Genomic DNA, 57,671 nt, shown 5'->3' on the forward strand with positions numbered 1-57,671 from the left:
CTTTGCCAGCCACTAAAATGATGTCTTTTGGCACAGCTAATTTGCAGGCGGTCTTGATGGCCTGCCTTCTATTTTCTATGGCCAGCACTTTAGTCACATTTTGAGGCTCTACACCCGCCTCCATTTCTTCGATTATCACTTCAGGAGATTCGGTTCTCGGATTATCGGAAGTAAAAATGGCCTGATTGCTCATTTCTGAGGCGATATGACCCATAACCGGACGCTTAGACTTGTCACGATCACCACCACACCCCACTACGGTGATGACGTTTTCATTTCCAGTCCTCAACGTGTTGATGGTTGTCAACACATTTTTAAGTGCATCCGGTGTATGGGCATAATCAACAATAGCCGTTATTTTCTTTTTCGATATATGATATTGAAACCTGCCATCTACATTTTCTAAATCACTGATGAGCTGCAGAATCTCCATCTTTTCCAAACCCAATAAATCTGAAGTAGCATAAATGGCCAACAGGTTGTAGGCATTGAAATCGCCAATTAACTTTGTCCACAGTTCATTCTCGTCAATTTTCAACAGTTGTCCATTGAATTGGCGCTCTAAAATCTGTCCCCTGAAATCTGCATACGATTTCAGGGCATAGGTATATTTTTGGGCTTGTGTGTTCTGGATCATTACCAGTCCATTCTTATCATCGACATTGGTAAGCGCGAAAGCTTTTTTCGACAAATTGTCAAAAAGTTTTTTCTTGGTATCACGGTATTCGGCAAACGTCTTATGATAGTCTAAATGATCGTGTGAAAGATTGGTGAAAATAGCCCCTTCAAAGTGAAGCCCCTCGGCCCTTTTTTGGTGAATGCCGTGTGAGCTCACTTCCATAAAACAAAACTCGACCCCTTCTTCACTCATCTTATACAGGTGTTCATTGATGGTCAATGAATCGGGTGTGGTAAGGGATGTCGGAAATTCTTTGTCATCTACCATGATTTTGATGGTAGAGATAAGGCCGACCTTATAGCCGGCTTTTTTAAATAGATTGTACAAGAGCGTTGTGACGGTGGTCTTGCCATTGGTGCCCGTGACCCCAACGAGTTTTAGGTTTTTGGAAGGGTTACCATAAAAGTTGGAGGCCATCATCGCCAAGGCCGTTTGGCTTTCTTTTACCTCAACATAGGTAATGCCGTTGACCAATACTTCGGGAAGCATTTCACAAACAATGGCCTTGGCCCCTTGCCCGACCGCCTTCTCGATGTACCCATGCCCATCTGTGGTCAGGCCCTTGACGGCCACGAAAACATCGTCCATGTTCACTTTTCTTGAATCAAAATGAATATGGTTGATCAATACATTGGTATCACCGCTCACCGCTGTGATACCTGACTTGTACAATATGTCTTTCAACAATTTCATGAAAGCTCCAATACTATTTTTTTCACCTTATCGACATCAGTGCCCTGTGCAACCGATTGACGTTTTACCTTTCCATTGCCCTTCACCTCTACTTCGAGTCCTAGGTTTTCAAGAATGGAAACGGCATCCATCCCGCTCATGCCCTTGACATTGGGAATCTGCCTATACTCTTGTTGGGCATGCACGAAATAACTTTTGTACTCTTCTTTCAGTTCGGGAATCTCAGGAGCTTCGTCCTCTACCTCATCTGCCAAGGGAGAACTTGCATAAATTTTTTGTGCCATAGACTTGAATACAGGCCCAGAAACATCAGCTCCATAGTAGCCCACACTCTTATCGGGTTCATGAATGACCACAATGCATGAATATTTTGGGTTGTCGGCAGGAAAGTACCCCACAAACGAAGAGATATAGGCCAGCTTATCGGGGTCTTTGGCCACATAGTTCTTTTGACACGTACCTGTCTTCCCTGCCATTGAAAAATTCTTTGAATACAGGCGATGACCTGTGCCTGAATCTTTTTCGACCACATCCTTCAACAACTGTCGGGCCTTCTTGACCGTCTCTTTTGAACAAATGGAGGGATTTACCACCTCTTTTCTGAAACGCTGCACCGCTTTGTTGCCGATTCGCACTTCTTTGATCAACCTAGGCTTGACAAACTCGCCATCATTGGCAATGGCATTATAAAAGGCCAAGGTCTGCATGGGCGTCATGGCCACCTCATAGCCGTGTGACATCCAAGCCAAAGAGATGCCTGACCAGCCTTTATCACCAGGGTATCTAATCACAGGCCGTCCTTCACCGATTATGGGTAGGCCTAAATCTTCATGAAGACCCATGTTCATCAAACGATCCACAAACCGCTCAGGCTGTTCTTTATAATGTTCATGGATCATTTTGGCAAAAGCCGTGTTCGAAGAGACCGTGAATGCCTCGGCCAAAGAGATTTCACCATACCCCCCATGCTTCGAATCCCTGACGGTTCGATCATAAATGCGCCAACGACCTTTTTGGGTATCAATAATGGCATTGGTATCGATGACTTTATCTTCTAGGGCAGCTATCATTGACATCAGCTTAAAAGTCGAACCGGGTTCATGCGATTCACCAATCGCGTAATTCAGCTTCTCATAATATTTACCCTCTTCGGTACGGCCCAGGTTCGAAATGGCCTTGATCTCGCCCGTTTTGGTCTCCATGACCACTACGCAACCATGGTCTGCACTATACCTCTCAAGCTGTGCCAACAGCGCATGGTGGGCAATATCTTGTATGTTGGTATTGATGGTCGTGACCACATCTTGACCATCTTGTGGTTCTACGATATTGTCAAGGCCTATAGGCTTCCAGCGATTTTTGGCAATCTTTTGTTTGAGGCGTTTGCCCTCTTTCCCTCTTAGATAAGGTTCGCCAAAGGCCCCATCGAGTCCTACACGGGTATAGTAGCCGTTTTCATCGATTCTTTCATAACCGATACTGCGCGCGGCAATTTTTCCTAAGGGATATTCACGCACTACCCTGTATTTTTCGATAAACCCTCCCTTGTTCGGACCCAACCTGAACAGTGGAAAACTCTTTATACGAACAAAATCCAGATACCCCACATTTCGGGCAACAAGCTTATAGCCATTGCCATTGGCACGAGCCTTTCTGAACAACTGGCGATAGTGCGATGGGGGCTTGTCAAAAAGATTTGCCAGCGAATCTGCCAATGCCGGCATATATTTTTCAAAATTCTCTTTAGATACCGTATTGGCATCAAACCTGATCTCGTACTTGGGCACTGAAGCCGCCAACAAGCTACCGTCTTCTGCATAGAGATTACCACGATTGGGCTCAATGGTGAACATTTTTTCGGTCTTGCCCAATGCCAAATCTTTATATGCTTCGCCTTTGACCATTTGAATATCGACCAATCGGTACACAATGGCCAAAGAAAAGAGGAAGAGACAGGCTGCCACTACATACAGCCTATTCATGATGTTCTTTTCGGTTATCGCCATTATCTTTCAGATTTGACCCTAATTTTTTGTGGTGGATTTTTTGAAGGGAGCAATCCCCTATCGGCTACTTTGTTCTGCAACGAAGACTCGAGTTTTAGTTGCTGCACCGAACGGCGCATATCTAAAAATTCGCTTCTCAGCTTTCGAACCTCTTCGTTCAAAGCGGCTATCTCATGTACTTTTTTATCGGCTCTGTGGCTACTCGATATCATAATGGCGGCCAAAAAGGATGCAAAAAGCAAAAACAACCAATTTTTGGGAGCATCGTCGCTCACCAAAAATTTACCTCGTAATATGTCCAATAATCCTTTTTTCATTTTCTGACCTCTTGCAAGCACACCTTAACCAGCCCAGTGTGGCAAATACCATTTCAAATTCTTTCCGCGATACGCAGTTTTGCACTCCGCGCCCTATTGTTTTCAGCAATTTCCTCAGTTGATGGCACAAGCATCTTCCCTATTCGTTTGAACGGCACTTCAATGTTTCCAAAGAAATCTTTCTCAGGCTCTCCCTCAAACTTGCCCGATCGAATAAACCGTTTCACCAAACGGTCTTCAAGAGAATGGTAACTGATCAAACTTAACCGCCCTCTTTTCTTCAAAACCTCAGGTGTTTGCAATAGAAACTCCTTTAACGCTTCCATCTCTTGGTTGACCTCTATTCGAATGGCCTGATACACCTGTGCCAATATTTTGTTCTCTCGCTTTCTTGGGAGAAACCGTTGCAATACCTCCCTTAATTGCATGGTCGTTTCGATCGGTGCCTCTTTTCTCACCTTGATGACCGCACTTGCCATACCCTTGGCGGTGCGAACTTCACCATAGTCATCCAACACTCTAATCAGATCGGCCTCACTATACTCATTGACCACTTCATATGCCGAAAGTTTGGCCGTTTGGTCCATTCGCATGTCTAGGTTGGCTTCAAAACGAGTTGAAAATCCGCGCTCGGCCTTATCGAACTGGTGTGAAGACACTCCAAAATCTGCTAAGATTCCATCAACTTTCAGAATGCCATAGAACTTCAAAAAACGCTTCAGAAACCTGAAATTCTCATTTATCATTTGAAACCTCGGGTCTTCAATTGCATTGACCAAGGCTTCTTTATCTTGGTCAAACGCAATCAACTTCCCATCATCACCCAGCCTTTTCAGTATTTCCCTGGAATGCCCTCCGCCACCAAAAGTGGCATCAATGTATATTCCATCTTTCTTTATGTTCAATCCATCAACCGACTCATTGAGTAGTACCGGACTGTGATACGGATTTGTCATTCTTTCCAAAAGCCGTTTTGAGCATTGAACTGAATTCGTCTCTATTTATATCATTGGCCCTGTCATAGCTCTCTTTGTCCCATATTTCAATGATATTAATGGTAGAAGTGATTTTCACTTCTTTTTTTATCAAGGCGTGCTCTGCAAGTGCCTTTGGAATCTGCAATCGATTACTGTCATCAATATTGACCAATTGTGCCCCCTCAACAAACTTTCGCAAGGTTCTCACGTTATCGGGATCAAACTGGTCTTTCTCTTTCAACTGCATCATCATACGGTTGTATTCTGACTTGGGGTAAAGTTCAAGACAGTGGGAAAACCGACCATGTTTTATGACAAAGCCATCATTCAAAAGGGGCGCCAACTGAGACATCAGGCTTGACGGAATCGTCACCCTGCCTTTGGCGTCTGCCTTACAATTGAATGTACCTATGATGTTGATCATAAAACAGTTTGGTCAGATTACTAAAATCAAATATATATATTCTGAAACATTTTTCCCCACTTCATCCCACTTATTTATTAAAAATCTAGAAATTTAACGTAAAAATCCCACTAGATATTGTAATTCTCTCTTTTTAACCACTTTGAATCTTGGTCATGGTATTGCCCGACAACACTATTTATCGTTTTGAAGCATTGGCAAGGCCCAATTTCATAGTGCCGCGAATTGCCTATATTTGCCGCTCTAGACCGAGCTAATATTGATGGAAGACGAAATCATAAAAGACGGCAAGTACCGCTATATTGAAAATGGTGACGGTACGCCGATGATTATTTTACATGGCCTTATGGGCGGGCTCAGTAATTTTCACGGAGTCACCGATTACTTTCCAAAAAGGGGCTACAAAGTATTAATCCCCGAACTTCCCATCTATGATATGCCCGTACTCAAGACCAATGTGAAGAACTTCGCAAAATTCTTGGAAGACTTCATTGAGTTCAAAGGTTTGAGCGATGTCATTCTTTTGGGAAATTCTTTGGGCGGCCACATCGGTCTCTTGCACACCAAGATGTTTCCTGAAATGGTCAAGGCCTTGGTCATTACCGGTAGCTCAGGTTTGTACGAAAGTGCCATGGGTGATGGCTATCCCAAACGTGGCGACTATGAATTCATCAAGAAAAAGGCCGAAGATGTTTTCTATGACCCCAAAGTGGCCACCAAGGAAATTGTCGACGAGGTCTATGCCACGGTCAATGACCGCATGAAATTGGTGAAGACCTTGGCCATTGCCAAAAGTGCCATTCGCCATAACATGTCAAAAGACCTCCCGAAAATGAATACCCCCACCTGCATTATTTGGGGGAAAAATGACACGGTCACGCCGCCAAATGTTGCGGAGGAATTTCACCAACTATTGCCCGATTCAGACCTTTTTTGGATCGAGAAGTGCGGTCACGCCCCTATGATGGAACACCCTGAGGAGTTCAATGTCATTTTAGAGGCATGGTTGCACAAAAGGGAGTTTTAATGTTACTGTTCGATGCTTGATGATGGTCGCTCAATAAACAATTTCCCCGTTTTATTCCCTTGATCATTATCGTCCATTTTTTATCTTAGGATCATGAAAATCATTTCGGCCCAATTTGTCATGAGCAATTCTGATGTAGCGAAGTGCCCGAAAGAGCCACTGCCCGAATATGCTTTCATCGGACGATCCAATGTGGGCAAGTCTTCGTTGATCAATATGCTCGTCGGGCAAAAAGGGCTGGCCAAAACCTCAGGGCGTCCAGGTAAGACGCAGCTTATCAACCATTTCAAAATCAATGATCAGTGGTTTTTGGTCGATTTGCCCGGTTATGGCTATGCGCGCGTCTCCAAGAAAGACAAAAAGACCTTTCAGCAATACATCACGCAATACTTTTTGAAAAGACAACAATTGGTGAGTGCCTTTGTTTTGGTCGATATTCGCCACGAACCCCAAAAAATCGATTTAGAGTTTATGGAGTGGCTCGGTTCAAACGAAATTCCATTTGGAATCATCTTCACCAAAGCTGACAAGTTGAAACCGGCCGCCGTTGAACGAAACGTAGAGGTCTATTTGCAACAACTGCTCGATACCGCTTGGGAAGAGACCCCAATTCATTTTGTGACTTCTGCCGCCCATCGAACTGGGCGTGATGAGGTATTGGGCTATATTGAGACCATCAATCAAGAAATCACCAAACGAAACTAGCTAGGTGCGTTCTTTCACCAACCGAATGAGTGCACGGGGCGTTTTGAGCCCATTCAGCTCTCGGTTCGAAATCAATACCTCTAGACCTTTTTGACCTTCGACAAGCACAATCGGAAAGTCAAATTTGTACCCAAACTTGCTCGCATAGCGTTTAGAAAACCCATCTCTGTGCAAAAACACCATTTCGTGCGGGCTGTCTTTACGAAAGCGTTTCCAGGCACGGTTTTCGGCAAAAGTACCGTAGGTGATGTCACACAGGTTACAATCATAGGTCGATGGACTGAATATTTTGTGCATGCTGTCCAAAACTGCGTTTCGGACACCTGAATCGGCATTATAGACAAAAATGAGCTTTTGGGAAGCTTTCTTTTTCATGAATCAAAAATCACGGCTGAAGCATTACTTCAACTCTAACTTCTCGGCAAAATAATCACAAAAATCTTTCATGGTGGCCGTCATCTTTTCATTTTGGGTGGCTTTCATAAAGGTATCGGCCATGGTCATCAAGGTTTGATAAAAAAACAGTTTCATTTCATCAACGGGCATGTCTTTTGTCCACAGATCAATTTTGAGCGACTCTTTGTTTTTGCTGTCCCAGACAGACAGCATCATAGCCTTGGCCTCTTCATTGTCAACACCACCATCTTCTGCCGACCATGTGAGTTCTTCAGGTACTCGATTCTCATCAAGACCTACTTTCAATCGTATTTCTGAAGTATGTACTATCGCCATCTATCGTTTGGGTTTGTAGTTTGATTTTTTAAAGATTTCATCGGCAGGCAACGCCAAAAGTTGCTGCAGGGTTACATCGTTTTTCTTCATAAAGGCCTTAACGATCTGCCAACCCATATAGCGCCCTATACGGGGCGGCGATTCATTATCGAAATCCAAGCCAAATTTTGAAAAGGGTGTAGGATCTAAAAAGCGCTTATCAAGTTTTGAGTCCGTACTATAGAGCAGCTCCTGTTCTATGAAAAAGCGCCAAATCTGTTCTTCGTTCTTCTGGGCCCACTGCAGTTGCTCCGGCAAGTAGCCAATTTTTTGGGCATCGGTATCGTTGGGGAGAAATCTATCTTTTAGGTAAAGCTCTTTTCCATAATAGATCATTCGCGACAAAAACGTGCGGTCTCGCGGATATGGATTTACCTTTTTGGTAAAGGCACTGGCCACATCAGACAACAAGTATTTTGAATCAAGCCCTTGGGCAATGTAACTTGAAAGACCCTTGTAGAACTTATGATCGCTTCCCAAATAATTATCAAGCCCCAAAAGCAATAGTGAATCGGCCAACACCACACGGTTCTCATAATCGACGGTAGAGACCAAGGTCACTACCTTTGGCAACTCTTTCTCTGAAAAATAATATTTGATATGCTGGTACAATCGATGAATTTGTTGTTCTTGGGCTTCAAAATCACCAAATACCTTGTAGGTCTCGTCGGCCAACTGTTGTTGTAGGGTATCGGCCATCATACCGATCCAAATGGAGTCAGGTGTTCTTTCGGGAAACAAGTAAGGATATTTTGCCTTTAAGCCAGGCAAGTCATCTGGGGTCGCTTGATCAAACTCAGCATCGAAGCGCAGTACTTTCAAGTCAATGGGCACCTTGGCTATTTCAGCTTCACGTCGGTTCTCTTGATGGCATGAAGGCAAAATCGCCAAAGAGACCAGTATCACAAGGTATTTTGCTCTATGCTTCATTTTTTAAGGCCCAGGGTTTACCTTTACAGGGCACAAAAATAAATCTTTGATTCTAAATACTGATTCATGCAAACTGAAAAGGTCATCGAATATATCGTGACGTGGCTAAAAGACTACGCCAGAAATGCAAAAATGAAAGGATTTGTAGTGGGTGTTTCTGGTGGAATAGACTCTGCCGTCACTTCTACCCTATGCGCCAAAACCGGACTCGATGTTCTGTGCATTGAAATGCCCATACACCAATCTGAGAAACAGGTGAACCGGGCAGATCGCCATATAGACTGGCTGGTGCAAAATTTCTCGAACGTGTCTCGCCAACCTGTCGATCTCACTCCCGTTTTTGATAATCTGGTCGCCGCTTTGCCCAAAGTCGAAAACGAAGAAGAACGTTTTATGTCTTTGGCCAATACCCGTGCGCGCCTGCGCATGACCACCTTATACTATTTTGCTGCCCTTAAGGGATATTTGGTTGCGGGAACTGGCAACAAGGTGGAAGATTTCGGTGTGGGATTCTATACCAAATACGGCGATGGTGGCGTTGACCTCAGTCCCATTGCCGATTTGCTGAAGACCGAGGTATATGAACTGGGGAAGGTCTTGGAAATCAACCAAGATATCATGGATGCACCCCCGACCGATGGCCTATGGGGCGACAACCGTACTGATGAAGACCAGATTGGCGCTTCCTATCCTGAATTGGAGTGGGCCATGAAAATGGATGACGAAGGAAAAAGCGCTGGAGATTTTACAGGTAGGCAACAGGAAGTCTTCAGCATCTATAAAAAATTAAATAGGGCCAACAAGCATAAGATGGTTCCTATACCCATATGCGAGATTCCAAATTCTTTAAAAACAACCGATTAACCGTAAAAATGGATAGTAAAACGATTAAAACCCCAAAAATTCTGTGGTTTTAAGAAAAAAATGGCACATTTGTTCCCCAAATTGGTTAAATTGCCTGTCACCTTTTGTAGGCGATATATTACGACCAACCTATTTATAATTTAGAAATAAGAAAACCTACCACAATGATTAAAGTTTTAGTTGCTGACAATCACCCTATTGTACGCTTGGGCGTTAAGCAGGTGATTGATTCAGTTTCCGACATGGAGGTGGTGGCCGATGTCTCATCGACCACTGAACTTTTCGAAACTTTGGAAAAAATCTCCCCCGATGTGGTAATGCTTGAAATGGATATTCCTGAAATCAACGGCATTGCAACACTAAGAAAAATCAAACAAGAATTTCCAGATGCCAAAGTACTTATGTACAGCGGCCAATCTGAGGATGTTTATGCCTTAAGTACCATTCGTGCAGGGGCTTACGGTTATCTCTCTAAAGCTGCAGACTTGGATTATATCGTTTCTGCCGTTCGAAAGGTGAGCGAAGGCAATATGTTCATCACCAATGAACTGGCACAGCGTTTGGCCTTTGATGAAGGCACCCAGAAACCTCGTAGGTTCTTCAGAAAACTCTCTACAAGAGAAATCGAAGTGCTTAAACTTTTGGCCAGTGGAAAACGTAACAAAGAAGTGGCTGAGGGCTTAAATCTCAACGAGAAAACCGTTAGCACTTACAAAGCGAGATTAATGCGTAAATTGAATGTTGACAACCTCGTAGATTTGTTGCAACAAGCAAAAGCGCTTGAGTTATACTAAATAACAATTGACATTGCGTGAAAACCCCAATTTTTTTGGGGTTTTTCTTTTTAAGATAGTACCCTACTCAATTTGGCGTTCAATAATTTGTTCAATTGTAAGTAATTGACAATTTCTTCCAAGGTCTCAGAGTGGTCGTCTTGTGATTCTTTTGTATGTTCCCGTAGTTGGGCAATACGGTTTCTGATCAAATTACAGCGAAGTGTTAAAATGGTCTCCCCGACCAGTTGGGCGATACCGTGTTCTTTTTCTTTTGGGTAGATGTCTTTTCGCTCCCAATTATGCAGTGCATACTTTTCTTCTTCCATTAGTATAGATGAAAGCTCACTGACAAAACCTTGATCTAGCCCTACCATGAATTCGTTGATATTGAAATTCTCTTTTTTGTTGAGCGCCTCTATCAATCTATAATATACATGCTTGAAATTCTCATTGCTCAGTTCAATCTCATCTTCCTGTAAATCCAAATAGATTTTTTCGTACACTTTGGCTTCTACCTTTTCGGGCTCCAACACCAACTCGCCCTCGTCATTTTCTTTGAGCACCAGATCTTCAAATTCTTGCTTTTCATTACCATATAGCAATAGCATTTCTATAATCTTGCGCTCTAATTCATACTGAACATCGACCTTTTCTACGGCAGCCTCATTTTTGACCACTTCAAAGGCTTTTTGTTCTTGTCTATGTCTTTTATTGGCGTCGGCAATTCCTTTTTTGGTCAATTGTGCCAAGGTATCATATAGCACCCCCTCTGAAACCTGCATCATTTTGGCACATTCTTGTATATATACCTCTTGCTTGATACGATCGGGAATCTTGGCGATACTCTGCACAATATCCCTTATGGTCTCAGCACGTTTAATGGGATCATCGGCCGCTTCTTTGACCAAGAGCGAGGTCTTGAACTGGATGAAATCTTTCGACTGTTCTTCTAGGTACAGTACCACATCTTCAAAGGCATTGTTTTTGGCAAAACTGTCGGGGTCTTCACCTTCTGGAAACGTGCAGACCTTTACGTTCATACCCTGCTCTAAAATCAGGTCAATGCCCCGCAACGATGCCCGTAGGCCCGCAGCATCACCATCAAACAAAACGGTAATGTTCTTGGTCAAACGGTTCACCAATCGTATTTGCTCAGGTGTCAAGGCCGTACCGCTCGACGCCACCACGTTTTCGATGCCGCATTGGTACATCTGAATCACATCGGTATAGCCTTCGACCAAATAGCAATTATCTTCTTTTGCAATGGCTTGTTTCGCAAAATAGATGCCATAGAGTACTTTGCTCTTGTGGTAAATCTCGCTTTCGGGTGAGTTCAGGTATTTTGCCGCCTTTTTATCACTGGTCAGAATGCGGCCCCCAAAACCCAATACGCGTCCACTCATCGAATGTATGGGAAACATCACCCTGCCCTTAAAGCGATCAAAGGTTTTTTTACTACCATCACTCTGCTCTTTGACAATGGTAAGGCCCGTTTTTTCAAGAAACTCTAATTGATAGCCTTTTTCAAGGGCATTTTTTGTAAAGGCTTCCCATTCATCGAGACCATAGCCGAGGCCAAATTTTTTAATTGTCTCTTTCGTGAAACCACGTTCTTTGAAATAGGTCTGACCAATGGCCATGCCAGGTTCTGATTGCCATAAGATATCCGCAAAATATTTTTGGGCGAACTCAGAGACGAGATACATGCTCTCGCGTTCATTGGCCTGTTCTTTTTCTTCAGAAGTCTGTTCGGTTTCCTCAACTTCTATATTATATTTTTTAGCGAGATAGCGAATCGCTTCGGGATAGGTAAAGTGTTCATGCTCCATCAAAAAGGCAACCACATTGCCCCCTTTTCCACTACTGAAATCCTTCCATATCTGCTTTACCGGTGATACCATGAAACTGGGCGTGCGTTCATCGGTAAACGGACTCAACCCCTTGTAGTTCGAGCCTGATTTCTTCAACTGCACAAAATCACCGATGACCTCCTCAACACGGGCAGTTTCGTACACTTGGTCTATGGTGGTCTTTGCTATCATTTATCATTCATGGAAGTGGATAAAAATACGGATTTTTACCCTCACACAATCAAGCGCCAAATGTAGATGGAACTTTGCTAAATTTAGATAAAATTAAGGCATGATCCTTTTCTTCGGAACCCGCAGGGGAAAGCAAAGCATTCGACAGTTGCAAAATGTGACCTGCCCCCATTGCAAACAAAGAGGAACATTATCCATCATCTCGCAACCTAACTATTTTCACTTGTTCTGGATACCACTTTTTCGTGTACAAACATTGCAATTTGCCGAGTGTTCACACTGTAGACGGGCATATTACAAGGAAGAGTTTTCAAAAGAAATGAGGGAAGCAATTTAGAAATAATCGCTTCCCTCCCGAAAAATGTGTTTCCATTCATTTGAAAATGGCAACATGGTCAAAGATCGAATCGAAGGCCCAAGGAGATATTTCGTTGTTCAACCGCAGCATCTTTAAAAATGGGGTTCAAATCATATTTCATATATAACAGCACGCCTTCTACACCTGCATAGGCACTCAGCCCATAGATCAAATCACTGGTATTGTAATCGCGTTTGAGTTTGTCTTTTACCCGTTCGCCATCCCTGGTGTACTTAAGTTTTTGTCTGGTACCGAGATTGAATCCGCCATAACCGCCAATGCCAAAACGAAACTGTCTGTGCAAAGAATATCGAATTTTCTTCTCAGATTCATAGTACCTTGAGGGGCCAAATTCAAAATGTACAGGAAAAACCAAATTATCCATTCGCAGTTTAGCCTTATCCAATTCCACATCAAATTCCTGTAACTCAGTTTGATCGCCGTTTTGCACAAAGTATTGGTTGTCATCAGGCTTTAGACCGTTGAACTGAAAAGAGAATCCATAGTTGAAACGTAGCCAATTAGACTTTCTAAAAACACGGGTGCGCCATTGCCAGCCCATCTCAAAAAAACGGCTACCGCCAATTTTATAAGGTGATTCATCCAATGATTGCCCATCGATTATGGCATTGTTCAAACCAATGGCAAGAACAAAATCAGAATAGGTACGCCTATCGTACTTTACATCTTCTCTCCATCCTTTACTTCTGAAAATGAACTCTTCGAAAGGTTTGCCTCCGATATCAATTCCTATTCTCACTTGATCTTCTGGAATTGAATCATTCTCCATATTTGAAAAAACCTCTCCCTCATTCCTATCTATCAGGGCAATCTGGTTATCGATAATGGCCATTCGATTTTCAATGTTCATGGCTCTTTTCTTAGCGGCCTCTTCCTTTAAAATCTTTGCTTCTTCGTTAGTGAGTGTTCCCCGATCCAATCTTTTGTTGATGGCCTGCACCTCAATTTTCAAGGCTTCCTTTTCTTGTCTGGCAATTTTTTCTTTTTGCTCTTTTAGAACTTTTATTCTTTTTTTATAATCTTCTTGGGCCTTTAATTGTTGCGCCAATAAGGCCAATAGCAAGCACACTAAAAATGTTGTGATTTTTCTCATGATTGTCTTGGTTTAGCATTCCTCTCCCGACCTCCCACATATTGACTATGGGGAGGAACCGGAGCAGGAATTTGATTGATGAATTATTAATTGTTACGGTCGGCTACCGCGGTCTTCAATTTGAAATACCCTTGTTTCAGTGCATCGAAAATCTCATCTCTAAAGGTTTGATCAAGTTCACTTTCGACCTCATTCAAAAGTGCTATTGCGTCAACGGCGCCATCTCTTTGAATTGCCTTCTCGGTCAAAATCTCACGCTGTGCCGCTCTTAGCAATGAGTCGACTTCAGCCTCGGTCACCTGTCTGTTCTGGCTCTCAAGCAACGTCACCTGGGCCATTACCTCATCAAGTTTTTCGTCGATGAGACTTCTACCATCATCTACAGGCTCATTTCTGGTCTTTTTGGCACTATCGCCTTTTGCTAGGGCAATTGTTGCTCTGGATACTTCTTTGGTATCCATAATGGATTCTTGTTTTTCACGGCCCCGTTTCCCTTCGGCTATGGTTTCGGTACCCTTTTCCATTTCATCGTGTACCGTACCAGATTCTCTTACCTTTGGTTTTTCAGGTGCCGTATCCACTATTTCCTCTTTGGTCGTTTGTTCGCCATCTGAACTGAAAAAGAACATTGATAAAAACAATACTCCTACAAAAACAGCGGCCACAGCGTACCAGCGATATCTTCTCTTTGGGCGAGAAGTTTCAGGGCCCAATCGAGCTTCCAGTTTCTCCCATGCCGCTTCTGATGGCTTTATTTCACGCTCTTGAAGCTTACGCTTAATGTGTTTTTCAAATTTGTCCATACTTATTTTGTTCAATTTCCCCTCGACCGTGTGGGAGAAGAAATTTTATCCAATTTTAAATTTTCTTGCAACATCTTTCTAGCCTTGAAAAGCTGCGATTTTGAAGTGCCCGTTGTAATCTTCAATAATTCAGCAATTTCTTCATGCTTGTATCCTTCTACGGCGTGTAATACAAAAACCATTCTGTATCCTTCGGGCAAACCATCGATTAAATGCTGTATGTGTTCGACATCCATCATAGAGGATTCACTTTCACTTCTATCTTTCACATACTGAAAGGCCTCCTCATCGAAAACCACAAATTGTTTTTTTCGCAAATGCGAAATACATTCCCGCACCATGATTTTTCGAATCCACCCTTCAAAACTTCCACGATGTTCAAAAGCCCTCAAGTTTTTAAACACCTTGACAAAACCTTCGACCATCACATCTTCAGCAAAATGCACATCTTTGATATATTGCCTACAGAGACTCAACATCTTTGGCGAATGCTTTTCATAAATGGTCCGCTGTGCCTGCCTCTCACCAGAAATGGCTTTTTTGATCAATTGTTTCTCGTTGCTATAGAACGGAATAATTTTCAAGGGTTCTCGGTTTGTTCTATAAATATAGACGCATGTATTTTTAAAAAGGTTGTCTGAGGTCGAAAAAAGTTGAGGGTTCGCTTTGGTGAGGGGTTGGTAGTTAGTAGTTAATAGTTAGTAGCTTGTAGTTAGTAGTTAATAGTTTGTAGTCAAGCGTCAAGCGCAAAAGCGTCAAGCGTCAAGCGTCTAGCGTCTAGCGTCTAGCGTCTAGCAAACCTACTTCTTCCTATCCACCACATAGTTCACCATAAGCACCAAAGACTCTTTATAAGGGGTATTCGGATAGTCATTCAGTAGCTCAAGTGCCTCGTCTTTGAATTGAAGCATTTTTGAAACGGCATAGTCGAGCCCCCCCATTTCTTTGACATAGGCGATGACCTCCTTGACCCGTTTTTTGTTCTTGTTATGGTTTTTAATGGAGTTTATCAACCAACGTTTTCTGTTGCTATCACTATTGTTAAGGGCATAAATCAAGGGCAATGTCATTTTTTGCTCTTTGATATCGATACCTGTGGGTTTGCCGATGCGTTCTTCACCGTAGTCGAAAAGGTCATCTTTTATCTGAAAGGCCATTCCGCATAGCTCGCCGAACCTTCTAAAAGTCTCGACTTCTTTAGAACCGGGTTTTACCGCACATGCTCCCATACTGCAACAGGCAGCGATAAGTGTTGCCGTTTTTTGACGTATGATATCATAATACACTTCTTCGGTAATATCGAGCAGACGTGCTTTTTCAATCTGTAAGAGCTCTCCCTCGCTCATTTGCTTGACCGCATTTGAGATGATATGCAACAAATCGTAGTCTTTTTGCTCAAGAGCCACGAGAAGTCCCTTTGAAAATAAAAAATCACCTACCAGAACGGCAATTTTATTCTTCCACAGGGCATTTATGGAGAAAAAGCCTCTTCGTTTGTCACTTTCATCTACCACATCATCATGGACAAGGCTGGCGGTATGTATCAATTCAATAATGGATGCACCGGTATAGGTGCGGTCGTTCACCTTACCATCGTTAAGCATTTTGGCGGTCAAAAAGACAAACATGGGCCGCATTTGCTTGCCTTTTCTATTGACGATATAAAAAGTGATCCTATTGAAAAGTGAAACCTTTGAAGACATTGATTGACGAAACTTTTCCTCAAAAAGCTCCATTTCTTTTTCAATCGGCTCCCGTATTTGCGCGGCAATTTTCAAACGACGACTAGGTCTGTTGGTTCAGCGTATCAAAAGTAGCGAAAATCAGGGGTTTGGTCTGCCAAAATAGCTAAAGTGCACAAAAATCGGTTTCTGTTGATATGATGGTTACGACTTGTTGGCAAGCTGCCCGCAAGCCGCATCAATATCTTTTCCGCGTGAGCGTCTAACAGTAACCACAATTCCGTTATCCTGCAAGGTTTCTTGATATAGTTGAAGTGCCTCATCAGATGCTTGTGAAAACTCACCGTCATCAATGGGGTTATATTCGATCAAATTCACTTTTGAAGGAGCAAAGCGGCAGAATTTGACCAAGGCATCAACATCTTTTTGGGTATCATTGATATCTTTCCAAACCACATATTCGTAGGTAATACGATTCTTGGTCTTGGCATACCAATATTGTAGGGCCTCCCTCAGGTCTTTTAACGGAAACGTTTCATTGAACGGCATGATACCGGTTCTGACCTCGTCGATTGCAGAATGTAACGATACCGCCAAATTGAAGCGTACTTCTTCATCGGCCATTTTCTTGATCATCTTGGGCACTCCCGAAGTCGAGACGGTAATACGCTTAGGTGACATGCCGAGGCCTTCTTTTGAGGTAATCTTCTCGATAGCTTTGAGCACATTGTTGTAGTTCATCAGGGGTTCGCCCATGCCCATAAAGACAATATTGCTCAACGGCCTGCCAAAGTAGAGACGACTCTGTTTATCTATGACGACTACCTGGTCATAAATTTCGTCTGGATTCAAATTGCGCATGCGCTTTAAACGTGAAGTAGCACAAAAACGGCAATCAAGGCTACAACCTACCTGACTTGAAACGCATGCGGTGGTACGCGTCTCGGTCGGTATCAATACCGATTCAACCACCAACGAATCATGTAGCTTCACGGCATTTTTAATGGTACCATCGGCACTGCGCTGCATTTGGTCTACCGATATATGATTGATGACAAAGTTCTTATTGAGCAATTCGCGGGTATCTTTGGAAAGGTTGGTCATACCTTCAAAAGAATGAGCCGATTTTTGCCAAAGCCATTCATAGACTTGATTGCCCCGATAGGCGTGGTCACCCTGGGCAACAAAGAAATCACGCAATTGTTCTTTGCTCAGTGCCCGAATGTCTTTTTTTTCTTGGACCATTTTGACAAAGGTAGAAAAAGAAAATCCCGATCTGCATCGGGATTTTATGTATTCTCCGCATCCGTAGCGACCTGTTGCTTTAAAGAATCAACATGGCATCACCATACGAATAAAAGCGGTATTGCTCCAGTATTGCCTGTTTGTATGCCTTTTTCATCAAGTCATGGCCCATAAACGCCGAGATCATCATCAACAGGGTTGACTTTGGTAAATGGAAATTGGTGACCATACAGTTGGCGATGCTAAAATCGTATGGGGGAAAAATGAACTTGTTCGTCCAACCCTCAAACGTGTTCAATGTTTGTTCAGATGATACGGCACTTTCCAATCCGCGCATTACCGTAGTACCCACAGCACAGACTTTTCGTTTGCTATTCTTGGCACGATTGACTACTTCGGTTGCCTTTTCATCGATGACCAACTCTTCACTGTCCATCTTGTGCTTTGAAAGATCTTCGACCTCAACCGGATTAAAGGTTCCCAGACCTACATGTAGTGTTACCTCAGCGAAATCGATACCCTTGATTTCAAGACGCTTCAACAGATGTTTTGAAAAATGCAGCCCAGCAGTGGGTGCCGCAACTGCGCCCTCGTATTTGGCGTAGATCGTCTGATAGCGTTCTTCATCTTCGGGCTCAACAGCTCTCTTGATATATTTTGGCAATGGGGTTTCACCCAACTCTTTCAGTTTTCTTCGGAAATCCATATAAGAACCATCGTACAAAAAGCGAAGGGTACGCCCCCTAGAAGTGGTATTGTCGATGACTTCGGCTACCAGACTCTCATCCTCTCCAAAATATAACTTGTTTCCTATTCGTATTTTTCTGGCAGGATCTACGAGTACGTCCCAAAGACGCTGTTCTTCATTCAATTCCCGCAACAAAAAAACTTCGATACGTGCCCCTGTCTTTTCCTTATTTCCATATAGTCTCGCAGGAAACACTTTTGTGTTGTTCAATACCATAACATCACCTTCATCGAAGTAGTCAATAAGGTCTTTGAACATTTTATGTTCGATTTTTCCTGTTTCTCGATGAATGACCATCAGCTTGGACTCATCTCTGTTCTCGGCTGGGTATTCTGCCAATAAATCTTTCGGAAGCTCAAAATTGAAGTTGGATAGTTTCATGTGTATAGTTCTTATTGCTTTTCATCGGTCACGCTTCAGCTATGCTCAGCACAGGCAGGTAACCTTTGATAATCAAAATAATCGTTGAACCTTGCGCATAAAGATTATTTTGATCATTTGAATTTCATTCGGTTCTTTGGATTTTTTTTAAAGGTTGCAAATATACAATCCGCAAAAGGGGGATGTCAAGTAATTGGGCATTAAATATGCTATACGCTTTTGATTTCAATGCCTACCTTTTTCATATCCTCCCAAAAATCGGGATAGGATTTTGAAACCACTTCGGCATCATTGATCGTAAAGCCGGTTTTTATGGCAAGTGGTGCAAAGGCCATGGCCATTCGATGGTCATTGTACGTGTCGACCGAGACATCGACACATTTTATTTCTGAGGGTTGCAACATTAAGCTTTCTTCAGTAATACTGACCGAAGCGCCAAATTTTTCCAGCTCGGTTTTCATTGCGGAAAGACGATCTGTTTCTTTGATGGGCAGGGTATGCAGACCAGATAAATGGCAACCAATGCCCAATGCAAAACAGGTGACCGCAATGGTTTGTGCGATGTCTGGGGCATTGCTCAAGTCATACTCCAATGTCTTGGGTTTCGGGCTCGAAAACTTTCTCAAAACTATTTTATGGTTTTCAAAATGTGTCTCCACCCCAAAATCGCGATAAATTTCAGCTAGCACACTATCGCCCTGCAATGAATCTTTTCTATAGGAGGAAAGTGTAATCTGGCTTTCTGGCTCGACCAAGGCCATAATACTGTAAAAGTAACTGGCGGCACTCCAATCTGATTCGACCACCAAAGTTTTTGGATCCACTTCTTTTTTGGGATCCACCTTGATTACTTGTCCCTTAAACGATGTCTGCACACCAATTTGGTGCAAAAGTCCTAAAGTCATCTCGATATAGGGTACCGAAGTTATTTTGCCGACCAAATGAAGTTCTAGTCCGTTCTTTAAGTTGGGTGCAATCAACAACAGGGCAGAAATGTATTGGCTACTGATATTTGCCGGTAGCTCAACAGCACTTTTTGTGAGTTGTTTTCCCTTGATTTTTAAAGGGGGATAACCCTCTTCTCCCAAATAAACGATATCTGCCCCCAAATCGCGCAATGCCTCGACCAAAATCTTGATGGGGCGTTCTTGCATACGGGATGAGCCTGTCAGCACCACCTCTTTTTCTTCTTGTGACGCAAAGTAGGCCGTAAGAAAACGCATGGCCGTACCCGCGTGGTGAATATCTACATTTCCGTTCGAGATGGCCAGACCTTTTTGCATCACGACCGCATCATCTGAATTGGAAAGATTCGCTATTTTAAGATCAGGAAACAAGGCCTGAAGCAACAACGATCTATTGGTCTCACTTTTTGAACCCGTAATCTGGATTTCTGTCTGTATTCTATTGTTTGAAAGGGGTGAAAGTCGTAATCTCAACGTAACACTTTTTTATCAATATGGGCAAGCCTCAAAGATAGCCTTATTTAAGCTTTTTATTGTTCTGATGGCGTTCGTGATCGCGCTCTGCTTTCAACTGCAACTTTTTTTCAAATGCCTGTTGTAAATCCACACCCGTTTGATTGGCCAGACACAACACCACAAAAAGCACATCGGCCAATTCTTCGCCCAAATCTTTGTCTTTGTCTGAGGGTTTCTCACTTTGTTCACCATATCGTCGTGCAATGATACGGGCCACCTCACCTACCTCTTCGGTGAGCTGGGCCATATTGGTCAGTTCATTGAAATAACGTACCCCATGGTTTTGAATCCATTCATCTACAGCCTGTTGTGCGTTTGCTATGTTCATGCTTAGTTTTTTATAAAAATAAAGAACCTAAGGGACTATACCTTTTCCAATACAATATAAGACTGTGTTTGTGCTTCAACCACTTGCTGAAAGAATTGCTTGATGGTCTGATAGGCATCACTTCGATATTGCGTATAGCTCAACTTGAAGTCGAAGATTACAGTCAATATACCATTTGCGGCTTCTTGACATTCGAATCTAAACAAGCCTGCATTTCCGGGAAGAACGATCAGCTTTTTTTCAGGAAGTGATTTCAATTTGTACCCTTTGGGAATTTTGACGCTAAGTGAATAAGCATTGTTCCTTAAATACCCAAAATCAATGGGATAGTGACGTTCCGAAGCTTTAAATGGATTTGAAGCAAAAAACTTGACCAGAAAAGGATTTAAGTAAATATTTCCATCTTGCACCATGTTCTCGATTTCAAACTCAAATTTTTCGGTCATTCTTCTGCCATCTGAAAACTTATCGCCCAAGGTATAGGAAGTAATATAAAAATCATCTCCGAAGTCTTCTTCTATTTGGTTCAAATACTCTTCTTGTGCTATGTTGTGGGTCGCCCTCTTCTGATTTAGAAAACTATAGCCCATGCTTGTCCAGACCAACGTACCGATTGCGTTTCCTTGGCCTGGATATAATTCCATTTTGGCGCGTATCACATGTTTGTTCTTCTTTTCGACTTCAATATTCTGCCAATAGCTCGCTTTATCAAAATCCATGACACGACCATAATAATTCAAACATCTAAACGGGAGCATGCCAAAAGGCATCAGTTTATCAGTTGCATCCAATAGATATTCTTGACCATCTATCTCGGTCTTGGAAATAATGTAGTTGAAATCACTCATCACGGGATGGTTCTTTTTTGGCAAACCGCGCTCACGGGTCGCCAGAAGCACCATATTTGAATTAATGCCGGCCGCATTCAATAAGTTGATCAATGTAATATTTATTTCTGCGACATTACCTATTTGATTATCAAAAGCCTGTTTTACCCTATTGTCTTGCCAGAGCCCAAACTTTTTGTTCCACACAAAATGATTCTGGACAAAGGCGTAGATATTTTTTGCCCGCTCCATTTTACTGCCTTCCGTAATAAGCTCGGATGGTACTTTTTTTTCAAAAAAATTCTTTTTCCGGAGCTGTCGACCAATATCCTGGTCTTTTTTGAACTCCCTATCCACATCTTGCCAAGATTTAGTGTATTTCTCCGTACCCCCTCTGAGATTTTGGTATTCCGATAATTCAAAATCCAATCGTGACCTATAGTTGTTTCCCGAAAGCATGAACTCTTCTGATTCATAGAATGCGGGAACATCTTTCATCACGTATTTAAGTGCTTCACAATCTGCATTTTTGGAGACCGCTGGAATGCTAAAACAGTTTTTCTTAAGGGTAGCTTTATTGATATCAAGCTTTAGCTCACCAATCAACGATCTGTTATACACCCAGTTTCCTGGAATTCTGGCATTATACTCGGTATAGACTTTTGGAATGTCAGATTGGAAATCCCAGCCATTGAGGTTGAAATGAAAAGGGGATTGAATCTCATAGGTATATTCTAAAACGGAGCCCACCTTGACGTTTGGAAAGGCAAATCTTTTCTGAGACCAGCGTTCACTTACGTCCACATCAAAAACCTCTGTCGGTCTCAGACTGACTTTTACTGTTCCATTATGGGTAATCGCCCTTATCTTTTGAACCTTTTCGGAACTGTTCTCGCCTCGATAATAGGGAATTTCTATGTTCGCTTTGCGAAAACCCTCTTCTTTTAAGATTTTAATTTTGGCATGATATTCTGTAATCAACCAGATGAAATTGTTACGAACCTCAAAATAATTGTCACCATACTCATAAAGAAATACGGCCACGGCCGTTGTGTCTTTTTTAAAAACTTTAAAATCTTTTTCATTTTGGCTTAGTTTGCCAAAATCAATTTTTGGTTGGGCAGATAGGCCATACGCCAATAGCGAGATACAAACAAGAAAAAAAACATTCCTATCCACAGCGCTATTTTATACTTTGGAAAGAATCACCTTTTCAGCTTCTTTACTGATTATCTGCTTGTAGAATTCCTTTAAAATTGGATAGCTTGTTACCGGAACCATGGCACTGTTTATTTCAAAGTTTATCAAAACACTTAGATTCTGCCCCTGTTCTTTGATGGCGTATTTGAACAATCCTAGATCGTCTGGAAGCTTCATCAATATCGGTTCTGGTTTTGACGTAACGGAAAATCCATCGGGAATCTTGATGTTGAGCATGTAGGTATCCTTGAACGGAAATCCGAAATCAATGGGATATTGCCTTTCTTCAAGCCTAAACGGATTTTCTTCCATCCTTAAAAAAGACAGTGGGTTGACATACAGTTCGTCATCGATCAACTCTGCATCTTCTTCATCATAAAATGAAAATGACTCTTTTACAAACCCATCGTAGCTTTTCTCACCGTTCAATGTATGGTCGCTGATTTCAATACCGTTGAAACGGTTTTCCAATTCTGTTAGGTAAGATTCCATATCGGCATCTTTGATGTTTTTTCTAAAACTCATGGCACTATGTTTGTCCAATCTTGAGTTATAGGTTCCCTCGCAGGTACCATCTTCATTCAAAATCATTTTCAAAGAATACATCCTATTGCTTTTAGGCGGGGTAGCTATGTCAATTTGGGTCCAAACCATATCATTGTTATCTATAAGAATACCGCGCCAATTGTAATCTTTAATGGGCAATAGATTGATATCGCTGAACTCTTCTGTGGCATCCAAAAAGTAAGGCTTATCATCTACTTTCGCATAGGCCAATACATAATTCAATCGATCTACCGTGGGAAATAATGGAATTGTATTTTCTTTGGTGCTTATAATTACCGGGTTGGCGTCTAGCCCTGCATAACGCAACATGGCTACCAGTAGAAGGTTCATATCGGCCGCATTGCCAGTTTTTTCCTTTAATGCCTTTTTAAGACCGTGATAGAAATATTTCCCGTCCATACCATTCCATTTAACATTATCCTTTACATACTTGAATATGGCCTTCATTTTGCTCATTTGATCTGAATGATCAGACAAGAGAGCATCAAGCTCGTCATCGAATGAATTGGTTCTATCCAGTTTGTTTTTATAGTCCTCAGAATTACCAATTGTTTTGGCTACATCTGACCAACTTTTTGCAAAACTCTTATAATAGCCAGGAAGATCTATTGAAACTAGCTCGAACATGATGCCCGATCGGTAGTTGTCTATATTATCAACATATTTCTCTTCTTTCATGGCCGGAACATTATTCAAGAAATATTTGTTGATCACCACATCCATACCCACCCTATTGTCTTTTTTGACCGACCTTGTGGGGAAAACCCTCAAATACCCCTTGGGAGTCTGATTGAAAACAAACCCTTTTGGGGTTCTGATCTCTGCTAGCATTTGCTTTACCGGAATATCATATTGAAACCTAAATTCATCGATATTCCATATAAAAGGGGAGGTGATCTTATACTTGAACTCGATTACGGAGCCCACCTGCACATTGGGCATGGTAAAGGAAACCCTATTGTAGTTGTAGCTCGCCTCAGTTTTGAATATTTGGTCTTTTTCCAATTTATCCTCAGTAATTTTACCATCAACCAAATTGTAGGTCACGGCTTTTATTTTACTTACACTCTCATCGTCTTGACGCCCCTTGAATAAATTGATATACTCCGTTGCATAATCGAATCCTTCTTTCGAGTAGATTTTTATCCTTTCATGGATTTCGGTCGTCAAAGCAGTACCTAAATAATAGGTGTTATGGTGTTTGTATAAAATAGCAGCAGGCGCTGAAGGATCATTGGCATATTCCTTTTCCATAAGTTCTTCTTTGCTCACAACCCCAAATTCCAGTTCTTGGGAAGAAACAATTAAGGAAACCAGTGACAGTAAAATGACAAGACTATTTTTAATCATGATCGGTCTTTTTATGAACAACAATTTTTGATTTATCATGCTTTGCTACGGAGCGCATAAAACTTCGAAATTCTTTGTATTCTTCTTTGGGGTAATCACCCTTTTTCAACAGCATTTTTCGACTTACCCATATTTTGTGGGGATTCTCTACTGAAAAGTCCAGTTGGTAACTGCCGTATTTACTATCAAGATTAATTCCCGAGGGTGCGGATTCAATCTCGTAATCTTCAGGCAATTCGATACTGTACTTATCCTCATCCAAAAATCCTCGCTGTACTTCGAATGGGAAGTGCCGACTGCGATATCTGGGTGGTACGTACTGTTGATTGTTCAGGGCATTGGCAACAAACAAGAGTTTGTTATCGGTATGTGAGGCATACTTTTCAGCAGAAATACTAATTTCTTCCACAAACTCTATATCTTCCTCGTTGTTCTTAAAATCGTAAGAAACAAGGTTGAGATTGTTGATGTTGTTCCAATATTGCTGATAGTACTCCTTTATATCTTTTTCATTGCTATCCTCCAAAAAATAATGGTTGCCATATTGTATTCCATTGGTCTTTATCGAAACTTTGGCCTTTAGGTTTCCTGAAGCATCAATACTGTACTGCCCGGTTGTACGCTGCAAGTTTTCTTCTTCCTGATACGCAATGGTTTTCATGAGTTCGCCTCCTTCGGGCTTCATCACCAAAACGTTTCGGTCATCTGTAAAATCTGCGATATAGCCAAAGGGAATGGTCTGGGAAGTACTATCCAGCCAATAATATTCACCATTATAGGGAAGCGCCAAAATAACGTGGTTGCCCTGAGCCAAGGAAGCAAAATCTTCTTCAAAATCCACTTTGTCCATGCCAGCTTCGACATGAACATAGTACGACTCTACCCCCACTGCTGCGAGCAATGACTTGGTATAATTAGATAGGCCCTTGCAATCTCCATATTTTACTCGATCGACTTCATCGGCAACAATGGGCCGTATGCCACCTATTCCAACCTGAACACTTATATATCTCGTATTCTCCTGTACAAAATCAAAAATAACCTTCGCCTTTTCCAGATCATCTTCAATACCACTGACCAAGCCCCTGACATGATTAATGGCGCTCTCATTCAGAACATCACAGCCTTTTAAGATTCTGGAATTCATCCATTGCCCTGCATCTTCCCAATCTAAAATACGACCTTCAAACCCTTCATAGTAAAAATTGGTAGGCGCTACCAAAATATGGGGCATAATATTGGCCAAAGAGGGTCTTAAGGCCTCATCTCGAACAAGCTTTACATTATCTAATGAATACTTTATCGTATTGCCTGATTCAACCTTTTTGACATCAAAGCCCTCAAGGTTCTTTTCTTTGATTTTTGGCCTTAAATCTGGCGTGGAATAGGTAAGGCTATATCTAGATTTTTCTACACTTACCAAAAAATCACTTAAAAAATACCAATAGGGAATGGTGCCCGTATTATTTGAACTGATTTTATACTCAAAATCAACCGTATATGGATATTCAATGGGAAAATAATTCAACAGCAATGCTCGAGAGTCTGTATATAATGAGCCACCGTCCACAGCACTTATGTCAGTGAAGTCATTGCGTTTTAACTTTTTGATCAACTCTCCTCCTGCGTCGTATATTCTTGCAGAAACCTCACGCACCTTTACACCATCATTGTAGCCAACATAACCCCTGACGTGCTTATCTCCTGCTTCGTTCAAAATGGTCACTATCCTTCGGTATGAGACAGACAATGATTTTTTTGAAGAGATTGTTACGTCCATCTGGTCCAATCTAACTACGGCATTCGCATTTTTTGAAAAATCTTCACTAATGGACGAAACTGTATAGCTTTGGTTCTGAGATAATAAAATGAACGGTAAAAGAAAAATAATAAGCAGTAAGCGCATTAATGGTATTCAATGGTTGTCTAGTTAACGACAAAATTGAAGTTTTTCTTACAAATGACAAGAGAAAAACGAATAAATTTCTTACTGCTTATTTTTTGTGTCGACGATTATGGTCACCGGGCCATCGTTCAATAAGGCTACTTTCATATCGGCCCCAAAAATGCCGGTTCCTACATCCTTTCCCAAATCAATTTTCATTTGCGCAACGAATTTATCATACATCGGAATGGCCACTTCTGGTTTCGCCGCCTTTATATAAGAGGGCCGGTTTCCCTTTTTTGTTTGGGCGTGCAAGGTGAATTGACTGACCACAATGGCCTCACCGCCAATATCGAACAGCGATAGGTTCATTACCCCCTGACCATCGTTGAAAATTCGAAGGTTGACGATTTTCTTTGAGAGCCATTCAATGTCTTTTTCCGTATCTGTCTCCTCAACGCCAAGCAAGATCAAAAGTCCGTTGCCAATGTTTGAAATTACTTTGCCATCAACCGTTACACTTGCTTTTGATACTCTTTGAATGACCGCTCTCATACCCCAATCATGACCCTGACCCAAAAAGGGCGGGAATTTTGCTAATTTTCATATTCATCTTTTCTGTAGGTCTCAGAAACATCTTCTTCAAGCATTTGCACATAGCTTCTATACCTACTCCATGCGACTTCATTGTTTTCCAAGGCTTCTTTGACCGCGCATTTGGGCTCATCAAGGTGAAGACAGTTGTTGAACTTACAATCGGTCTTCAATTGAAAAAACTCAGGAAAGTAATCGCCTATCTCATCCTTTTCCATATCTACTATTCCGAAGCCTTTTATTCCAGGGGTATCGATGATCCTGGCACTGAATGAAAGGTCGTACATTTCAGCAAAAGTAGTCGTGTGCTGACCCTGTAAATGCTGTTCAGATATTTCAGCGGTCTTTAGTTGCAGACCGGGTTCAAGGGCATTCACCAAGGTCGATTTACCCACCCCAGAGTTACCCGAGAACATATTCGTTTTGCCCACCATCAATTCTTTGACGGCGCTCACATTGCTTCTTGATTTTGCTGAAATCTCTAAACAGATGTACCCAATTTCCCGATATAGATCCACCAAATACCTTACTTCGACCATTTCATCCTCATCATAGGTATCCATTTTATTGAAGAGCAATACCACGGGCACCTCATAGGCCTCGGCCGTCACCAAAAACCTGTCGATAAAACTGGTGTAAGTAGTCGGATTGTTCAAGGTGACCATTAAAAATGCTTGATCTATGTTCGCCGCAATGATGTGTACCTGCTTTGATAAATTGACCGATTTTCTGATAATATAGTTCTTTCGATCCTCAATCTTGGAGATAACGCCAACGGTCTCATCGCCAACGGTCTCTAGATCAAAAATCACTATATCTCCCACTGCTACGGGATTGGTGCTTTTAATGCCTTTGATTCGAAACTTGCCCTTGATACGGCACTCATGAAAATCACCTGTTTCTGATTTCACGGTGTACCAACTTCCGGTCGATTTATACACAGTTCCCCGCATTAAATAGGCTGTTGATAACAATTCATACAATAACAAAGAAACAATTTTCTTTTCTTACAAATTCGTTTTAACATTGGTACATCTTAACAACAAACAAGTCAATTATGAAAAACATCATTTTTATTGCACTTTTTACACTTGCGGCCACTTTTGAAATAAACGCACAACAGTACAAAGTCATCACTAGTGTTGAATCTATTGTGCCCAATGGATTGGGTCGTTCACGAATCGTGAATGCTCTTGAAGAAAAAGATTATAAAGAATATACAAGTGTTCAAACCGAAGAGGACAATACCCGCAACAAATCAAAAAGAGGGGAAATCCGCATCAAAAATTTTGAGGAAACCAAACTATTGAACTTCTACAATTTGGGGGGAATCCGTTTTCAGAACATCGCTGCCAACGATGCTTTGATCACCTCAATGATCAATACCATGATCGCAGATGGTTGGAGCTTGGAGTTCGTGGTAAGCGCGGTTGAAAGTGAAGGAGGTAAAGGTGATGGCAAAGGAATTTTTATCACTCGATATATTTTCAAAAAATAATACGGCCCTTTTTAGAAACAAAAAAAGCCCTGTTTGAAAACAGGGCTTTTTTGCTGTTATTTTGGTTTAGTCGACTATTCTTATCCTTCCTCCAACAAAAGTACTCTTATTGACTTCTTTGGGTTGACCATAAACCGTAACATCACCGCCAGCTTTTACATTGATATCGATACGCTCAGAGGCAAAAACCTCGGCCTCTCCCCCGGCAGAAATCTTGACATCTGAAGTTGAAGTACGTAAATCACGGCCATCAAAGATGCCGCCGGTATTCAATACGATCGATTGGTTCTCGGCCAAACCAGAGGCCTCTACAATGCCCCCGGTAACAGCGCGTATATCGGCATAATTGACATCCATTCCAATTTTGATGTGGGCACCTTCTTGGGCACGTAGCTCAATTCTGTTCTTCTGCACCAACTCATTACAGGTAATCTTAGCGCCCTCATTGCCATCGATAACGTTCAGATTGGTGTAGTGTACCTCTATAAATGTATCTTCACCTTGAAATTTTTTGTCGAGTTGCATTCGCAGTTTCAAGACCCCATCTTTATTGACCCACTTGATATCATCAACATTCCAACCCTTTATAAGTATTCGGTTTTCATCAGACTGGATCAGGTTCACCTCAATCAAGTCAAAGACCTTGATCTCTTTGAATTCACCTACCTCCCTATCAATGGTTCGTTGAGAAAAAACTGAAAATGTTGCCAATGCCAGGCAAAAAGTAATGATCGTTTTCATGCTAGTATCCTTTATTTTTTCAAAGATGACCCAAAACGACGTCTGTTACAGTTTTTTTCGAAAAAATATTACGCATTGATAATCTTTTCTTGATGGTTGATAGACTCTTGGTGAATGGCCTTGAACATGCGTAAAACAAACTCTTCGCTCAACCCGCGCTGCTCACCTTCTAAAATCATATGCCCTAAAATGGAATTCCAACGATTGGTCTGCAATACGGCCACGTTACGCTTCTTCTTCAATTCACCGATACCATCAGAAACTTTCATGCGCTTGCCCAACAGATCGATCAATTGATTGTCGAGCACATCGATCTGGGCCCTCAAATTCGCCAAATGCGCATTGTATTCGGCTTCTTCATCGGTTTCTTTTCGCATTTTTAGGTCTTTGAACATTTGCTTTAAAACGGCTGGGGTCACTTGTTGGGCGGCATCGCTCCAAGCACTATCAGGATCGTGGTGGGTCTCGATCATCAAGCCATCAAAATTGAGATCTAGTGCGGTTTGTGAAACATCAAAGACCATATCGCGCTTTCCTGTGATGTGACTCGGATCATTGATCAATGGCAGATCAGGGAACCGTGTCTGCAATTCGATGGCCATTTGCCATTCGGGAATGTTTCTGTACTTGGTCTTCTCATAAGTGGAAAAGCCCCTGTGTATGACCCCCAATTTTTTGATGTTCGCTGAATGTAGGCGCTCTACCGCACCCAGCCACAATGACAAATCAGGATTCACCGGATTCTTGACCAGCACCACCTTATCAGTACCCTCTAAAGCGTCGGCGATCTCTTGCACGATAAATGGACTCACGGTAGAGCGTGCCCCGACCCAAAGCATATCGATATCGTGCTCCAAAGCCATATCAACATGGGTTCTATTGGCCACTTCAGTAGCTGTCATGAGACCGGTTTCTTCTTTCACTCGTTTTAACCACTTCAAGCCAATGGCACCCACTCCCTCAAAATTTCCTGGGCGGGTACGCGGTTTCCAAATACCTGCTCTATAATAACTAACATCGGAGTCTTTGAGTTCATGGGCAATTTTCATCACCTGTTCTTCTGTCTCGGCACTACACGGGCCCGCTATTACCAATGGATGCGGTAATTGCATGGTATCTAACCATTGTCTCAAATCCTTTGAATTTTCCATTTGTGTTTATCTATATCTTTTTAATTTATTTCTTGTTTTACTTCGTATTCCCTACTGGAATTCCTTTTAAAATTTCCTTTATTCTGTTCGTATTGTCCATTTCTTGATAGACCCTATTGAAATCGTCATGCTGTAATAACTGCTTGAATTCGGTGAGGTTCTGGATGTACTCTTCCAAAGTTTCGACCACGTTCTCTTTGTTCTGCTCAAAAATGGGCGTCCACATCGCTGGTGAACTCTTGGCCAAACGCACCGTGCTCTCAAATCCACTGCCGGCCAAATCAAAAATATCGCGTTCGTTTTTTTCCTTTTCAATTACCGTCTTGCCCAACATAAAAGAGCTGATGTGCGATAAATGCGAAACATAGGCAATATGCCTGTCGTGTGCGTCTGGATTCATATAGCGAATACGCATATTTAGCTTCTGAAATAGGCCCAAAGCCCTTTCTTGTAACTTGAATGCAGTCTTTTCGATTTCACAGATAATATTCGTCTTACCATCATATAACCCTTCAAAAGCTGCTGACGGACCAGAAAACTCGGTGCCCGCAATCGGGTGACAGGCCAAAAAGTTTCTTCGCTTCGGATGGTTTTCAACCGATTTACAGACCAAAGATTTGGTTGAACCCGCATCGATAACAACACAATCGTCAGAGACCAAGTCCAATATTTTTGGAAGCTCTTGAACCAAGACATCCACTGGAATGGCAACAATGACAAAATCAGCATCTGGCAACATACCATAATCGGCTATTTCATCGATTAGGCCCAGTTGTAGGGCCTCATCTAAGTGTGAGGGACTGCTATCCACTCCAAAAATTCTTGACTTTGCCCCATGCTTTCTGATGTCTTTTGCAAAAGACCCACCGATTAATCCAACGCCTATAATTACTATACTCTTCATGCTATTGGGTCTCGACTGCGCTCGACCTGACATTTAATTAAACCTTGCTATTGCTTCCTTTATCTTTTCTTCCTTCACACAGAGTGAAAAACGGATATAGCCTTCCCCATTGCTACCAAAAATGGTGCCTGGTGCGATGAAGATGTTCTTATCGTACAACACTTCATCGATAAATGCTTCGGATGGTTTTGCACCTTTTGGGAGTTTGGCCCAAACGAACATACCCACCGTATTCTCATCATATGTACAGCCCAACCTTTCGATTAGTTCAAACATTCGTTTTCTTCTTCTTCCATACACTTCATCAAGGCTTTCAAACCATTCCTTTCCGCTTTTCAGTGCTGCAATGGCTCCTTTTTGAATCCCATAGAACATTCCAGAGTCCATATTGCTCTTCACTTTCAAAATGGCATTGATGAAATCAGCCTTGCCCAGCACCATGCCCACACGCCAACCTGCCATGTTGAAGGTCTTGCTCAACGAATTAAGTTCCAATGCGCATTCTTTGGCCCCATCTACGCCCAAAATACTGGTCGGATTTTTGGAAAGCACAAAACTGTACGGATTGTCATTGATCAACAATATATCATGGCTACATGCAAAATCGACCAATCTTTCAAACTGTTGCCTTGTGGCCGTAGCGCCTGTTGGCATATGGGGGTAACTGATCCACATTAATTTCACCTTTGAGAGATTTTCTTTGGAAAGCGCCTCCAAATCAGGAAACCATCCGTTTTCAGCTTTTAAATCATACGTTCTGGGCATTGCTTCGACCAATTTGGTCACAGCCGCATAGGTAGGATAGCCCGGATTTGGGATCAGCACCTCATCGCCCTTGTTCAAAAAGGCCATACTGATGTGCATGATACCTTCTTTTGATCCCATCAATGGCAAAATTTCTTCTTCATGATTCGCCTTTACCCGAAACTTTTCCTCATAAAAATCGGCAATCGCCTCACGAAGTGCCGGGAGGCCTTGATAGCTTTGGTATTGGTGCGCCCCAGCATCGGTAATGGCTTCTTGTAACGTCTTCATGACCGATTCAGCAGGTGCCAGATCAGGACTTCCGATGCCCATATTTATTATGGGGCGTCCATCGGCCATCAGCTGCCGTACCTCACGTAATTTCTTTGAGAAGTAGTATTCTTGAACCGTATGCAATCTATCGGCTACTATCATGGTAACAGTGCATTTTTATATTCGCCCAAAACGGTGAAATCTTCAGACATGATCTTTAAAAGTGATTTGGCTTTGGCAAAATGATCGTATTGCCCAAAGGTCACATCGACAAAAAAGGCATATTTCCAAGGGGTTTCGATTACGGGCAGCGACTGGATCTTCGTAAGGTTAAGGTTGCAATCGCTCATCACGTTCAACACGGTCGCCAAACTACCACGCTTATGATCGGTGATGAACCGCAGCGAAGCTTTGTTGATGTCTTCTTTCGGCAACACCTTGTTCTGTCTCTTCAAAATAATGAAGCGGGTGGCATTGTTTTTAATGGTCTGTATTTCGGAAGCGATAATCTGCAAGCCATATAACTCAGCTGCCATTTTAGGGGCAATGGCGGCAATATGTCCGTAACCGTTCTGCTCTATTTGTCTGGCCGTTTCGGCCGTATCGACATCTTCGACCAGTTTAAGGTGGGGATATTGTTTCAAGAACTCCATGCACTGCAGTAAGGCCATGGGGTGTGTTCGAACTTCTTTGATATCATCGATGGACTGCCCGTTCAATACCATCAAATTATGATGGATGTTCAAATAATGCTCCCCAATAATGTGGATCTTATTGTGGTACACCAAGTTGTAATTCGGAATAATGCTCCCTGCAATAGAATTTTCGATGGCCATCACGCCCTTCTCGGCTGTACCGTTCAGCAAATGATCGATCATTCTTTCAAATGACAGGCATTCGACCAGCTCAATCGCTTCACCAAAAAACTCATTGGCCACTTGGTGATGGTTGCTTCCTTTGATTCCCTGTATGGCGACTTTCAGTTTCATCCAATAAAAAAGTCCCGATTTTAGGTCGGGACTCTATATTACTTTATATACTTAGCGCATACTAGAACAGTCCCGTACCTCTCCTAAAAAAGAAGTAAAAGTAAAAACCGTTCCAGAAATACGTATTGATCATTGTTTCGTAATTCTCGGCTAAGATTGTCGTTTCAATTGAAAAATCAAAGTGTTTTCTGTGATTTTTTTGATTCTAAGCCCAATTCTTCATATTCATTAAAGATTTTTTTATCAAACCGTGTTTATTTTGTGGATTTGAAATTTTGCTGTGGGCTCGTATTGCTCATAGTTGCATTCTATTTCAAATCACAAGAAAATTGAGAAGAGAAATCTAAACCGTATTTTTGACCCAAGTTTATTTTAAATGTCCATCACCGTAGACAACATCACCAAAACCTTTGGTTCACAAAAAGCGTTGAACTCAGTCACCTTTTCCATTGATAAAGGTGAGATTGTCGGTTTCTTGGGTCCTAATGGGGCGGGCAAGTCAACTATGATGCGCATTTTGACCACTTATCACAAAGCAGACTCGGGAGATGCCCAAGTCAATGGGTTTGATGTAGTAAAAGATGGAAAAAGGGTTCAAAAAAGCATCGGTTACCTGCCCGAACACAACCCATTGTATCTTGATATGTACGTAAGGGAGTACCTGGCCTTCAGTGCTGATATCCATAAAGTGCCCGAAACCCGCATTGCCAAGGTCATTGAACAAACGGGTTTGACCCCGGAAGCCCACAAAAAAATCGGGCAGCTCTCAAAAGGGTATCGCCAACGAGTGGGTCTGGCCGCAGCTTTGTTGCATGACCCCGAAGTGCTGATTTTAGATGAGCCCACCACAGGCCTGGACCCTAACCAACTCATAGAGATCAGGAAGTTGGTCCGTGAGATCGGCAAAGAAAAAACCATACTGCTCTCTACCCATATCATGAAAGAAGTAGAGGCCGTTTGTGATAGGGTCATCATTATCAATAAAGGGGAGATTGTGGCCGATAAAAAAATGTCGGCCCTCCGCGAAACAGAAGAACAGATCATTGAAGTAGAATTCGATTACCGTGTTGAAGAAGTGCTGTTGAACAAGTTGCCAAACGTTGCTTCGGTCAAAAACACAGTAGGGTTTGTGTATGAAATCACCTTCAACACCTCAAAAGACATGCGGCCCGTAGTATTTGATTTTGCCCATGACAACGAATTGAAGACATTGCAACTCAGCCGAAAGAACAAAAATCTGGAAAGTTTGTTTACGGAGTTGACAAAATAAAATACCTTTTTGCAAAATCGATAAACGCGATCTTGCTTAAACATCAATTTCTTTCAACCCGTTATTTTCAAAGATGCTGTCTATACCCTTATCCAAAATGTCCTGTACTTTGGGATTTGTACAATTGATCACTATTGAAATGACCATGTTTTGTTCTGGGTAGACAAAAAAATTGGTGTACGCCCCCACACTATTGCCCACATGCCCCACAAAAGACCTGCCGCTGGCATCTTGGCTGACCTGAAAACCGAGTCCATAGTAGGTGGGGGTTCCATTGACCATTTGAGAGGTCAACAGTGCTTCATAGGTTTTGGGCTTTAACAGTTTTTGCCCCAAAATGGCTTGTCCGAACCTCGCAATATCATCGCTGGTAGAGAGATACCCACCTCCCGCCAATTTGTAGAAATTGTCAACTTCGACCGCTTTTTTGAACGTTGTTGCGGTTTTGGAAAAGAATTTTGAAATTGAGATTTCTCGCGCTGCTCGAAATGACGTTTCCACATTTTTTGGGGCAAAGGTATCGGCCATAGCCAAAGGCTTCAATACGTTATCTTTCACATAATCTTCAAAAGACATTCCGCTGGCCTCTTGCATGGCCAGTGAGAGCAGTACAAAGTCAAAGCTGTTATAGTGATAGCCCTTGCCCGGTTCAAAAACCAAAGGGTCATCTTTGAACACTTCAATACTTGCTTTGATGGAATACGGCTTATTAAGGGCAAATTCTTTTCTGCGATACCCACGAATACCTGCCGTATGCCCTGCCAATTGGCGAATGGTAAAATCGTATTTTTTCTTCGGATAATCGGGTACATATCGGTAAAAAGAGGCATCGAGGTCGATAAGCCCTTCTTCGACCATCTTGCCCAAGGCAATGCCCGTGATACATTTTGAGATACTGGCGATTCTGAAAATGGTCTGTTTCGGACTCACAGGAATCTTTCTTTCGAGATCGGCAAAACCATAGCCTCTTTGTAGAAGGGTCTCCCCTTCCTTCAAAATGGTAATGGCCATACCGGGCACTCTCTTTTCGGCCACAAGACCTTGAAAAAGGGCATCTGCTTTTTCAATGCCTGAAAGTCTATCCACAACTTTAATCGGTGATGTGGGAGCGAAGAGGTTTTTGATATACGTTAGAAAACTTGCCAAAATAAAACTTTATTGGTTCTGTCTTAGAGCCTGTTTGAGAACTCGCTTCTCGTTTTACGCCAAGCGCATCTGTTATTCTGTAATCAGCGTAACGCTCATGGCGTAGGGCCATTGTCTGACCGTTTGTGCCTTGTTGAACGGAATCTTCCACCTAATTCGTGATAGATCCACTTTATCAGTTCTTAAAAATCAATCGTCCATTGAAAAGTTCTTCCACCTCAACTTCAGGTGGCTGGTTGACACTAATAACATCACCCGTACCTCTGATGACGCCTGAAATTCGTTGTTGGGGGTTCACCAGTATATCGTTTGTGCCCCTATGGTTGATTGCCACATTTTCAGCGATCAATTCTTCAGCCTCAATTCTAGAGTCGCCCGCCGCTATAACGATGTTCAAGTTATCGGTCTGGCCCCGTAACCTGAAATACGCAATACCATTGACCAGTATGCTTACCGTTTCAGAAGCCACTTGCAGATCAAAAGAGCCGTCAGTAGTCTCCGCTTCTGGTTCAGTAAAGCTCTCTGATACCAACGATAGGTTCGGATAGTTCAATACCCCGTCGCTTGAAATCAAAAGCCCTGTACTGCTTCGCACCTGCTCGATATCAGGCGAGGTGACGTAAATGGTCGAAAGGCCATAATCGCGAATGAAGTTGCAACCGTTGTCATTTCTCAGCACCAATCGGTCATTTTCAACTTCTGCAGATATGTCATTGAGCAAAAATTCTCCTGATTCGATTTCAACTTTTTGCTCTTCTCCTTGCTTCAGCACCAGATTCAAATTTTCAAAAACGGTAATGTTCACAAAAGATGGGACATTTACCTCAACACGTCTCAAATCGCCCGCATTTTGAAAACAATCAGGAGCATTTTCTGAGTCGCAGGAAATCAAAAAAACCAGCAAACCTATAAGCGATTTCTCGACTACGTTCGAAATGATACCACGCCTGATCTTTAAAATTTTAGCTTCTACCATCTTTTGTCTAAAGTCTAACTCCAATACCAAATTCAACAGCTTCGGCTTTTGCCGCATGTGCCTTCAATGTAACCGTTCCAAAGATTTTATCCCCGAAATAGCGTTTCAAACCGATTCGATTGTACGTTCGCCCTTCAAAATCAAAAGGATAATATACATAATAGCCCAACTGTGTGACAATACTCATTTTATTGATGAACAATTCATGGCCCACAAATAGTCCGACCCGCTTAAAATCGGTATCGGCAGCTACTTCGTTCTCTGGAAACGAAATACTCTGAAAACGTATCAATTCTTTTAAAAAATTGGAAAAGAACACATCGCCACCAAGTTGTATGGCACTCTTTCGCCCTAAGCGTTTATCGGCATAGGCTGAGAAAATCCAAAATCCGTAGCGCCCTGAATTTACCACGTCGCTCTCGTTCACACCCCCTCTGAGAACTAGATTATATCGAATAGGTTCAGTTGTCTTTTCCTTTTTTTCCGGTTTGACGTATTCATAATCCTTCCCGCCATCCAAATCATAGGTCAGTCCAAAGTTAAGGGCCATCGTATTGGTCGAGGTGTTCGGAGCCTTAAAATTGGCATTGGAATAGTGAATAAGGGAAATGCCCGCTTTCAACCCTAAACCCGCTATCAGGTTTTCTTTATGGTAATTGATCATCGCTATGGTCGAACTCAGTAAATGTGTGCCATAGGCATTGTTACGAAAGTTGGTGTTTTTGTCATAAGGGTTTGTATTGTAGGCCACACCCTGCCCGATTCGAAACTGAAGATTGCGCTTAAAAAAGTAAAAGTTGTAGTGGGCGTACAATCCAAAATTCTGCCCCAAGGTCGAATTGTTCATATTCTGGTACACAAACGAAAACCCTGTATCGGGATAGCCATAATCAGCCTCCCAATCTTCATGGCCATATCGCTTTCGATTGAACCCCAAGATGATTCCTCCTGGGTGGTCGGTGATCAAGTGCGAAATATCTGGGTTGTGCAATAGAATACTGCCGTTGAATTGGCTAATGTCGAGGGTATATTTTTTGGTGGGATTTTTCTTTTGGGAAAATCCAAAGCAACATCCGATCAGAAAAAAAATGGGGAATAGGTGCTTCATTGGGCATAAAGGTAAACCATTCAAATTTCAGGCGTTGAACCTTGAACTTTGAACCTTGAACTTTGAACCCAAAACCTTGAACCTTAAAAAATCGCTTTGGCAATTGCCTTGATATTATCTGATTTGCCCATAGAGTAATAATGTAATACGGGCACTTTGGCCTTTTTCAATTCTTTCGACTGCTCAATGCACCACTCAATACCTACTTGCCGCACCTCTTTGTTATTCTTGCAGGCTTCGACGGCATCTACCAAGTCTTGTGGAATATCGACCCGAAACACCTGCGGCAACAACTGTAAATGCCGCTTCACCGCAATGGGCTTAATACCGGGAATGATGGGCACATCAATGCCCATTGCCCTTGCCTCATCGACAAATTCAAAAAACTTCTTGTTGTCAAAGAACATTTGGGTCACCACATAGTCTGCCCCTAGATCGACTTTCTTTTTCAGCCATTTTAAATCGGATTTTAAAGACGGGGCTTCCATATGCTTTTCTGGGTAGCCGGCAACACCGACACAGAAATCAGCACAATTATCGGTCTCAATGACCTCGTGCAAATAATTGCCACAATTCAACCCCTGAATCTGTATCACGAGATCAGATGCATATTGATGACCACCCTTTGTAGGTTCAAAATACTTTTCTTCTTTCATGGCATCTCCACGTAAGGCCATCACATTATCAATGCCCAAGTAATGGCAATCGACCAAAAGGTACTCAGTTTCTTCTTTGGTGAACCCTCCACAGAGCACATGGGGCACGGTATCGACATCGTACTTGTGCTTAATGGAAGCACAAATACCCAAAGTGCCCGGCCGCATTCGGGTCAATTTTTTGTCTAACAATCCATCTCGGTCAATATAGATGTACTCTTCACGTGAGGTAGTGACATCAATAAACGGTGGGTCGAATTCCATCAAGGGGTCGATATTGTCATATAACTCTTGAATACTTCGACCCTTTACCGGGGGAATGATCTCAAAACTGAAAAGGGATTCTCCTTTCGCTCTTTTTATGTGCTCAGTTACTTTCATTATTAGTTGTTTGTTGATGGTTTTTTGTTGTTAGCGTATTACTTATTTGAATAATAGTTGATAAACCCATTCAACAATTTTTTACATGTTTTTATTTGGTTGAGAACCGATTCAAAGTTTAATAAACCAATATATTCTTGGTCAAGAGCCAGAAACAGTTGTGCTTCAAGCTCATATAAGGAGCCTCTAGAAACATGTAAAAACTGAACAGTATCTAGAGATGTCTTTCTACCACGTCCTTCTGCAATATTTGACGGGACTGATATGTCGCCTCGCCTCATTTGATTTGTCAACCCATAAACTTCCTCATTTAGAAAAGAGTTTGTTAAATCATAAATCATTTTGACCAACTTCCTAGATTCTGTCTATACATCTAAATCTGTATATTCCATTTTCTTACAATAGCCCCTCAAACTATCACCCAACCACTAATCACCATCAACCAAATTTGGGGCCAACCATTTCTTTGCTTTCTCGATTGTTATCCCTTTTCGTTTTGCAAAATCGGCAACTTGATCCATCTTGATTTTTCCCAATCCGAAATACTTTGCCTTTGGGTGGGCAAAATAATACCCGCTCACACTGGCTGCCGGCCACATGGCCAAACTTTCGGTCAATTTTACCCCAATGTTTTCTTCAACGGCCAATAGCTCCCAAATTTTTAATTTTTCTAAATGATCTGGGCATGCGGGATAACCGGGTGCAGGACGAATGCCACGATATTTTTCAGCGATCAACGCCTCATTATCAAGTATTTCATCACAAGCATAGCCCCAATATTTTGTACGCACTTCTTTATGCAAATACTCGGCAAATGCCTCGGCCAAACGATCGGCAAGTGCCTTGATCATAATAGAACCATAATCATCATGGTTTTCTTCGAATTCAGCCGCTAATTCTTGGGTGCCGAAACCAGCTGTAACACAGAAACAACCTATATAATCTTGAAGACCACTTTCTCTTGGGGCAATAAAATCTGCCAATGCCAAGTTGGGTACTCCCTGCCGTTTTTTCAATTGTTGGCGTAGGGTTCTAAAAATAAATTTCTCTTCTCTGGTTCCGTTCAGGGCCGAAATGACCTCTATATCGTCATCATTGATCTGATTTGCTGCAAACAGTCCAAAAATGGCCTTGGCGGTCAACCATTTTTCCTCCAATATTTGCTGTAGCATCTTTTGGGCATCGGCAAACAATTCTGAAGCTTGTTCGCCTATAGCCTCATCGTCCAAAATAGCGGGATATTTTCCATGCAGGTCCCATGAACGAAAAAAAGGGGTCCAATCGATAAAGTCTTTCAATCTTCCCAAATCAAAATCTTCCCAGACCTGAATGCCCAATTGATCGGGTTTTTTGATGTCGGATTTCTTGAAATCGATTTGAAGTTTGTTCTTTCGGGCCCCTATCAAGGTCAGATACTCTTTTCGCTTGGTGCGGTTCAAGAATTTCTCTCGAAAACTTTCATAATCGAGCTTGATGGACTTTTTATACCGCCCCGAAGTCTCTTTTTGCAATAAATCGCCCACTACGGTTACGGCACGTGAAGCATCGTTGACATGTACCACGGCCTGACTATAGGCTGGATCAATCTTAACTGCCGTATGGGCCTTGCTCGTCGTGGCGCCTCCGATGAGCAATGGCACTTCAAAATCTTGGCGCTCCATCTCTTTGGCCAAAAAGACCATTTCATCCAATGAAGGGGTGATCAACCCACTTAGGCCGATGATATCCACTTTTTCTTCAATGGCCTTGTCAATGATTTTTTCTGGAGGTACCATCACCCCCAAATCAACGATTTCATAATTGTTGCAAGCCAGTACCACCGAAACTATGTTTTTGCCTATATCATGCACATCACCTTTTACGGTGGCCATCAAAATTTTACCGGCCGAAGAGACATTTTTATCTTTTGACTTCTCGATAAATGGGGTCAGGTACGCTACAGCTTTTTTCATTACCCGGGCAGATTTCACCACTTGGGGTAAAAACATTTTACCACTACCAAATAGATCTCCCACCACGTTCATGCCCGTCATCAAATGGTCTTCAATGACCAGTAATGGTTTCGCCGCCTGTTGCCTAGCCTCTTCTACATCTTCAACGATGTACTGGTCAATGCCCTTTACCAACGCCCGTGTGATACGCTCTTGCAAGGGTTCTTCGCGCCATGATAAATCTACCTTGCTTTCTTTTGCCTTTCCCTGAACGGTCTCGGCAAATTCCAATAACCGTTCCGTGGCATCTTCACGACGATCGAGTATTACATCTTCAACGTGTTCGAGCAAATCTTTCGGAATGTCATCATAGACTTCTAAAAGGGTCGGGTTCACAATGCCCATGTTCATGCCCGCTTTAATGGCATGGTACAGAAACACCGAGTGCATGGCCTCTCGCACAGGGTTATTTCCACGAAAGGAAAAGGATACATTGCTCACCCCACCACTGACACTGCAATGGGCAAGGTTTTCACGAACCCATTTCGTGCCCTCGATAAAGTCGAGCGCATTACGTCTGTGTTCTTCCATTCCAGTGGCCACAGGAAAAATATTGAGGTCAAAAATGATATCCTCTGGTGGAAAATTGACCGAATCTACCAATATGCGATAAGAACGTTCCGCAATTTCGATACGACGTTCTAAGTTATCGGCCTGACCAACCTCGTCAAATGCCATTACAATGACCGCAGCCCCATAACGTTTGACCAATTTTGCCTGACGGATGAACTCCTCTTCCCCTTCTTTAAGGCTTATGGAATTCACCACACACTTACCTTGAACGACCTGCAAACCTGCTTCAATGATTTCCCACTTGGAAGAATCGATCATAATGGGTACACGGGCAATATCGGGTTCTGAAACAATCAGGTTCAAAAACTTGACCATCGCCTCTTTACCGTCAATGAGGCCATCATCCATATTGATGTCGATGACCTGTGCCCCACCTTCTACCTGATGTCTGGCTACTTCCAACGCCTCATCGTACTTTTCTTCTTTGATGAGTCGCAAGAATTTTTTTGAACCTGCCACATTGGTACGCTCACCCACATTGATGAAATTGCTTTCGGGTGTGATTACAAGAGGTTCGAGTCCGCTTAACTTCAAGTATCGTTGTTCGTTCTTTTCCATTAATGAATCATTGCCTATACAGCAATGATATGTTTTCGGGGTTGGTATTGTTGAACCAGTTTAGCGATGGCCTTGATATGTTCTGGAGTGGTGCCACAACATCCCCCAACGATATTCACCAAACCTTTTTCCAAATATTCTTTTATCTGTTCGGCCATCTGCTCTGGTGTCTCATCATATTCACCAAAGGCGTTCGGAAGACCAGCATTCGGATGGGCCGAAGTATAAAAAGGTGACCTCGCCGAAATAACCTCTAAATGTGGTGTGAGTTGTTTGGCCCCTAAGGCACAATTGAACCCTACCGATAATATGTTAATATGCGATATGGAAATCAAAAAAGCCTCTGCCGTTTGCCCAGAAAGTGTACGTCCCGAAGCATCGGTTATCGTACCACTGACCATAATGGGCACATCAAGTTGTTTTTCTTCTTTCACTTCTTCAATGGCAAAAAGGGCGGCCTTGGCGTTCAGCGTATCAAAAATGGTCTCTACCAGCAAGATATCGGCCCCTCCATCCACAAGTGCTTCCACTTGCTGTTTGTAGGCAATACGAAGTTCTTCAAATGAAATGCCCCGAAACCCAGGGTCATTGACATCAGGTGACATACTGGCCGTTTTGTTGGTGGGGCCTATACTGCCCGCTACAAACCTTGGTTTGTTTGGCTCTTTCTTGGTGAACTCGTCTGCCACCCTTCTTGCAATACGGGCCGACTCATAATTTAGTTCATAGACCAGTTCTTCCATACCATAATCGGCCATGGCAATGGTAGTGCCAGAAAAGGTATTGGTCTCAACGATATCGGCCCCAGCTTCAAAATATTGACGATGAACTTCGGCTATGGCTTTTGGTTGGGTCAGGGACAAGAGGTCATTGTTCCCTTTCAAAGGTGAAGACCAATCTTTAAAGCGCTCTCCCCTGAAATCTTCTTCGGTAAATTTATGGCGTTGCAGCATGGTACCCATGGCACCATCGAGTACCAGAATCCGCTCTTGTAGTATTTTTCCAATTTTTGACATAACAAAAAACTCTCCCTTTTTTGGGCATATTGAAATTATGAAATCAAGAAAATGTGGAAAAAACCTTTCGGATTTTTTTCGTTATCCTTCCAGTACTTGACGGGTAGAATGTAGCACCTTCTCAAAGTTGAGGGTTGCTAAGGTTTCAAAGGATCTATTCCCTCCACCTTTCTTGATAACATACAGTCTTTACATGAACTAAGCCACAAAGAAAAGGTCTAAACTATTCAAAAACAAAGAAAGTCACTTATTTTTCGAAAAAACCTCCTTCTGTGGAAGGAGGTTCGACTAACTCAAGATAATCCAAAACAAAACTTTAGACTATGCTTTGCACCACTTCTTTTGTAGCTTCTTTCTTAGAGCCATCAAACCCTTCGACGCCGCCGACCGTGGTATATTTCATGACAAACCGTTTACCGGGATTAATGATTTGATAGGCATATTGGCACATTACCGCCGCTTCGTGAAAGCCCGATAAAATCAGCTTCAATTTGCCTTCATACGTATTCACATCGCCAATGGCGAACACCCCTTGAATATTGGTTTGGTAATCTTTGGCGTTGTTCACCTTGATGGCGTTTTTTTCTATTTCGAGACCCCAATCGCCTATCGGGCCCAGTTTTGGGGAAAGGCCGAACAAGGGAATGAAATAATCGGTCTCAACATATGTTTCGCCTTTTGCGGAATCGTTATGCTTGATGACCACTGCCTCTAATTGTCCATCGCCATATAGCTTTCTGACCTCTGCTTCGGTATGTAGTTTGATTTTTCCAAGTTTTGCCAGTTCAGAGGCTTTTTCAACCGAATCCAATGCCCCCCGAAACTCATTTCTTCTATGTACCAAAGACACTTCTGAAGCCACATCAGATAGATAGATGGCCCAGTCTAACGCAGAATCACCGCCACCGGCGATGATGACTTTCTTGTTTCGATAGACCTCTGGATCTTTTATCATGTATGCCACTCCCCTATCTTCAAAATCCACAATGTTTTCAATAAGTGGCTTTCTGGGTTCGAAAGAACCAAGTCCGCCCGCAATGACCACAACCGGAGCATGGTGTCGGGTACCTTTGTTCGTGGTCACGATAAACGAGCCATCATCTTGCTTTTCCAACTTTTCGGCACGCTCGCCGAAGGTAAAACCAGGCTCGAAAGGTTTTATCTGTTCCAACAACCGTTCGACCAAATCACCAGCCAATATCTCAGGATAGGCAGGAATGTCATAAATGGGTTTTTTCGGATAGATTTCGGCACATTGCCCTCCCGGTTGGGGAAGTGCATCAATCAAATGACACTTCAATTTCAACAATCCCGCTTCGAAGACAGTGAACAGGCCCGTGGGGCCCGCACCAATTATCAATATATCGGTTTTTATCATTTTTTGCTCTTTTTTAGGTATTTTTAACCAATTTTCGGGTGATTTCGTTCATTTTCTCCACTTTTTCTTCAAAATCACCTTTTATCGTTTTTCTGTATTCGTTCAGGTTTTTGACCATACGATCAATATCTTCCGGAATTACCTCCTCGAAAAATTGTCGAAGCCGTTTGGCAGTGGTCGGCGATTTTCCATTCGTTGAAATCGCCACTTTTACATTGCCCTTGGTCACGATACCGCCCATATAAAAATCACATAGCGGTGGGTTGTCGGCCACGTTTACCAAAATATTCCGTTCACGACAGTCATGGAACACCTGTAGATTCACCTCGGGCACATCGGTTGTGGCGATGACCAGATGTCTTCCTTCTAGATATTCGGCATCATAAGCGTCATCAACCATCGCAACATGATACTGGCTGGCCAATGCCGCCGTGGCCTCTCTGAACATAGGGGCTACCATGGTAATCTTGGCATCAGGGCTCGATTTGGTCAAGAAATGTAATTTCTCTTCGGCAACATATCCCCCACCCACAATCAAGATGTTCAACTGAGAGGTTTTTAGAAATATGGGGTATAGGTTATTGCGCTCCATTATGCCATGATTTGATGTTGTTGCTGTATTTTCAACAATTTTTCCCTGTGTCGGACCACCTCTCCGATCACGATGATGGCAGGATTGGCCAACTGCTGCTCCCTTGCCTCGTTCTCAATGGAAGCAACAGTGCCAATTCCTATTTTTTCGTTTGTTGTCGAACCTTCTTGAATGATGGCCACAGGGGTTTCTGATTTCCCTTGTTTCTTGAAAAGTGCCATAATCTCTCCCAATTTTGACATTCCCATCAAAATAACCACCGTGGCACTTGATTGTGCTGCCAAGTTTACATCTTTTGAAAGTTTGTGCTCTTTGGTAGTGCCCGTAATCACCCAGAAACTCTCTGATGCCCCCCTTTTGGTAACGGGAATATTTTGTAAAGCTGGAACAGAGGTTGCCGATGAGATGCCCGGTACGACCGCTACTTCCAGACCGTGTTGGGCAGCATGTTCCATTTCTTCGGCACCGCGCCCAAAGACAAAGGAATCTCCCCCCTTTAACCGCACTACATGCAACCCTTGATGGGCCCGTTGCACTATCAGTTCATTGATCTGTTCTTGTTGATAACGATAACAGCCTTTACGCTTTCCCACAAAAATGTGCTCGGCCTCTGGCGCATAGTGCAGCAACCTATCGTTTACCAATGCATCATAAAGTATTACATCAGCTGACTGCAATGCCTTGATACCTTTGACGGTTAGCAGGTCAACATCACCGGGACCCGCCCCCACTACGGTCAATTTTCCTATCTCAAGCATGTTCCAACTCCAATTTTCTATATGATTCCAGTTTTTGTAAGACGAATTTGGCATCTTCCAAATAGTTTTTTGCAAATGTTTCCGATGGCTTTTTTCGATTCAACTGTAGCACGAGATTTTCGAACCCTCCCTCAAAAACTATTTTACCTGTTTCACCAAACAGACGATCAAAATCCCTGATAATACTTGCATGGGTATTTGTCTTCGTCTTTTCTGCCGTCAACAAAGCCTTGGCCGAGTTTACCATTGATTGATAAGAGTAATAGATACTGGCTGCCCACTTACCTTTTTGCACTGCTTCTTCGGCATTTTCTATCTTTTCTTGACTTTCGAAAAAGAGCGTGGCCACCAAATCGACAATGACCCCTGCACATTCACCGACACCTATTTCTTTTTTATATTTTTCCTTATTGCCCCAATCGATGAAATCATTTGGGGTGAGATTATCGGTATTCGACAGTTTTTTTAGCAACTCATAGAAATAGTGCTCTCCTTTTTCGGCATAATAGTCTTCATATCGTCTGCCCTGCCCGTTCGTTTCATAATCATCTAAGATCAAGCGAAGGGCCTGGGGACCCCGCTTACTGGGTATTTTCACCACTTTATCGGCAAAAGTTCCGCGTCCGTTGCCATGATTGCCGCCTCCCAACAATACTTGAAGTGCGGGCGCCACTAGTTTATCTTTGGTTCTGATACTCATTCCCTGAAAGCCGATATGCGCCATGGTATGCTGCCCGCAGGCATTCATACAACCACTGATTTTGATAACCACATCGGGATTGTTGATATATTGTGGATATTCTGCCTTGATGACTTTTTCCAATTCGGCAGCAATGCCCGTACTGCTGGCAATACCGAGATTACAGGTGTCGGTGCCGGGGCAGGCAGTAATGTCAAAAGCCTTGTTGTACCCTGGTTCGGCGAAACCCAGTTTCTTTAGTTCCGCATAGAAAAATGGGACCAGCTCTTTTTTCACATAGGGAATCAAAATGTTCTGCCGTAGTGACAGACGGATTTCACCAGCGGCATATTCTTCTACCAATCGGGCCAACTTTCTCGCTTTATCGGTGTAGAAATCACCTAATAGTACCTTGATGCCAATGGCTTGATAGCCCTTCTGCCTTTGCGAAACAATGTTGGTGGATTTCCATTGTTCAAAAGCTTCTGTATCATCGATCTCAACTTCAGGAATTTCCACTTCGGCAACTGAAACCTTCGGGTAGCTTTCAAAATCGATAGAATAGGTTTTATGTGGAATGGCCTCTTGTTCTTGTTCTAAAAGTTGTTTGAAACCTTGCAGCCCAACATCCTTCAACAGAAATTTCAATCGGGCCTTGGCACGGCTTTTTCGTTCTCCGAAACGATCGAACACGCGAATAACGCCTTCCATCAAGGGAATGATCTTATCTGTTGGAAGAAATTCGTACAACACATCGGCATGACGTGGCTGTGAACCAAGTCCACCGCCCAGCAAGACCTTGAAACCCCTTGCTCCCTTTTCGGTTTTGGCAATGAAGCCGAGGTCATGCATATACGAAAGGCCAGTATCGCTATCAGAAGCCGAGAACGAAACCTTGAATTTTCGGCCCATTTCTTGCCCGATGGGGTTCCGCAAAAAGTACTCAAAAATAGCTTGTGCATAAGGCGACACATCGAACGGCTCATCTGGGTCAATGCCCGATGTTTCGCTTGCCGTCACATTGCGAACCGTATTGCCACAGGCTTCACGGAGCGTAACCTCATCTTTTTCAAGTTGTGCCCAAAGCTCTGGGGTGCGCTCCAAATCAACATAATGGATTTGGATATCTTGACGGGTGGTGATGTGCAACCGCCCAGTAGAATATTCATCGGCCACATCGGCAATGCGCAACAATTGGTTAGAGGTCACCTTGCCATATGGCAATTTGATGCGCACCATCTGAACCCCCTGTTGCCTTTGACCATACACACCCCTTGCCAAACGCAGGCTACGAAATTTCTCCTCATCAATGTTTCCCTCTTTGAACAGGCGAATCTTCTTCTCCAATTCAATGATGTCTTTCTCGACAACAGGGTTCTCTATTTCTGTTCTAAAACTTTGCATTATTCCTACTTTTCCTATCTATTTAATAGGTTTTAATGAAAAAGATTGTTCTAAATTTTTATTTCCTCAATAAACGTACTATTCTATGAATCCTACGCCAGCCGTGTTATTGGTTCGGCCGTCGATCATGATGAACGACCCATTTGTACGATGCTCTTTGAAGCGATCATAAAAAATTGGTTTGTTCAACCGTAAACGTACCTTGGCAATATCGTTCATTTGCAAGGCATTTACATTTTCTTCAATACCTGAGTAATCTGGATGGATCTTGTGCTCAATAGCATCAACTTTTGCCAACACTTTGTTCACCCCATGTTGCACCATGTACTTACTTCCAGTAGTGAGACTGGTAGAATCCATCCAAGAAACAATGGCCGTGAGCTGCTTATCAATGGTCGGTAGATCACCCACCTTGACCAACATATCGCCACGACTCACATTCACCTCGTCTTCAAGCGTTATGGTCACCGACGAACGCCTTGGAGCCGTTTGGTATTCTTGGTCATAGAAATAAATGTTTTTGATCTTTGAACGTGTCATCGATGGTAAAACCGCTACCTCATCTCCCACGCTCAGCTCTCCTCCGTAGATCTTACCTGCAAAACCTCGAAAATCATGGAATTCATCCGTCTTTGGACGAATTACATATTGCACTGGAAATCTTGGTGTGCCCGTGTTATAGATATCCAACAGATTAAGTTCTTCCAAATGCTCCAATAGCGTCTGCCCAGAATACCAGGGAGTATTTTCAGAGCGATTGACCACATTGTCACCTTTCAGCGCACTTACAGGAATAAAAGTGATCTTTTGGTCTTGGTAATCCCTTTTCTCCATCAATCTCTCAAAATCTGCCTTGATGTCATTATAGACTTCCTCTGAAAAATCAACAAGATCCATTTTGTTGATGGCCACAACAACATCTTTGATACGCAAAAGGTTATTAATGAAAAAATGCCTGTTCGTTTGTTCAATGACACCTTTTCTTGCGTCGATCAATATGATGGCTGCCTGTGAAGTTGAAGCGCCCGTAACCATGTTTCGTGTATATTCGACATGTCCCGGGGTGTCAGCGATGATATAACTCTTGCTTGCCGTGGAAAAATAAATATGGGCCACATCTATGGTGATGCCCTGTTCTCTTTCTGCGACCAAACCATCAGTAGCCAATGAAAAATCGAGGTAGTCATACCCTTTCTGTTTGCTGGTCCTTTCAATGGCTTCCAACTTATCATCGGTCAATGACTTGGTATCATAAAGCAATCGCCCTATCAAAGTGCTTTTGCCATCATCTACGCTACCTGCCGTTGCTATTTTTAGTACTTGCATATTTTTTGTCATTGGGTTGTTCGTCAATGGTACTTCGCGAGTCACATTTCAACCATCAACTATCAACGTTTAACTATCAACCGATTAAAAATACCCTTGTTGTTTTCTTTTTTCCATCGCTGCCTCTGAGCGTTTGTCATCAATACGCGCACCACGTTCAGAGATTTTTGAATCCCTGATTTCGGCCACTACCTTGTCAATGGTATCGGCCGTGGACTCTACCGCTGCGGTACAGCTCATGTCGCCCACGGTTCGAAAGCGCACCGTGCGTTCTTCAACCGCCTCGTCATCGGCCCTAAAAACGACATCGTCTTCGACAGACCATATTAATCCATCACGCAAGAATGTATTTCGTTTGTGGGCAAAATAAATGGAGGGTATTTCGATATCTTCTTTTTGAATGTAGCTCCATACATCCAATTCCGTCCAATTGCTTATCGGAAAGACCCTAACATTTTGCCCTATCTCAATCTGACCGTTCAACATGTCGAATAGTTCGGGGCGTTGGTTTTTTTCGTCCCACTGGCCAAAATCATCGCGCACAGAAAAGATGCGTTCTTTGGCCCTGGCTTTTTCTTCATCACGCCTAGCGCCGCCGATGCACGCGTCGAACTTGAATTCTTCAATAGCATCCAGTAAGGTGGTTGTTTGCAAAATGTTTCGACTGGCATATTTGCCCGTCTCCTCCACCACCTTGCCTTGATCGATCGAATCTTGTACATTTCTCACAATCAGCTCGACGCCCAATTCTTCAACCAAACGGTTTCGAAACTCAATGGTCTCAGAAAAATTATGCCCTGTGTCGATATGCAACAATGGAAAAGGAATCTTTGCCGGCCAAAATGCTTTTTGTGCCAGACGAATCAATGTAATCGAATCTTTTCCACCAGAGAACAATAATACGGGTCTTTCAAACTGTGCAGCCACTTCTCGAATAATGTAAATGGCTTCATGCTCCAATGCATTTGCCTTTGGTCTATCAAGTAGCTCTTGGGTCTTGTTGGTCGTTATTTCTTCCAAAATTGTATTCAAAACAAAAAATTAGTTTTTATACTTCTAGTCATTTATGTGTGGAGACCACACTCTCGGTTTTCTAAAACTTTGGTGGGGTCAAAATATTTATGCTCATTGGGCAAATCGTACTCTTTCAGATAGGAGTCGAGTTGGGCGTCGTTCCAATAGTAAAATGGACTCACCTTCAATACACCGTCTTTGCTCAAGCTCAAAATATCCAATGAATCACGATGGGTGGTCTGGCCTTTTCGCAAGTTGGTGAACCAAACATCTGGCCGATGTTCTTCCATGGCCCTTCTGAAAGGTTCCAGTTTGACCTGTTCGGTGAACACGGCATGCATGGGGCTATCAATATCGGGAATTCCCATAATCACATCGCGATGGGCCGCCGTCTGTTTTGGAACGTACAATTGCACGTTCAGCCCCAATCTCAATATCAATTCTTCTGCGTGCTTATATGTGCTTGGTGTATTATAACCTGTATCACACCAAATCACGGGAATGTTCGGATCCACATCGACCACTGCATGTAAAATGGCCACTTCATATGGGCGAAAGTTTGTAGTCACCACTGGTTTTTGACCATGGGCAATGGCCCAAGAAATGATTTCTTGTGGTGGAATACCCTTGAATTGGGCATTGAGATTTTCTACTTGCTGCGTTTTCAGAGCCATTACTTCTTTTTTATTTGCCCCAACCTATGTTGTTCCAAATGCGTTCATGAAAGAAATACAGCACCATTTTGGTGACCAATTCGACCACGCCTATTGAAAAGGCCAAGGTCAATGTGCCCGTAATGATCCATGAAATGATAATAGTGTCCAACGTGCCAATGACTCGCCAACTTATTGATTTCACAATACTTCTGATAGGCTTTTCAGAGGTCTTATCTTTCGAATAAGAAGCCTTTTTCTCTTTGTTGGCCAATACGATTTGGTCTGCAATCATAGTTGAAATAATATTATCCTATCGATTTAATAGGAAACAAAAATAAAACTATTGCCAAAAGGCAAACGTAAAATCTTCTTAAATTTTAAATTTACCCTATAGTTTTAGTAGATTATTAAAAAACCAGAAGTTAAAATTTGATATTCACAATACTTTTCTTAAAACACAGCGAAAATTCTAGAAAATCAGATCTGCCAATGTGGTATTACGATATACGGCCAAGTTGGCATCCCTGACCTGTAGCATCAATTTGTATACCGAGCATGTTTTTTCATCAGGGCAGTCATCACATTTCTCGTAGAAATTTAAGCTCACACAGGGCACCATGGCTATGGGACCTTCTAAAACGCGCATGACACTCGTCATCGGAATTTCTTCAGGTTCTTTGATCAAGTAATAGCCCCCACCCTTTCCCTTCTTGGAGCCCAAAAAACCATTTCTACGTAAGGTCAGCAGAATGCTTTCCAAGAATTTTTGGGAAATGTTCTCATGTTTGGCAATCTCCGCTATTTGAACGGGCTCCTTTTTTTTTTGCGAAGCCAGATAGGTCAAGGCCTTGAGTCCGTATTTCGTCTTCTTTGACAGCATTGATACGAATATAGGCAAAATCAGTGTTCTTTGGGAATACTGCCGACTAAAGCAGGTACGCCATCTTGATGTTGCTTCTGGCGTAGGGTGGGTTTGCTTCTTGTGGAATCTCGACAAAACCATATTTTCGATAAATGTAAATTGCGTTTTCCAATACGGTATTTGAGTACAATATCAATTTTTTCCAGCCCTTTTCACGACCAAAATCAATGCAGTACTGCATTAGTTTTTGTCCGATCCTCATGCCTTGAAAAGCCTCTGACACGGCCATTTTCCCCAATTCGAATATCTTTTCTTCCATTGGGATCAGCGCCACTGTTCCTACCAATGAATTATCGACTCTCGCAAAGAAAATATGACCTCCAGGACCGATAATGGTCTCTTCACATCTTTCCATGAGTTCTGCATCATGGGGCTCGACCACGAAATACTTTTCAAGCCATTCAATGTTGAGCCTGGCAAAGTCTTGGGCGAATTCCGATCTGAATGCTATAATGTCAATGTTTTTCATATCGTTATATTTTGATGTTGAAGATTTTCAACAATTAGCTCGCTCAAGGGCTTTTTTTTCAGTTTGCCTTCTACCTCGGTCAAATGTTCGGACAAGCTTTTAGATTCAAAATGGGTCAGCTGTCTTACTTGTTCTTCCATTTCTTTCCATAGAGGTACCATTCTCTTATGGGCCTTTTTTCCCGTTCTCGTAAGAAAGAAAAGCTTTTTTCGCTTATCCAAATCATCTTCCCTACTGTCGATCAACCCCTTATCAGACAACTTTTTCAAAGCATGTGTAATCGCAGGTTGCGTATATTGAAGCACCTCTTGTATGAATGAGGTGGTCGTCACCTTTTCATCGATAACAACCTTGAAAATTGGAAACAGATAGGGGTCAAAATCAATATTGTAATGGTCATACGTGAGCTGTATTTCTTTCATGAACTGACCGCTCAATCGATTCAATCTCGAGCCCAGCCCCATCTCGGCCAAAAGCATCAACCTATCTTTCATAAGTATTTATATAAACATTTATGTAAATGTACGAATTATTATTAAAATGATGCGCCATTAACCAAGGGCCTGCCCTATATCATCGATGATATCGGCACTATGCTCCAATCCCACCGAAACCCTGACCATACCTTCTGAAATGCCCACGGCCTTTCGTTCTTCTGGGGTCAGTTTACTATGTGTGGTCGAAGCAGGATGGGTCACAATGCTCCGGGCATCGCCCAAGTTGGCCGAAAGTGACAGCAAGCGAATGGAATCAAAAAACTTGCGGCCCGATTCGAGTCCGCCTTTCACTTCAAAAGCTACCACGCACCCCCCTGCTTTCATCTGTTTTTGGGCCAGTTCATACTGTGGATGTGATTTCAAAAAGGGATATTTCACCCAATTCACCTTTCGATGGCCTTCTAAAAATTCGGCCAACTTCAAGGCATTTTCACAATGCCTGTCGACCCTCACGGCAAGGGTCTCCAAACTTTTTGAGAGCACCCATGCGTTAAAAGGCGAAAGGGCAGGACCCGTGATTCGTGAAAAACGATAGATTTTATCTACCAAATCAGCTTGACCTACCGTGATTCCTGCCAACACACGACCTTGGCCATCCATCAATTTAGTGCCCGAATGTATGACCAGGTCTGCCCCGAATTTGATTGGTTGTTGTAAATAAGGAGAGGCAAAACAATTATCGACCACAAAAATCAGGTCGTGCTTTTTTGCGAGTTTTCCAAGATATTCAAGATCGAGTATATCAACCCCGGGGTTGGTGGGTGATTCGGCATAGAGAATCTTGGTATTGGACCGTATCGATTGTTCAACTTTTTCCAACTCATCAATCCCAAAAAAACTGGTTTCGATATTCCACTTGGGGAAAAAATTGGTGTACAGCGAATGTGTCGAACCAAACACACTTCGTACAGAAAGTATGTGGTCACCACTTTCCAATAAAGCCGCGAAAGTTGAAAACACCGCCGCCATGCCCGAGGCAAAGGCGAAACCCGCTTCGGCGCCTTCCATATGGCAAACCTTTGTAATAAACTCTGATGTATTCGGATTGGAGTACCGAGAATACACGTTGCGATCTTTTTCTTCGGCAAAGGAAGCCCGCATATCTTCGGCATCTTCAAAAACGTAGCTCGAGGTCAAAAACATCGGCGCAGAGTGCTCTAAATATTGGGTGCGCTCAAGCTGATCGCGTATCGCGTTGGTTTCGAATCTATTGTCTTTCATAATTTCATAGGGGTGCCTGAGCGAAGTCGAAGGCACTAATGTTTGGTTTCCTTATAAAATCTATAATGTTTTTCATTTTTACACTCAGCCAAGCCAGGAAGTGAAGCGACTTCACCGTTAATTAAAGCTTGTTTCTTTGTTCTTGACCAACCTTGAATTTGTTTCTCCCTTTCAAAGGCTTTGGCAATACTTAAATATTCTTCTGCATAAACCAGTTTGACAGGCAATCTCTTTTTGGTATGATTTGCGCCCCTCCCATCTTGATGTTCCCTGATTCTTTTTTCCAAATCAATGGTGCTTCCAGTATAAAAAGTTTCGTCAGAACATTCCAATATATAGACATATCTTTTTTCATAAAACCACCTTATGCGGCTTCGGCTCATTTCGACTACGCTCAATGGCCAGCTCAGTAACCAAAACGGGCTATCTACCGGGCAGGCAAACAGTCGAAGTCACAACTTCTCTGCAATCCGTAAAATATCACCAAAAACGCCCCTAGCGGTGACCGCGGCCCCTGCCCCTGCCCCTTGTATCACTATTGGATGCTCACCATACGATTCTGTATAGATTTCGATGATGGAATCAGAACCTTTTACTTGCCCCAATGCGTCAGATTTTGGCACAGAAATTAATTTTACCTCCAGAATCCCTTTGTCCTGCTGTAAATCTCCATGTAAATCACCTACATACCGAAGCACATGGTCGGGCTTTTGTTCTTTTTTTATTTTTTGAAATTTTTTGTCCAATTGGTCTAAATTCCCTAAAAATCCTTCTTTGGGGACTTTTTCTAATTTCTTTGGAATCAGGTTTTCGATGAAAACATCACCTAGTTCATTCTGCAACTCCAACTCCCTTGCCAAAATCAATAGTTTTCGCCCTACGTCATTTCCACTCAAATCTTCACGTGGGTCAGGTTCTGTAAGGCCTTTTTGCATCGCTTCCAGCAGAATTTCTGAAAAGGGGCGGTCAGATTCTGAAAACATGTTAAAAATGTAGCTCAATGAACCCGAGAAAACACCCTTGATCCGGGTAATGTTCTCTCCAGATACATGAAGCAACTTTATCGTATCGATCAATGGTAATCCGGCCCCAACATTGGTCTCATATAGGTATTTTTTTTGGGCATCTTCAAGACTTCTCCGAATTTGGCGGTAGTAGTCAAAATTAAGGGTGTTGGCAATTTTGTTCGACGAAATAAGATCAAAGCCCGCCCTGATCAATTCAAAATAATAATTGACGAAATCTTCACTGGCCGTATTGTCAATGGCAATTAAATTTTCGAGGTGGTTTTCATTGGCATATGCAATTATATCACTGACCGAATAGGCTGTCCCATTTTCTTTTAGGGCTTGTTTCCAGTTATCATGAACACCCTTTTTATCGAGCAAGGCCTGTTTTGAATTGGCAATGGCAAAAATGTTCAAATCAAAGTTCTTTCGTTGTTTGATGTTCTCGTGTGATCTCAAAATCTGGTCGATGAGCGTTCCTCCCACGTTTCCATGTCCAAAAATGGCCAGATTGATTTTCTTGTTCATGCCAAAAATCTGCCCATGCATCACGTTCAACGCCTTGTGTAGATCGGTCGTTTTAACAACCAAACTGACATTCCGTCCCGAGGCCGTGTTATTAAAAAGCAATGGTTCGATGTTGTTCTTGACAAGTGCGCTGTAGGGTTTGTGAAAAGAACTCAGGTCTTGTCCCACAATGGATATCACGGCCACGTTCTTTACAATTGAAATCGCATTTATGTCTTTAGCGGAATAATCGGTCTCAAATTCATCATCCAGGGCCTTTTTGGCCTCAAATGCCCTATCGGCATCAATCACTAAACCAATGCCTCTTTCTGATGACCCTTGTGAGATGATGCCCACACTGATGTTTCGTCTTCCCAACGCATTGAAAATTCGGGCATCGATTCCTGCCTTACCCAAAAGCCCTCTACCCTCAAGGTGCACCAGCGATACGTTTTCAATCACGGACAGCGATTTGATACCCTCCTCACTTGATTTGGCACTGATCAGCGTACCTTCGGAATCTGGATTGAATGTATTCAGAATTCGAAGTGGAATATTCTTCTCTATCAGGGGAATAATGGTTTTTGCGTGTAGCACTTTGGCACCAAAATTGGCCAATTCATTGGCTTCTTCGTAGGATAGGTTTTCGATTATCTGGGCCTCATGCACCAAATCAGGATTTGCCGTGAAGATACCATCGACATGGGTATAGTTGTATACGGCATCGGCATCTAGGAAATTGGCCAGTAAAGCCGCCGTGTAATTACTTCCGTTTCTACCCAAGGTGGTTGTCTCACCATCTTGGTTCGAGGCGATAAAACCCGTTACAATGGGTACCGTGTTATTTTGCAATTGCGAAAACCGTTTCAGCACGTTCAACTTTGAGGCTCCCTCATCGACTTGCGCATTACCGAACGACCCATCGGTCTTGATCAGTTCACGGGTGTCGATGGCTTCTGCCTTGATACCTTTATCGTTCAGCAAGGCCGCCACGAACTTTGAAGATATCAATTCGCCATAAGCCAGTAGGGCATCTTTGGCTTTCGGGCTGTAATCACCAAGAAGTGACACGCCTTTCAATTTTTGAACTACTTGATTCACTTCACTTGAAAAATCGACTTCGCCCAAGTCAGATTTTTGATAGCTTTCAAAGTGTTTGATGTCTTCTTCGAACGGAAGGCCCCTTGCTGCCTTGTCCAACATTCTTTCAAGCTCATCAGTGGCGTTTTGCCTGGCAGATAATACCACCGCGATATGCTCGTCTGATTGCACTTTTTCGGCTATGATAGCTAGTACACGTCCAAGTCCCTCGCCATTGGCCAATGATTTTCCGCCGAATTTCAAGATTTTGAGTCCATGCTTTTTTCCTTTCTTCGGAAAAACATCCCTCAGCAAATTCTCCAATTGTTCAAACTCCATCAAAAAGGCATCGTGACCATGTAACGATTGTACCTCACCGTACGTTACATTACCGCTTGCTTGGGCCAATCGTTTATAGGTCTCCTTGTTCTCTTCAGCCGTGAAAAAGAGATCGGAATTCACTCCGATGATATGGATCTTGGTGTTGCTCTGTTGCAACTTTTGAAAACCCTCTTCCCCATTTCGTGTCACATCGATGGTCTTCAACAATTGGTTCATCAGCTTATAGGCCGATAATTGAAAGCGTTCTTGTAATTTCTTGCCGTGGTGCATCAACCAGCTTTCAACATTGAATACCTTAAGCGCCTCGTTCGTACTGCGCTTGAAACGCTCTTTAAACGATTCTGGAGTACGGTAGCACAGCATCGCATGCATTCTGGCATCGTGTACAGGCTGACTTGAATTGTTCAGGATCTGTTCTTGAATCTGACAATTGGCGATCATCCAATCGGTCGATTTCCAATCTGATGCCACAGGAATCAAATGTTCTGTAATGGTAGGGTCATAAACGGCCATTTCCCAAGCAATGCCCCCACCGAGTGATCCCCCTATAATGGCATACAGTTTTTCGATTTCCAATTGTTTGAGGGCCAATAAAAAGATTTTGGCAATGTCTCCCGCTACATATTCCTTGTAGTTGTCAATGACAAAACCATCGTACCCATTGCCCGGTATGTTGAATGAAAGCACCGTATACCTTTGGGTATCTATACACTTGCCTTCTCCTATCAAATCAGACCACCAGCCTTTTTCACCCGCCACATTTGAATTGCCTGTAAGGGCATGGTTCACCAACACAATGGGTGCCGAATGCAAGGGCTGGCCGAACAACTGGTATGACAGTTGCAGGTCTTCGGAGATTCCGTTTAGGGTAGTGAATTTTTTTATTTCCAGTTTTTGGAGCATATGCAATGCATTAGACCCGACAGGTTTTTAAATTCTGTCAGGTCTGTCAATGAAATCTTTACGCTAAGACCGATTTGTCGATCGTGGCAAAGGCCTGTTCTAAATCGGCCTTTAAATCATCTAAATCTTCGAGGCCGACTGACAAGCGAATCAAATCTTTTGTTACC

At 42.6% G+C, this 57,671-nt stretch carries 56 protein-coding genes and 1 riboswitch (2 of these 57 only partly in view); of the genes, 7 read left to right on the top strand and 49 right to left on the bottom strand.

The annotated features are described in order from the left end of the window. The 5 genes in view from L0P89_RS03130 to L0P89_RS03150 are tightly spaced (at most 53 nt apart) and all read right to left on the bottom strand, a layout consistent with a single transcriptional unit that may run on beyond the window. Positions 1-1,372, bottom strand: the 5' portion of a protein-coding gene (locus tag L0P89_RS03130; RefSeq protein WP_235266942.1) for a UDP-N-acetylmuramoyl-L-alanyl-D-glutamate--2,6-diaminopimelate ligase. 92 nt of this gene lie to the left of the window's left edge; the window shows 1,372 of its 1,464 coding nt (coding positions 1-1,372); its start codon is at positions 1,370-1,372; its stop codon lies beyond the left edge, outside the window. Continuing rightward, a complete protein-coding gene (locus tag L0P89_RS03135) occupies positions 1,369-3,378 on the bottom strand; it encodes a penicillin-binding protein (protein WP_235266943.1) in 2,010 nt (669 codons plus the stop codon). The genes L0P89_RS03130 and L0P89_RS03135 overlap by 4 nt, the downstream gene beginning before the upstream one ends. Then, positions 3,378-3,695 carry an FtsL-like putative cell division protein gene (locus L0P89_RS03140; protein ID WP_235266944.1) on the bottom strand — a complete coding sequence of 106 codons (318 nt, stop codon included), beginning with the start codon at positions 3,693-3,695 and terminating at the stop codon, positions 3,378-3,380. Before L0P89_RS03140 ends, L0P89_RS03135 begins: the two co-directional genes overlap by 1 nt. 53 nt (positions 3,696-3,748) lie before the next feature. Beyond that, the gene (gene rsmH, locus L0P89_RS03145) at positions 3,749-4,651 is read right to left on the bottom strand and encodes a 16S rRNA (cytosine(1402)-N(4))-methyltransferase RsmH (protein ID WP_235266945.1); all 903 of its coding nucleotides are present in this window, start codon (positions 4,649-4,651) and stop codon (positions 3,749-3,751) included. After that, positions 4,614-5,096 carry a division/cell wall cluster transcriptional repressor MraZ gene (locus L0P89_RS03150; protein WP_235266946.1) on the bottom strand — a complete coding sequence of 161 codons (483 nt, stop codon included), beginning with the start codon at positions 5,094-5,096 and terminating at the stop codon, positions 4,614-4,616. Before L0P89_RS03150 ends, rsmH begins: the two co-directional genes overlap by 38 nt. 262 nt (positions 5,097-5,358) lie before the next feature. On the opposite strand from L0P89_RS03150, the gene L0P89_RS03155 reads away from it, so the two are divergent. Both L0P89_RS03155 and yihA read left to right on the top strand, forming a co-directional pair. After that, complete coding sequence (locus L0P89_RS03155; RefSeq protein WP_235266947.1) at positions 5,359-6,123, top strand: alpha/beta fold hydrolase; 765 nt, start codon at positions 5,359-5,361, stop codon at positions 6,121-6,123. A 93-nt stretch (positions 6,124-6,216) separates the two neighbouring features. Further along, on the top strand, positions 6,217-6,828 hold the full coding sequence (gene yihA, locus L0P89_RS03160; RefSeq protein WP_235266948.1) for a ribosome biogenesis GTP-binding protein YihA/YsxC: 612 nt from the start codon (positions 6,217-6,219) through the stop codon (positions 6,826-6,828). Here yihA and L0P89_RS03165 read toward each other — a convergent pair whose 3' ends face one another. From L0P89_RS03165 to gldB, 3 genes are read right to left on the bottom strand one after another with little or no spacing between them, the layout of a single operon-like run. Continuing rightward, entirely contained in the window at positions 6,829-7,203 is a 375-nt protein-coding gene (locus L0P89_RS03165) for a GTPase (RefSeq protein WP_235266949.1), read from the bottom strand. 24 nt (positions 7,204-7,227) lie between these two features. Next, positions 7,228-7,560, bottom strand: a complete 333-nt coding sequence (gldC, locus tag L0P89_RS03170; protein WP_235266950.1) for a gliding motility protein GldC — start codon at positions 7,558-7,560, stop codon at positions 7,228-7,230. Beyond that, the gene (gldB, locus tag L0P89_RS03175; protein WP_235266951.1) at positions 7,561-8,529 is read right to left on the bottom strand and encodes a gliding motility lipoprotein GldB; all 969 of its coding nucleotides are present in this window, start codon (positions 8,527-8,529) and stop codon (positions 7,561-7,563) included. A gap of 66 nt (positions 8,530-8,595) precedes the next feature. Between gldB and nadE the strand changes: the two genes are divergently transcribed. Both nadE and L0P89_RS03185 read left to right on the top strand, forming a co-directional pair. Beyond that, positions 8,596-9,393, top strand: a complete 798-nt coding sequence (gene nadE / locus L0P89_RS03180; protein ID WP_235266952.1) for an NAD(+) synthase — start codon at positions 8,596-8,598, stop codon at positions 9,391-9,393. A gap of 164 nt (positions 9,394-9,557) precedes the next feature. Continuing rightward, positions 9,558-10,187 carry a response regulator transcription factor gene (locus L0P89_RS03185; protein ID WP_235266953.1) on the top strand — a complete coding sequence of 210 codons (630 nt, stop codon included), beginning with the start codon at positions 9,558-9,560 and terminating at the stop codon, positions 10,185-10,187. Positions 10,188-10,237: 50 nt separating this feature from the next. Here the strand turns inward: L0P89_RS03185 and dnaG are convergent, their stop codons facing one another. Continuing rightward, positions 10,238-12,211 (bottom strand): DNA primase, encoded by a 1,974-nt coding sequence (dnaG, locus tag L0P89_RS03190; RefSeq protein WP_235266954.1) that lies wholly within the window; start codon positions 12,209-12,211, stop codon positions 10,238-10,240. Between the two features lie 100 nt (positions 12,212-12,311). Between dnaG and L0P89_RS03195 the strand changes: the two genes are divergently transcribed. Continuing rightward, positions 12,312-12,548, top strand: coding sequence for a zinc-ribbon domain-containing protein (locus tag L0P89_RS03195; protein WP_235266955.1), 237 nt, complete (start codon positions 12,312-12,314; stop codon positions 12,546-12,548). A gap of 58 nt (positions 12,549-12,606) precedes the next feature. Here L0P89_RS03195 and L0P89_RS03200 read toward each other — a convergent pair whose 3' ends face one another. From L0P89_RS03200 to rsgA, 13 genes are all read right to left on the bottom strand, one after another. Then, positions 12,607-13,683, bottom strand: a complete 1,077-nt coding sequence (locus tag L0P89_RS03200; RefSeq protein ID WP_235266956.1) for a PorT family protein — start codon at positions 13,681-13,683, stop codon at positions 12,607-12,609. Between the two features lie 86 nt (positions 13,684-13,769). Beyond that, on the bottom strand, positions 13,770-14,486 hold the full coding sequence (locus L0P89_RS03205) for a hypothetical protein (RefSeq protein WP_235266957.1): 717 nt from the start codon (positions 14,484-14,486) through the stop codon (positions 13,770-13,772). An 11-nt stretch (positions 14,487-14,497) separates the two neighbouring features. Further along, positions 14,498-15,070 carry an RNA polymerase sigma factor gene (locus tag L0P89_RS03210; RefSeq protein ID WP_235266958.1) on the bottom strand — a complete coding sequence of 191 codons (573 nt, stop codon included), beginning with the start codon at positions 15,068-15,070 and terminating at the stop codon, positions 14,498-14,500. Positions 15,071-15,286: 216 nt separating this feature from the next. Then, positions 15,287-16,264: a polyprenyl synthetase family protein gene (locus L0P89_RS03215; RefSeq protein WP_235266959.1), complete on the bottom strand. Its 978-nt coding sequence runs from the start codon at positions 16,262-16,264 to the stop codon at positions 15,287-15,289. Positions 16,265-16,372: 108 nt separating this feature from the next. Then, on the bottom strand, positions 16,373-17,413 hold the full coding sequence (rlmN, locus tag L0P89_RS03220) for a 23S rRNA (adenine(2503)-C(2))-methyltransferase RlmN (RefSeq protein ID WP_235266960.1): 1,041 nt from the start codon (positions 17,411-17,413) through the stop codon (positions 16,373-16,375). A gap of 79 nt (positions 17,414-17,492) precedes the next feature. After that, entirely contained in the window at positions 17,493-18,542 is a 1,050-nt protein-coding gene (queA, locus tag L0P89_RS03225; protein WP_235266961.1) for a tRNA preQ1(34) S-adenosylmethionine ribosyltransferase-isomerase QueA, read from the bottom strand. Between the two features lie 209 nt (positions 18,543-18,751). After that, entirely contained in the window at positions 18,752-19,981 is a 1,230-nt protein-coding gene (aroA, locus tag L0P89_RS03230) for a 3-phosphoshikimate 1-carboxyvinyltransferase (protein WP_235266962.1), read from the bottom strand. 43 nt (positions 19,982-20,024) lie between these two features. Beyond that, positions 20,025-20,351 (bottom strand): nucleotide pyrophosphohydrolase, encoded by a 327-nt coding sequence (locus L0P89_RS03235; protein WP_235266963.1) that lies wholly within the window; start codon positions 20,349-20,351, stop codon positions 20,025-20,027. Between the two features lie 35 nt (positions 20,352-20,386). Beyond that, positions 20,387-22,357, bottom strand: a complete 1,971-nt coding sequence (locus L0P89_RS03240; RefSeq protein ID WP_235266964.1) for a DUF3857 domain-containing protein — start codon at positions 22,355-22,357, stop codon at positions 20,387-20,389. A 9-nt stretch (positions 22,358-22,366) separates the two neighbouring features. Next, positions 22,367-24,295 carry a DUF3857 domain-containing protein gene (locus L0P89_RS03245; RefSeq protein ID WP_235266965.1) on the bottom strand — a complete coding sequence of 643 codons (1,929 nt, stop codon included), beginning with the start codon at positions 24,293-24,295 and terminating at the stop codon, positions 22,367-22,369. Further along, entirely contained in the window at positions 24,288-26,075 is a 1,788-nt protein-coding gene (locus tag L0P89_RS03250) for a DUF3857 domain-containing protein (RefSeq protein WP_235266966.1), read from the bottom strand. The genes L0P89_RS03245 and L0P89_RS03250 overlap by 8 nt, the downstream gene beginning before the upstream one ends. 207 nt (positions 26,076-26,282) lie before the next feature. Then, the gene (gene dtd / locus L0P89_RS03255; RefSeq protein ID WP_235266967.1) at positions 26,283-26,735 is read right to left on the bottom strand and encodes a D-aminoacyl-tRNA deacylase; all 453 of its coding nucleotides are present in this window, start codon (positions 26,733-26,735) and stop codon (positions 26,283-26,285) included. 41 nt (positions 26,736-26,776) lie between these two features. After that, positions 26,777-27,727, bottom strand: a complete 951-nt coding sequence (rsgA, locus tag L0P89_RS03260; RefSeq protein ID WP_235266968.1) for a ribosome small subunit-dependent GTPase A — start codon at positions 27,725-27,727, stop codon at positions 26,777-26,779. Positions 27,728-27,831: 104 nt separating this feature from the next. Between rsgA and L0P89_RS03265 the strand changes: the two genes are divergently transcribed. Then, on the top strand, positions 27,832-28,272 hold the full coding sequence (locus L0P89_RS03265) for a hypothetical protein (protein ID WP_235266969.1): 441 nt from the start codon (positions 27,832-27,834) through the stop codon (positions 28,270-28,272). A 66-nt stretch (positions 28,273-28,338) separates the two neighbouring features. Here L0P89_RS03265 and L0P89_RS03270 read toward each other — a convergent pair whose 3' ends face one another. The 5 genes from L0P89_RS03270 to L0P89_RS03290 form a co-directional block, all read right to left on the bottom strand. Continuing rightward, the gene (locus tag L0P89_RS03270) at positions 28,339-29,013 is read right to left on the bottom strand and encodes a head GIN domain-containing protein (protein WP_235266970.1); all 675 of its coding nucleotides are present in this window, start codon (positions 29,011-29,013) and stop codon (positions 28,339-28,341) included. A gap of 68 nt (positions 29,014-29,081) precedes the next feature. Beyond that, positions 29,082-30,164 carry a bifunctional 3-deoxy-7-phosphoheptulonate synthase/chorismate mutase type II gene (locus tag L0P89_RS03275; protein WP_235266971.1) on the bottom strand — a complete coding sequence of 361 codons (1,083 nt, stop codon included), beginning with the start codon at positions 30,162-30,164 and terminating at the stop codon, positions 29,082-29,084. Between the two features lie 37 nt (positions 30,165-30,201). Then, positions 30,202-31,068 carry a prephenate dehydrogenase gene (locus tag L0P89_RS03280; RefSeq protein ID WP_235266972.1) on the bottom strand — a complete coding sequence of 289 codons (867 nt, stop codon included), beginning with the start codon at positions 31,066-31,068 and terminating at the stop codon, positions 30,202-30,204. Between the two features lie 33 nt (positions 31,069-31,101). Further along, positions 31,102-32,247, bottom strand: a complete 1,146-nt coding sequence (locus tag L0P89_RS03285; protein ID WP_235266973.1) for a pyridoxal phosphate-dependent aminotransferase — start codon at positions 32,245-32,247, stop codon at positions 31,102-31,104. Further along, on the bottom strand, positions 32,244-33,074 hold the full coding sequence (locus L0P89_RS03290; RefSeq protein WP_235266974.1) for a prephenate dehydratase: 831 nt from the start codon (positions 33,072-33,074) through the stop codon (positions 32,244-32,246). The genes L0P89_RS03285 and L0P89_RS03290 overlap by 4 nt, the downstream gene beginning before the upstream one ends. A 376-nt stretch (positions 33,075-33,450) precedes the next feature. On the opposite strand from L0P89_RS03290, the gene gldA reads away from it, so the two are divergent. Next, positions 33,451-34,344 (top strand): gliding motility-associated ABC transporter ATP-binding subunit GldA, encoded by an 894-nt coding sequence (gene gldA, locus L0P89_RS03295; RefSeq protein ID WP_235266975.1) that lies wholly within the window; start codon positions 33,451-33,453, stop codon positions 34,342-34,344. A 36-nt stretch (positions 34,345-34,380) separates the two neighbouring features. Here gldA and L0P89_RS03300 read toward each other — a convergent pair whose 3' ends face one another. The 22 genes from L0P89_RS03300 to L0P89_RS03405 all read right to left on the bottom strand — a co-directional run. Next, positions 34,381-35,490, bottom strand: coding sequence for a serine hydrolase domain-containing protein (locus tag L0P89_RS03300; protein ID WP_235266976.1), 1,110 nt, complete (start codon positions 35,488-35,490; stop codon positions 34,381-34,383). A gap of 175 nt (positions 35,491-35,665) precedes the next feature. Further along, positions 35,666-36,466, bottom strand: coding sequence for a head GIN domain-containing protein (locus L0P89_RS03305; RefSeq protein ID WP_235266977.1), 801 nt, complete (start codon positions 36,464-36,466; stop codon positions 35,666-35,668). 7 nt (positions 36,467-36,473) lie between these two features. Continuing rightward, complete coding sequence (locus tag L0P89_RS03310; protein WP_235266978.1) at positions 36,474-37,574, bottom strand: acyloxyacyl hydrolase; 1,101 nt, start codon at positions 37,572-37,574, stop codon at positions 36,474-36,476. An 83-nt stretch (positions 37,575-37,657) separates the two neighbouring features. Continuing rightward, positions 37,658-38,611, bottom strand: a complete 954-nt coding sequence (gene metF / locus L0P89_RS03315; protein ID WP_235266979.1) for a methylenetetrahydrofolate reductase [NAD(P)H] — start codon at positions 38,609-38,611, stop codon at positions 37,658-37,660. A 38-nt stretch (positions 38,612-38,649) separates the two neighbouring features. Further along, complete coding sequence (locus L0P89_RS03320) at positions 38,650-38,961, bottom strand: four helix bundle protein (protein WP_262911462.1); 312 nt, start codon at positions 38,959-38,961, stop codon at positions 38,650-38,652. Between the two features lie 78 nt (positions 38,962-39,039). Next, positions 39,040-41,733 (bottom strand): methionine synthase, encoded by a 2,694-nt coding sequence (gene metH, locus L0P89_RS03325; RefSeq protein ID WP_235266981.1) that lies wholly within the window; start codon positions 41,731-41,733, stop codon positions 39,040-39,042. Positions 41,734-41,747: 14 nt separating this feature from the next. After that, a complete protein-coding gene (locus L0P89_RS03330; protein WP_235266982.1) occupies positions 41,748-42,749 on the bottom strand; it encodes a homocysteine S-methyltransferase family protein in 1,002 nt (333 codons plus the stop codon). Between the two features lie 78 nt (positions 42,750-42,827). Next, positions 42,828-42,931: riboswitch (SAM riboswitch) on the bottom strand. Positions 42,932-43,065: 134 nt separating this feature from the next. Beyond that, a complete protein-coding gene (locus L0P89_RS03335) occupies positions 43,066-44,127 on the bottom strand; it encodes an NAD(P)/FAD-dependent oxidoreductase (RefSeq protein ID WP_235266983.1) in 1,062 nt (353 codons plus the stop codon). A gap of 13 nt (positions 44,128-44,140) precedes the next feature. Beyond that, positions 44,141-44,719: a bifunctional precorrin-2 dehydrogenase/sirohydrochlorin ferrochelatase gene (locus L0P89_RS03340; protein ID WP_235266984.1), complete on the bottom strand. Its 579-nt coding sequence runs from the start codon at positions 44,717-44,719 to the stop codon at positions 44,141-44,143. After that, positions 44,719-45,477, bottom strand: coding sequence for a uroporphyrinogen-III C-methyltransferase (gene cobA, locus L0P89_RS03345; RefSeq protein WP_235266985.1), 759 nt, complete (start codon positions 45,475-45,477; stop codon positions 44,719-44,721). Before cobA ends, L0P89_RS03340 begins: the two co-directional genes overlap by 1 nt. Continuing rightward, positions 45,470-47,560: a HEPN domain-containing protein gene (locus L0P89_RS03350; protein WP_235266986.1), complete on the bottom strand. Its 2,091-nt coding sequence runs from the start codon at positions 47,558-47,560 to the stop codon at positions 45,470-45,472. The genes cobA and L0P89_RS03350 overlap by 8 nt, the downstream gene beginning before the upstream one ends. 78 nt (positions 47,561-47,638) lie before the next feature. Further along, positions 47,639-48,886, bottom strand: a complete 1,248-nt coding sequence (locus tag L0P89_RS03355; RefSeq protein ID WP_235266987.1) for a sulfate adenylyltransferase subunit 1 — start codon at positions 48,884-48,886, stop codon at positions 47,639-47,641. Between the two features lie 84 nt (positions 48,887-48,970). Next, positions 48,971-49,909 (bottom strand): sulfate adenylyltransferase subunit CysD, encoded by a 939-nt coding sequence (gene cysD / locus L0P89_RS03360; protein ID WP_409557571.1) that lies wholly within the window; start codon positions 49,907-49,909, stop codon positions 48,971-48,973. A 41-nt stretch (positions 49,910-49,950) separates the two neighbouring features. Next, positions 49,951-50,574 (bottom strand): phosphoadenosine phosphosulfate reductase family protein, encoded by a 624-nt coding sequence (locus tag L0P89_RS03365; protein ID WP_235266988.1) that lies wholly within the window; start codon positions 50,572-50,574, stop codon positions 49,951-49,953. A 10-nt stretch (positions 50,575-50,584) separates the two neighbouring features. Continuing rightward, a complete protein-coding gene (locus tag L0P89_RS03370) occupies positions 50,585-50,848 on the bottom strand; it encodes a DUF2061 domain-containing protein (RefSeq protein WP_235266989.1) in 264 nt (87 codons plus the stop codon). Positions 50,849-51,025: 177 nt separating this feature from the next. Next, positions 51,026-51,436, bottom strand: a complete 411-nt coding sequence (locus tag L0P89_RS03375; RefSeq protein WP_235266990.1) for an Rrf2 family transcriptional regulator — start codon at positions 51,434-51,436, stop codon at positions 51,026-51,028. 46 nt (positions 51,437-51,482) lie between these two features. Continuing rightward, on the bottom strand, positions 51,483-51,947 hold the full coding sequence (locus L0P89_RS03380; RefSeq protein WP_235266991.1) for a GNAT family N-acetyltransferase: 465 nt from the start codon (positions 51,945-51,947) through the stop codon (positions 51,483-51,485). Next, entirely contained in the window at positions 51,944-52,441 is a 498-nt protein-coding gene (locus L0P89_RS03385; RefSeq protein WP_235266992.1) for a MarR family winged helix-turn-helix transcriptional regulator, read from the bottom strand. Before L0P89_RS03385 ends, L0P89_RS03380 begins: the two co-directional genes overlap by 4 nt. 57 nt (positions 52,442-52,498) lie before the next feature. Beyond that, entirely contained in the window at positions 52,499-53,665 is a 1,167-nt protein-coding gene (locus L0P89_RS03390; RefSeq protein ID WP_235266993.1) for a PLP-dependent aspartate aminotransferase family protein, read from the bottom strand. A gap of 35 nt (positions 53,666-53,700) precedes the next feature. Further along, a complete protein-coding gene (locus tag L0P89_RS03395) occupies positions 53,701-54,048 on the bottom strand; it encodes a GIY-YIG nuclease family protein (protein ID WP_235266994.1) in 348 nt (115 codons plus the stop codon). Positions 54,049-54,117: 69 nt separating this feature from the next. Beyond that, positions 54,118-57,504 (bottom strand): bifunctional aspartate kinase/homoserine dehydrogenase I, encoded by a 3,387-nt coding sequence (gene thrA / locus L0P89_RS03400; RefSeq protein WP_235266995.1) that lies wholly within the window; start codon positions 57,502-57,504, stop codon positions 54,118-54,120. 58 nt (positions 57,505-57,562) lie between these two features. Beyond that, a protein-coding gene (locus L0P89_RS03405) for an O-acetylhomoserine aminocarboxypropyltransferase/cysteine synthase family protein (protein WP_235266996.1) crosses the window boundary here: on the bottom strand, positions 57,563-57,671 show its 3' portion. 1,184 nt of this gene lie beyond the right edge of the window; 109 of the gene's 1,293 nt are visible here — the last part of the coding sequence; its start codon lies off the right edge, out of view — the gene reads right to left on this strand; it ends in the stop codon at positions 57,563-57,565.

Source organism: Muricauda sp. SCSIO 65647, from assembly GCF_021534965.1.
In the GTDB taxonomy this organism is placed as follows: Bacteria; Bacteroidota; Bacteroidia; order Flavobacteriales; family Flavobacteriaceae; genus Flagellimonas_A.

What these genes read in the sequence shown, in the direction of transcription:
- L0P89_RS03350 (WP_235266986.1), bottom strand. Translation starts at nt 47,560, where the DNA reads ATGCAAAGTTTTAGAACAGAAATAGAGAACCCTGTTGTCGAGAAAGAC.
- L0P89_RS03370 (WP_235266989.1), bottom strand. Translation starts at nt 50,848, where the DNA reads ATGATTGCAGACCAAATCGTATTGGCCAACAAAGAGAAAAAGGCTTCT.
- L0P89_RS03235 (WP_235266963.1), bottom strand. Translation starts at nt 20,351, where the DNA reads ATGAACATAGCAAACGCACAACAGGCTGTAGATGAATGGATTCAAAAC.
- L0P89_RS03250 (WP_235266966.1), bottom strand. Translation starts at nt 26,075, where the DNA reads ATGGACGTAACAATCTCTTCAAAAAAATCATTGTCTGTCTCATACCGA.
- L0P89_RS03195 (WP_235266955.1), top strand. Translation starts at nt 12,312, where the DNA reads ATGATCCTTTTCTTCGGAACCCGCAGGGGAAAGCAAAGCATTCGACAG.
- L0P89_RS03310 (WP_235266978.1), bottom strand. Translation starts at nt 37,574, where the DNA reads ATGAAGCACCTATTCCCCATTTTTTTTCTGATCGGATGTTGCTTTGGA.
- L0P89_RS03355 (WP_235266987.1), bottom strand. Translation starts at nt 48,886, where the DNA reads ATGCAAGTACTAAAAATAGCAACGGCAGGTAGCGTAGATGATGGCAAA.
- L0P89_RS03155 (WP_235266947.1), top strand. Translation starts at nt 5,359, where the DNA reads ATGGAAGACGAAATCATAAAAGACGGCAAGTACCGCTATATTGAAAAT.
- L0P89_RS03335 (WP_235266983.1), bottom strand. Translation starts at nt 44,127, where the DNA reads ATGATAAAAACCGATATATTGATAATTGGTGCGGGCCCCACGGGCCTG.
- cobA (WP_235266985.1), bottom strand. Translation starts at nt 45,477, where the DNA reads ATGCTTGAGATAGGAAAATTGACCGTAGTGGGGGCGGGTCCCGGTGAT.
- rsgA (WP_235266968.1), bottom strand. Translation starts at nt 27,727, where the DNA reads ATGCGGGGAACTGTGTATAAATCGACCGGAAGTTGGTACACCGTGAAA.
- L0P89_RS03395 (WP_235266994.1), bottom strand. Translation starts at nt 54,048, where the DNA reads ATGAGCCGAAGCCGCATAAGGTGGTTTTATGAAAAAAGATATGTCTAT.
- L0P89_RS03380 (WP_235266991.1), bottom strand. Translation starts at nt 51,947, where the DNA reads ATGAAAAACATTGACATTATAGCATTCAGATCGGAATTCGCCCAAGAC.
- L0P89_RS03140 (WP_235266944.1), bottom strand. Translation starts at nt 3,695, where the DNA reads ATGAAAAAAGGATTATTGGACATATTACGAGGTAAATTTTTGGTGAGC.
- L0P89_RS03280 (WP_235266972.1), bottom strand. Translation starts at nt 31,068, where the DNA reads ATGAAGAGTATAGTAATTATAGGCGTTGGATTAATCGGTGGGTCTTTT.
- L0P89_RS03330 (WP_235266982.1), bottom strand. Translation starts at nt 42,749, where the DNA reads ATGTCAAAAATTGGAAAAATACTACAAGAGCGGATTCTGGTACTCGAT.
- L0P89_RS03285 (WP_235266973.1), bottom strand. Translation starts at nt 32,247, where the DNA reads ATGATAGTAGCCGATAGATTGCATACGGTTCAAGAATACTACTTCTCA.
- thrA (WP_235266995.1), bottom strand. Translation starts at nt 57,504, where the DNA reads ATGCTCCAAAAACTGGAAATAAAAAAATTCACTACCCTAAACGGAATC.
- rsmH (WP_235266945.1), bottom strand. Translation starts at nt 4,651, where the DNA reads ATGACAAATCCGTATCACAGTCCGGTACTACTCAATGAGTCGGTTGAT.
- L0P89_RS03185 (WP_235266953.1), top strand. Translation starts at nt 9,558, where the DNA reads ATGATTAAAGTTTTAGTTGCTGACAATCACCCTATTGTACGCTTGGGC.
- L0P89_RS03365 (WP_235266988.1), bottom strand. Translation starts at nt 50,574, where the DNA reads ATGGCTCTGAAAACGCAGCAAGTAGAAAATCTCAATGCCCAATTCAAG.
- L0P89_RS03265 (WP_235266969.1), top strand. Translation starts at nt 27,832, where the DNA reads ATGAAAAACATCATTTTTATTGCACTTTTTACACTTGCGGCCACTTTT.
- dnaG (WP_235266954.1), bottom strand. Translation starts at nt 12,211, where the DNA reads ATGATAGCAAAGACCACCATAGACCAAGTGTACGAAACTGCCCGTGTT.
- L0P89_RS03200 (WP_235266956.1), bottom strand. Translation starts at nt 13,683, where the DNA reads ATGAGAAAAATCACAACATTTTTAGTGTGCTTGCTATTGGCCTTATTG.
- metH (WP_235266981.1), bottom strand. Translation starts at nt 41,733, where the DNA reads ATGGAAAAGAACGAACAACGATACTTGAAGTTAAGCGGACTCGAACCT.
- L0P89_RS03165 (WP_235266949.1), bottom strand. Translation starts at nt 7,203, where the DNA reads ATGAAAAAGAAAGCTTCCCAAAAGCTCATTTTTGTCTATAATGCCGAT.
- L0P89_RS03305 (WP_235266977.1), bottom strand. Translation starts at nt 36,466, where the DNA reads ATGGTAGAAGCTAAAATTTTAAAGATCAGGCGTGGTATCATTTCGAAC.
- nadE (WP_235266952.1), top strand. Translation starts at nt 8,596, where the DNA reads ATGCAAACTGAAAAGGTCATCGAATATATCGTGACGTGGCTAAAAGAC.
- L0P89_RS03385 (WP_235266992.1), bottom strand. Translation starts at nt 52,441, where the DNA reads ATGAAAGATAGGTTGATGCTTTTGGCCGAGATGGGGCTGGGCTCGAGA.
- gldC (WP_235266950.1), bottom strand. Translation starts at nt 7,560, where the DNA reads ATGGCGATAGTACATACTTCAGAAATACGATTGAAAGTAGGTCTTGAT.
- L0P89_RS03135 (WP_235266943.1), bottom strand. Translation starts at nt 3,378, where the DNA reads ATGGCGATAACCGAAAAGAACATCATGAATAGGCTGTATGTAGTGGCA.
- L0P89_RS03390 (WP_235266993.1), bottom strand. Translation starts at nt 53,665, where the DNA reads ATGAAAGACAATAGATTCGAAACCAACGCGATACGCGATCAGCTTGAG.
- L0P89_RS03340 (WP_235266984.1), bottom strand. Translation starts at nt 44,719, where the DNA reads ATGGAGCGCAATAACCTATACCCCATATTTCTAAAAACCTCTCAGTTG.
- L0P89_RS03275 (WP_235266971.1), bottom strand. Translation starts at nt 30,164, where the DNA reads ATGGAAAATTCAAAGGATTTGAGACAATGGTTAGATACCATGCAATTA.
- L0P89_RS03205 (WP_235266957.1), bottom strand. Translation starts at nt 14,486, where the DNA reads ATGGACAAATTTGAAAAACACATTAAGCGTAAGCTTCAAGAGCGTGAA.
- yihA (WP_235266948.1), top strand. Translation starts at nt 6,217, where the DNA reads ATGAAAATCATTTCGGCCCAATTTGTCATGAGCAATTCTGATGTAGCG.
- L0P89_RS03270 (WP_235266970.1), bottom strand. Translation starts at nt 29,013, where the DNA reads ATGAAAACGATCATTACTTTTTGCCTGGCATTGGCAACATTTTCAGTT.
- queA (WP_235266961.1), bottom strand. Translation starts at nt 18,542, where the DNA reads ATGAAACTATCCAACTTCAATTTTGAGCTTCCGAAAGATTTATTGGCA.
- L0P89_RS03245 (WP_235266965.1), bottom strand. Translation starts at nt 24,295, where the DNA reads ATGATTAAAAATAGTCTTGTCATTTTACTGTCACTGGTTTCCTTAATT.
- metF (WP_235266979.1), bottom strand. Translation starts at nt 38,611, where the DNA reads ATGAAAGTAACTGAGCACATAAAAAGAGCGAAAGGAGAATCCCTTTTC.
- L0P89_RS03290 (WP_235266974.1), bottom strand. Translation starts at nt 33,074, where the DNA reads ATGAAACTGAAAGTCGCCATACAGGGAATCAAAGGAAGCAACCATCAC.
- rlmN (WP_235266960.1), bottom strand. Translation starts at nt 17,413, where the DNA reads ATGGTCCAAGAAAAAAAAGACATTCGGGCACTGAGCAAAGAACAATTG.
- L0P89_RS03150 (WP_235266946.1), bottom strand. Translation starts at nt 5,096, where the DNA reads ATGATCAACATCATAGGTACATTCAATTGTAAGGCAGACGCCAAAGGC.
- L0P89_RS03375 (WP_235266990.1), bottom strand. Translation starts at nt 51,436, where the DNA reads ATGCTGTCAAAGAAGACGAAATACGGACTCAAGGCCTTGACCTATCTG.
- gldB (WP_235266951.1), bottom strand. Translation starts at nt 8,529, where the DNA reads ATGAAGCATAGAGCAAAATACCTTGTGATACTGGTCTCTTTGGCGATT.
- dtd (WP_235266967.1), bottom strand. Translation starts at nt 26,735, where the DNA reads ATGAGAGCGGTCATTCAAAGAGTATCAAAAGCAAGTGTAACGGTTGAT.
- gldA (WP_235266975.1), top strand. Translation starts at nt 33,451, where the DNA reads ATGTCCATCACCGTAGACAACATCACCAAAACCTTTGGTTCACAAAAA.